Source organism: Acuticoccus sp. I52.16.1, assembly GCF_022865125.1.
Taxonomy (GTDB): domain Bacteria; phylum Pseudomonadota; class Alphaproteobacteria; order Rhizobiales; family Amorphaceae; genus Acuticoccus.
The window spans coordinates 1,652,900-1,708,127 of record NZ_CP094828.1 but is presented as its reverse complement, the minus strand read 5'-3'; the positions used below and the strand labels follow the sequence as shown (position 1 = coordinate 1,708,127).

The following is a 55,228-nucleotide window of genomic DNA, read 5'->3' as shown; positions in this document are numbered from 1 at the left end:
GGTCCATTGCGCGGACGGCACCAAGATCGGCGCCAACGGGCGAAAGGTGCGGCTGGGCGGCCTTCGCGTCGCGGCGCAAGTGTACGACCCGGCCCGCATCATCGCCGAGGTGGACGCGCCGGTTGAGCTGCACCTCGGCCGCACGCCCGACATGGAGGCCAGCTTCGACCTCGCCCACGCCAGCGCGCACATCGACCTGTCGAACGGCGCCCTTCGCGAGCTGATCGCCGAGGTGGTGGACATGACGTTCGACCTCGGTGCGGCGCAGCTCGCGGTGGCCGAGTTCGACATGAGCGTGCGTCGCAATCCCGACGAGGCCGCCGATCTCGACTTCGCCATCCGCATGACCGACGCGGTCCCGCGCGAGGGGCTGGAGCCGGCGGACATTGCGGTGCGCGGGCGGATCGGCGGCGGCGCGTCGCTGTTGCAGGGGCGGCCGGAGCTGTTGTTGCGCACGCTCGCCACCGAGGGCCTGCCGCTGGTGATCGACACGGCACTGGTCGAGTGCGGCGACATGCTGATCGACATCTCCGGCACGCTGGAGCTGCGGCCGGACGGACTGGTCGACGGCGAGCTGCTCGTCGCCGTCGCCGGCACGGACGAGGGGCTTCCCTACAAGGCGGTGATGAACCCGAAGGCCGAGCAGATGCTGTCCGGCCTGTTGAAGAATTTCTTCGCCAGCGCGCCGACCCGCAAGATCGGCGACCGCGAGGCGCATACCGTGGCGATCACGCTGGACGAGAGCCGCGTGAAGCCCGGCGGCTGGATCACGGTCGCGACGCTGCCGCCGTTGCCGCTGCGCTTCCGCTGACGCCGGGCGGGCTCAGTAGTCGGATTCGTCGGGGTCGTCGTCGTAGTGGACGTCGTCGACGTGGGGCAGGGTGTCCTGCGGCGGCTCGTGCGGGTGGGCGCCGGGCCTGTCGGCCGCGGTGCGAGGGCGGCCGAAGTCGGGCGCCGCGGTATCCTGCCCGGCCTCGACGATCGACATGCGGATGTTGCGCGTGCGCTGGAACATGTCGAAGAGCTGTTCGCCGTCGCTCCAGCGGATCGCCCGCTGCAGCATCGCGAGGTCTTCCATGAAGCGGCCCAGCGTCTCGATCACGGCGGGCTTGTTGTTGAGGAAGACGTCGCGCCACATCGTCGGATCCGAGGCGGCGAGGCGGGTGAAGTCGCGGAAGCCGCCGGCGGAGAACTTGATGACGTCCGACTCGGTCACCGCCTCCATGTCGTACGCGGTGCGCACGATGTTGTAGGCGATGAGGTGCGGCACATGCGAGGTGATGGCCAGCACCAGGTCGTGGTGCTCGGCCTCCATCAGCTCGACGTAGGCGCCCATCTTGCGCCACATCGCGGCGACGACGTCGATGGCGCCGGCGTCGGTCTCGGGGCCGGGGGTCAGGATGCTCCAGCGGTTGCGGAACAGCGTCGCCCAGCCCGCGCGGGGGCCGGACTGCTCGGACCCGGCGATCGGGTGCCCCGGCACGAAGCGCGTCTTGTTGGGGATGGCCGCGCACACGGCCCGTGCGACCGAGGCTTTGACCGAACCCGTGTCGGTGACGATGGCGTTGGCGCCGAGCGTCGGTGCGATGGCCCGCGCGGTCGCCCCCATCGCGCCGACCGGGACGCACAGGAAGACCACGTCCGCGCCCTGAACCGCCTTGGCGGCGCTGGTGTGGTAGCTGTTGCCGAGGCCCAGCTCGCCCGCCTCGCGCAGCGACTCGCCGTTGCGGTCGGCGATGGAGATCGGCCCCTCGAAGCCGTTGTCGCGCAGGGCCAGCGCGATGGACGAGCCGATCAGGCCGATGCCCAGGATGGCGACACTATTGAAGAAAAAGCCCGATTCTGCGTCGCCCTGTTCGCCGTCAGCCACCCGGCAGCCCCTTCCGGTATTCGCTCAGCGCCGCGATGACGGCCTCGTTGGCCTCCTCGTCGCCGATGGTCATGCGGAGCATCTGCGGCAGGCCGTAGCCCGCGACGCGGCGCAGCACGCAGCCGCGCGCGCCGAGGAAGTCGTCCGCGTTGCCGGCGTCCGCGCCCTCCACCGGCGAAAAGTCGATCAGGATGAAGTTGCCGACCGAATCGGGCACCGCGAACCCCAGCTCGCGGACGCGGCGGGACACCTCGGGCAGCCAGTAGGCGTTGTGGGCGACCGCCTCTTCCATGTGCGCCCGGTCGGCCAGCGCCGCGACGCCGGCCGCGATCGCCGGGGCGTTGACGTTGAAGGGCCCGCGCACCCGGTGCAGCGCGTCGATGACGGCGGCCGGCGCGTAGGCCCAGCCGAGCCGCAGCCCCGCCAGCGCGTGGATCTTGGAGAAGGTGCGCGTCATGATCGTGTCGTCGCGCGTCGCGACCAGCTCGATCCCGCTCTCGTAATCGTTCTTGCGCACGTACTCGGCGTAGGCGGCGTCGATCACCAGGAGCACGCTCGCCGGCAGCCCCTCGCGCAGCCGCTTCACCTCGGCGGCCGGAGTGTAGGACCCGGTCGGATTGTTGGGGTTGGCGAGAAAGACGATCTTCGTGCGCTCGGTGACGGCGGCGAGGATCGCGTCGACGTCGATCTGCATGTCCGGCTCGGCGACGACGACGGGGTCGGCCCCGGCCGCCAGGGTCACGATGCGGTACATCAGGAAGGCGTGCTCGGTGAAGATCGCCTCGTCACCTTCGGCGAGGAAGGCGTGCGCGATCATCGACAGGATCTCGTCCGAGCCGTTGCCGCAGATGATCCGGTCGGCCTTCAGGCCGTAGGTGTCGGCGATGGCGTCGCGCAGCAAGGTCGCGCCGCCGTCGGGGTAGCGCTCCAGCGAGGTGGCGGCGGCGATGAACGCCTCGCGCGCCGCGGGGCTGGGGCCGAGCGGGTTCTCGTTGGAGGAGAGCTTGTACTCCTTGCGCGCCGCACCCGCCGTGGAGCGGCCCGGAATGTAGGGGGCGATGCGCAGGATGGATTCGCGCGCGGCGGGACGCATCGGAAGCGGAGCACTCATTGGGCGACCGGAATGGTATAGGGTGAGGGGGCGTAGCGGCCGAGCACCTCGTCGGCGTCGGTGAGGTCGGCGACCTCGATCTCGTGCAGCATGCCGGCCCGCACGACGAGGGCCTGGGCGCCGCGGCTGGCACCGACACGGGACCCGCCGAGGATGGTGACGCGGGCACCGCTCGACAGCGGGACGCGGGCGAAGACGTGGGCGGTGAAGGGTTTCATCCACCATCGGTCGGCGTCCGGCACGACGGCGACGTCGTCCGGCCGCTCGGCCAGCGCCGCCACCGCTGCGGACGCGGTGGGCCATCGCATCATGTCGACCGGGCCGTAGAGGTAACGGGCGGCCTCGATCGAGCCGGCGGCGTGAACTTGGAACGGACGTTGCACGGCACACGAGCTGCCGATCAGCACGCGCCAGATGTGCACCAGCGTCGCAGGCGGCATGGCGCCTTCGAGCGCGACGAGGCGGTTGGCGATGACCTCGACCTCGCGATCGGGCCGGATGATCGGCTCGTTCGGCCCCTTGGTCTTGCCGATGACTTCGGCAATCGCGAACCGCTCCTGCAAGAGCTTCTGAAGCTCGGTGTCGACGACATCGAGCCGCCCGCGCAGCGCGGACAATTCGTCGGACGTGAGAGGGGGGAGCGGTGACACAGCGTGAGCTTCACAACGTTGACAGAACCGGCTGGATAGACTGACAGAGCGAGCGACGCAAAGAAAACGTTGACCATTGTAGCGCCCGCCGCCTAGCGTCGGGCACCTTACCAATGCGCCGCCTGAAGCGCAGTGAGGACCTTTAGTATGTCTTCCGATTTCGTGGCCGACGACGGCGCGCCCGCCGACGACGCCATCGATATCCGTGAGCAACGCCGTCGCGCCGAAGTCGACGAACCGTCCAGCCCCGTCGCGCGGTTCGACGAGCCGCTGCAACTGGACGCTGGCCCGGCGCTGAGCCCGTGGCAAATTGCATATCAGGTATACGGTGAGCTCAATGCTGACCGCACCAACGCCGTTCTCGTCTGCCACGCGCTGACGGGCGATCAGCATGCCGCGAACCGCCATCCCGTCACCGGCCGACCGGGCTGGTGGGACGCGATGGTCGGCCCCGGCCGGCCGGTGGACACGGACCGCTTCTTCGTCATCTGCGCCAACGTGATCGGGGGCTGTTCGGGCAGCACCGGTCCGGCGTCGATCCTGCCCGGTGCGGCGCGCCCCTACGCACTCCAGATGCCGGTGCTGACGATCCGCGACATGGTGCGCGCCCAGGCGCGTCTGGTGCAGGAGCTGGGGATCGAGACGCTGTTCGCCGTCGTCGGCGGGTCGATGGGCGGGATGCAGGTGCTGGAGTGGGGCGTGAGCTACCCGGACCGCGTCTTCGCGGCGGTGCCGATCGCCACCGGTGTGCGCCACTCGCCGCAGAATATCGGCTTCAACGAGGTGGGGCGGCAGGCGATCATGGCCGACCCCAACTGGCACGGCGGCGACTATATCCAGAACGGGGTGAAGCCCAGCAAGGGGCTCAGCGTGGCCCGCATGGCCGCCCACATCACCTATGTCTCGGAGGCGGCGCTGCACCGCAAGTTCGGCCGCCAGCTGCAGAACCGCGAGATCCTCTCCTACGGGTTCGACGCCGACTTCCAGATCGAATCCTACCTGCGCCACCAGGGCTCGACCTTCGTCGATCGGTTCGACGCCAACTCCTACCTCTATCTCACCCGCGCGATGGACTATTTCGACATCGCCGCCGACCATGACGGCCGCGTCGCCGGCGCCTTCCGCAACTCGCCGTGCCGCTGGTGCGTCGTCTCGTTCACCTCGGACTGGCTGTTCCCGACCTCGGAGAGCCGGCGGATCGTGCATGCGCTGAACGCGGCCGCGGCGCAGGTCTCGTTCGTCGAGGTCGAGACCGACCGCGGGCACGACGCGTTCCTGCTGATGGAGCCGGAGTTCCACCGCGTGGTGCGCGGCTTCCTCACGGGGGCCGCCCGCGCGCGCGGCATCGCCGTTCCGGCGCCGGCGGTCTGAGCGCGATGGTGGAGGTGATCCCGGCTGCCGAGCAGCGCGTCGATTTTCGTGTCATCCGCGAGCTGGTGGAGCCGGGCACGCGCATCCTGGACGTCGGCTGCGGCGACGGCACGCTGATGGCGCTGCTGCGCCGCTCGCACGACGTCACCGCGTCTGGCATCGAGCTGTCGCAGAAGGGGGTGAACGACGCCGTCGCCAAGGGCCTGTCCGTGATCCAGGGCGACGCCGACACCGATCTCGACGGCTACCTCGACAAGTCGTTCGACTACGTCATCCTCAGCCGGTCGCTCCAGGCGATGCGCGATCCCCGCCATGTGCTGGAGAACATGCTGCGGATCGGCGAGCGGGGCATCGTCTCGTTCCCCAACTTCGCCTACTGGAAGATGCGGGTGCAGCTCCTGTCGCAGGGCAAGATGCCCAAGACCGAGCTGCTGCCGGAGCCGTGGTGGCGCACCAACAACATCCACTTCTGCACCATCCGCGACTTCGTGCAGCTTTGCGACGAGATGGGCGTGACGGTGGAGCACTCCATCGCGCTCAACGCGTGGGGCCGGCGCATCCCGTTCAATGCGCCGTGGTGGTTCTGGAACCTCTTTGGCGAGCAGGCGGTGTTCCTGCTGCGCCGCTGAGCCGGCGTCAGTTCTGCTCGTCGGGCAGGTTGGGGAGGGGGAGGATGTCGATCCCCTCCTCGAGCAGGGCGCGCGCCTCCTCGGCGTCCGCCTGGCCGTAGATGCCGCGGGCCTCGGCTTCGCCGTAGTGGATGCGGCGCGCCTCCTCGGGGAAGCTGCGGCCGACGTCGGTTCCCACTTCCTTCACGGCGGCGTGCATCGCCTTGATCAGCGTCCGCAGCTTGTGGGCCCGCTCGTCCATCAGCGCGATGCTGGAGGGGGAGGGCGCGGCCGGCTCGGACCTGGCCGGCTGGGCCGGGGCGTTCGTCCCGCCGCCGCCAGCAACGCCAGCACCACCACCCGTCGGCGCGGACGGCGCGGCGGGGTCGGGCGCGGTCTCGGTGCTGCGGGACGGCTCGCGACCGGCGACGACGGCCGGCGCCATCAGCGCCCGCTGCACCGCGACGGAGCCGCAGTGCGGGCAGGCGAGGAGGCCGCGTTCGTGCTGTGTCTCGAAGGCGGAGGAGGACGCGAACCAGCCATCGAACCGATGGCCGTCGTCGCAGCGAAGCGAATAGTGAATCACGAGCTGCGACCTTTAAGGGGTGTGGTGGACGGCGGCATGCGGCGCGCGCCGGGTCGGCCCGGCGCGGCCGATGGGCGCCGTGGTCACTGAGCGATTTCGCCGGAGATGGCTGCGTCCAGCTTGCCGGACCGTTCCGCGGCGTAGAGGTCGTCGCAGCCGCCGATGTGGATATCGCCGACGAAGATCTGCGGGAACGTCCGCTGACCGCTGCGCTTGACCATCACCTCCCGCAGGCTGGGATCCTTGGTGGCGTTATATTCGGTAAAAGCGATGCCCTTGTCTTCAAGGAGCCGCTTCGCCCGGGTGCAGAACCCGCAGAGGTCGCGGGTGAAAACTTCAACTCTGGTCATGACTCGAACTCCCTTCGGGCTCGAACCGAAGGATATATGTACCTGCGCGGCACTCGCAACCGCATCACGCCGGCTCCCGGTTCGCGTCCGCCACCACACGCGTGAAGACGGCGACCCGCACGCCGCGCGCGCCGGCGGCCCGCAGCGTCACCGCGAGCGCGTCCGCCGTGGCACCGGAGGTGAGCACGTCGTCCACCAGGATGACCGCTCTGCCCGCGATCGCGTGCGGCTCCACCACCTTGAAGGCGCCGTGCAGGTTGTCGGCCCGCTGCTCGCGCGCCAGGCCGACCTGATGGGCGGTATGGCGCACGCGGCGCACCGCGTGCCGCACCACCGGCAGGCCCACCAGCGGTGCCAGCGCATCGGCGATCAGCACCGCCTGGTTGAAGCGGCGCTTCAGAAGGCGGCGGCGGTGCAGCGGGACGGGGAGGAGGAGGTCGGCGTCGGCGACGAGGTCGGCCATCGCCGGGGCCATCAGACGGGCCATCAGCGCCGCCACACCGGGGACGTCGTGATATTTCAGTTGGTGCACGAGGCGCTGGCTCAGCGGTCCGAAGACGGTCGCCACACGCGCCTTGTCGTACAGCGGGTGGTTCCAGCGCAGCTCCGGCGACCGGGCGCCCGGACCCGCGTCGTAGGCGAGCGGCGTCCCCATGATGTCGCAGATCGGCGGGGTGACGATCTCCAGGTCTCGCAGGCAGGAGCCGCACAGTGTGCGCGGGTCCACCAGCGGGCGGCGGCAGGCGAGGCACAACGGCGGCACCGCCAGCGCCACCCCGGCGGCCAGCGCGCCGCGCCCCAGCCGCGCCGCGCCCGCCAAAGGCACCCCGACCATCGGCGCTCCGAGCCGAACGAGCGGGCGACCGAGGCGTGCGACCCTGGCTAGCGGGCCGGAAACGGGGAGGTGAGCGAGCGTCATGGTCACAGCTTAGCCGATCGCAATCTAAAGGTGTAGATCCATTTCGCGCGGCGCGATAAATGAGCGGCATGCTGTTCGATCGCACGCGTATCCGCACCCGCTCCCGCTCCGCCGAGGCCGACGTCGTCCACGTCCGCCTCGCCGAGGAGATCGCCGACCGGGTCGCCCTGGTCAGTCGCCGCTTCGAGCGGGCGCTGATCGTCGGCCCGGCGACCCCGGCGCTGCGCGAGGTGTGGGGCCGCATCGGCGTGCCGGCGGTCCATGCCTCGCCCGCCGCGGCCGAGCGACCGGACGTGGTGGCGGACGTCTCCCAACCCTTCCTGCGGTCGTTCGACCTGGCGATCTCGATCAACGAGCTGAGCGTCGCCAACGACCCCGTCATGGCGCTGGGCGAGATGCGCGGCACGCTGCGGGCGGACGGTCTCTTCCTCGGCGCGGCCGCCTGTAGCGGGACGCTGGCCGAGCTGACCGACTCGCTGCTGCACGCGGACGCGGCGCTGTCGGGCGGAGCGGCGATGCGGGTGGCCCCGTTCGGCGACGTGCGCCAGTGGGGCGACGCCTTGGCCCGCGCCGGCTTCGCCCTCCCGGTGGTCGACGAGGTGCGCGTCGCGGTCACCTACGGGACCCTGGCGTCGCTGCTGGCGGACCTCTCGGCGGTGGGGCTGCGCGGTGTGCTGGCGAGCCGCGTTCCCGCCCCGCGCCGCCTCTTCGCGGCGGCCGAGGCGCACTACCGCGCTCACCATGGCGATGCGCGCGGGAGACTGAAGGCGACGTTCGTGTTCGCCTTCCTCTCCGGCTGGGCGCCCGACCCGGGGCAGCAGAAGCCCGCCCGCCGCGGCTCGGCGACGGTGAAGCTGGAGGATGCGCTGAAGTCGCTGTGAGCGGCGGCCGGCTCAGTCCGGCTTGGCGAGCAGCAGCACCCAGTAGGAGTGGAACTTGCCCTTCTGCGTGAGGGCGAGGCCGATGCCCATGTGGGTCATCTCGCGGTTCAAGAGGTTCTTGTTGTGGCCGGGCGAGGTCTTCCACCCGTCCACCGCCATCACCAGCGTCGGGTACCCGGCGCCGAGGTTCTCCGCCGCGCGCTCGGCCGAGTAGTCGTCCGCCAGGAGGCGCCGGGCGAGGCCGCCGGCGGTGTGCATCCGCGTCTTCAACGTGTCGCGCCGGGCGAGTTCGCGGGCAGTCTCGGCGGCGATGCGGTTGAGCGCCGGGTCCACCTGAAGCGGGCCGGCTCCCTTGGAGACCCGGTAGGCGTTGATCAGCTGGGCCGCGCGCGCCGGGTCGACCGACTGCTCGCGCGCCACGTTGGGCACGGTGAGGCCGGGCTCGTCGCCGCTGCCGAACCGGCCGCAGCCCGCGAGCGCCAGAACCACCGCCAAAGTCACCACGATGCGCATCATGGCGCGGCTCATATCGCGCTTTGCGGTTCCGTGGAACCTCTCCGCGTGGATCACAAATGCGGTCACCGGGTCGCACGACGGGAACAAATTTCTACTTATACAATTACCGGTGGTTGGAGTCGCGGGAGGGGCGAGTATGATCGACAGACGGGTGGACGTTGCCGTGATCGGCGCAGGCACCGCGGGATTGGCCGCCATTCGCGAGGCGCGCCGCGTCAGCGCCAACGTCCTGCTGATCGACAGCGGCCCTCTCGGCACGACCTGCGCGCGAGTGGGGTGCATGCCCTCCAAGCTGCTCATCGCCGCCGCCAACGCCGCCGCCGCCGTGCGCGAGGCCTACACCTTCGGTATCGAGTGCGAGGGCCTCAGCGTCGACGGGGCCGAGGTGATGCGCCGCGTGCGCCTGCTGCGCGACCGGTTCGTCGCCGCGGTCGTGCGCCATGTCGACAGTCTGCCCCCCGACATGCGCCTCACCGGCACCGCCCGTTTCCAGGACGACAGCACGCTTGCCGTCACCGGCCCGCTCGGCGATCTCACCGTGCGGGCGAACCGCGTCGTCATCGCGACCGGCTCGTCGCCCGTGGTCCCGCCGGAGTTCGCCCCCGGCCGGCCGGAGACCAACGAGGACGTCTTCGACTGGACGCGGCTTCCGGCGTCGGTGGCGGTGTTCGGCAACGGGCTGATCGGTCTGGAGCTGGGGCAGGCGCTGTCGCAGCTGGGCGTGCGGGTGCGCGTGTTCGGCAAAGACGGCCTCGTCGGCGGCCTGACGGACGAGACGGTGCGCGACGTCGCCCGAGAGCACCTCGGCTCCACCATGGACTTCGTGCCCCACCACGAGATGACCGCGATCCGCGGCGCCGCCAACGACGTGACGGTGGACTATCGCGCCGACGGCCGGCCCTTCTCGGCGACGTTCGAGCGCGTGCTGGTCGCGGTCGGGCGGCGGGCCAACGTCGGCGGGCTGGGGCTCGAGGCGACGTCGCTGACGCTCGACGAGGACGGGGTGCCGGTGTTCGACCGGGCCACGGGCCGTTGCGGCGAGAGCGACATCTACATCGCCGGGGACGTGATGGACGAGATGCCGCTGCTGCACGAGGCGGAGGCGAGCGGTGAGATCGCCGGCTCCAACGCGGTGCGAGACGAGCCCGTGGCGCAGGACCGTCCGGTGCCGCTGTCGATCGTGTTCTGCGAGCCGCAGATCGCGATGGTGGGCGAGACGCTCGGCGAGCTGACCGCCCGCGACGCGCGCTTCGTGGTCGGCACCTGCGACTGGAGCGACCAGGGGCGAGCGATGGTGATGGACGAGGCCGTCGGCCGGCTCAACGTCTACGTCGAGGAGGAGACATCGGCGGTTCTGGGGGCGGAGATGTTCGGGCCCCGCGCCGAGCACATCGCCCACACGCTGGCCTTGGCGTTGACGACCGGCATGTCGGTGCTGGAGCTGCTGCGCATGCCGGTCTATCACCCGACCTTCGAGGAGGGGCTCAAGACCGCGCTCGTCGACGCTCTGGAGAAGCTCCACCGCGACGAGGACGCCTCGCCCCGCGGCGTGGAGGCGGTGAAGTGAACCGCCCCGCCGGCCCCGCGCGCCGCGTCAGCTGATGAGGTCGTCGAAGTCGCTCTTCAGGCGGAAGTCGTTCACGTCGACCTTGGCGTCGCTGCCGTCGTCCAGCTCGTAGGTGAAGCCGAAGAGCTTCGTCGTCTCGCCCTGCGCCAGTGCCCCGTGCCCGTTGGACGTGCTCCACGGCTCCACCGCGAACCGATCGGAGAAGTAATCCGCGCCCCAGGGGGAGTCGGTGACGGTGATGTCGCCGTCGCTGAACGAGAAGACCATGTTGTCGAGGTCTTGGAGGGTGGTGTTGCCGATGTTGGTGATGAACACCTCGGCGGTGCCGCCCTCGTCGGTCCGGCCCGAGATCTCGACGGTGATCTGGAAGGCGGGCTGGTAGTAGGTGTCCTGACTGCCGGAGAATTCGGGCGAGAAGTCGTTGGCGCTCGACCCGTCGATGCTGATGGGCGTCAGCGGCGAACGGTTGGCGACGGAGAACTGCAGGACGCTCACCTCGCTCTCGCCCGGCAGCGCGCGGCGCCCTCCGGAGGCGAGGTCGAACGTGCCGCCGCTATAGCGTCCGCCGAACACGCTGCCGGCGACGATGTCGAACGTGCCGCCGGCGAGCTTGATGTCCAGCTCGGCCGTGTTGAGGATGGTGCGATCGGTGTTGTTGCGCACCGTGACCTGGTAGGTCTCGATGAAGTCGTCGCCGTCCTGGTAGCCGGCGATGCGCTGCAGGTCGAAGGCGACGATGCCCGCGCCGGTCGGCGGCGTCGGCGTGCCGCCGACGTAGATGCCCTCGCGCGGGATCGAGCGGGCTCCGTCGGGCGAGACGTCCGGCTCGACGTACTGGTTCAGGATGTCCTTGTCGCGCACGCGGGCGCCGTAGACGATAACGCGGTCGTTCGTCAGCTCGTTGACGAGGATGGTGCCGGTGCCGTTGCCGTAGGGGGAGATGTCGCCGGTCTTCTCGACCTTCAGGAGGCCGGTGGTATCGACGATCTGATCGCCCTGGCGCGGGTGGTAGTCGCGGATGATGTCGACCGAGGACGCACCGCTGAAGTCGGAATCCTGGAACATGAAGGTGTCGGCGCCTTGCGCGCCGGAGAGGGTGTCGTTCCCCGCGCCGCCCTGCAGGATGTCGTCGCCACGGCGGCCGCGCAGCAGGTCGTTGCCGGTGTCGCCGAACAGGAAGTCGTCGCCGCCGCCGCCGCCGAGCACGTCGTTGCCGTCGCCGCCGTTGATGAAGTCGGCGCCGGACTGGCCGAGGACGATGTCGTCACCACGGCCGGCGAGGATGAGGTCGTCCTTGGTGGTGCCGCGCAGTCCGCCGCCGCGATTGTCGCCGATGACCCAGACGTCACGGAAGCCGTCGTTCGACGCGATGTACTCGACGGTCGGATAGACGCCGGTCAGGTCGATATGCTTGACGCCGTCGACGACGGGGGGAACGCGCAGCTGGGCGAGGATCTGGTAGAGCTGGCCCGAGTCGACCGGCTGGGGGAGGCCGAGGTCGACGCCGCCGCGGTCCGTCTCGAGTTCGCTGAGGAAGTTGCGGAAAGCGTAGCGATTGACGGCTCCCGTCACCTCGGTGATCGAATAACCGCCGCTCTCATTGAAATACTGGGTATTAAACGAAACGGCGCGCGGCATGCTGTCTCCATGGAACCGGCGAATAGACTGCGGCCGCCTATATCATGCGGGCGTGCCGCGCCTGCGTGAACAATGCGCAACTTTAGCGAAAAAGCGACAAGAATCGAGCGCGATGGTAAACCGCGTCGGCCTGCAATTTCTGGTTCCTGTCGCATGCGTCAAACTGTAGACGCAATTGTCATCCAGCCAACCTTCGTCGCACAAACCTAAGCGTGATTCGGCGATTCGCCGTCTGGCACCCTCCGTGATGGCATGCCATATGCACGCTCACCGCATAGCTCGGTTTGCAATGTGTGTTAAAGGGTTTATAGATTTGAGATCACCGTTTCACTATATGAAACAGTAGTGCCTGGTATGCCGATATCCGGTTCCTGTCATATCGGAAACCCGCAGCTAAATCCTACGTATATGTCGCCGACCGCCCTAGCTGGGGCGTGCTAACAGGAACCGGAGTGCCTCCCCATGAGTCTGACCTCGTCCAAGATCCGCGCGCTCAATGCGGTTGTCGAGGAAGGCGGATTCACCGCGGCAGCGCGACGGCTGGGTGTCTCTCAGCCGGCCGTGACACAACATGTGCGTGAGCTGCAGACGGAATTTAAAGTTGCGCTGTTCGAGAAGCGGCGCGGGTCGATCGTCCCGACCGCGATCTGTCGCGAGCTCTACCGGATCACCTCCGACATCCGCCGCCGCGAGGACGACGCGCTGCGCCTCCTGGCCCGTCACGACGAGATGGACTTCGGCCCCTTGCGCATCGGCATCGGCAACGCGATGCCGGCGATGCGCTACATCAGCGCCTTCCGTGCCCGCCATCCCACCGTCGCGCTCAACATCGAGACCGGCCCCTGGAGCCGCCTCATGGAAGCGGTCCTGACCCAGCATATCGACGTCGCGATCATTCCCGAGGTGCCGGACGAGCCGCGCTTCACCCGCGTGATGTGCTCCAGCCAATCGGTCGTCGCGCTGGTCCACCCGGACCACGCCTTCGCCGACCGCGAGGAGATCGAGATCGCCGAGCTGGTCGAGCAGCCGCTGATCTTCCGCACCAAGCAGTCCTACGTGCAGCGCGTGGTGGACGCCGCGTTCACCGCCGCGATGCTGGAGCCGCACGCCTCCGTGGTGGTCGACACGCGCGACAGCATGCTGGAGGCGGTCGCCAACAATCTCGGCGTCGGCTTCGTGTGGAACAACGGGTCCTCGCGCACCGAGAGCATCCGCCGCGTCAAGGTGCGCGAGATGGACAAGCCGTGGGACGAGTACGCCTTCCACCTCGCCCACTCCGCGCCGACGATCGCCCACCGCTTCCTCGCCGTGGTCAACGAGACCTCGCTGCCGGGCTGAGCCACAGCCTGAACGGGCATTCCTGCAACGCGCGCTGATATTCGCGCGTCCGCCACCGGGCGCGAGCGATGCCGCCCGGCGACAGCGCCCCGGCGACACGCCATAACGACCACGTTTGCGTACCCGGAGGGCGCCATGCGTGGCCTGATCGTTCTACTTTGCGTTGCCATGCTGGCGGGCTGCTCTTCGGGGCGGAACGACCAGGCGCCGCAACTCGCCGGCCCGGCGTCCACCGCACCGCAACCGACCCTCAATGAATACGCCGTCCCGATCGTCGAGCAGCGGGCCTACGCGGCCATCGTGGTGGACGCGCGCACCGGCAAGATCCTGCACGAGGAGAACGCCACCAGCCTGCGCTACCCCGCGTCGCTGACGAAGATGATGACGCTCTACCTCGTCTTCGAGAAGATGAACGCCGGACAGTGGACCGGGACGACGGCGCTGCAGGTGAGCGCGGAGGCCGCCAGTCGGCCGCCCGCCAAGCTGGGCGTGAAGGCCGGCACCTCCATCCCGGTCGACACCGCCGTGCGGGCGCTGGCGGTGCGCTCGGCCAACGACGTGGCGGTGGTGATCGCGGAGAACATCGCCGGCTCGGAGGATGCGTTCGCGCGGCAGATGACCGCCAAGGCGCGCGCCCTCGGCATGAGCCAGACGTCGTTCGTCAACGCTTCGGGCCTTCCGGACGACCGGCAATATACCAGCGCGCGGGACATGGCGATCCTCGGCAAGGCGCTGTCGGACCGGTTCCCGAACGAGTTCCGCTACTTCACCACGCCGAAGATCTCCTACGGCGGGCGCACCTGGACCAACACCAACAAGCTGCTGGGCAAGGTGCCGGGGGTCAACGGCATCAAGACCGGCTACATCCGCGCCTCGGGCTTCAACCTGGTCTCCTCGGTGGAGCGGGGGGGCAAGCACATCATCGTGGTGGTGATCGGCGGGCGGACCGGTGCGTCGCGCGACGCGCAGGTGAAGGCGCTGATCGAGGAGTACCTCCCGCAGGCCTCCGGCGGCGGCCTCTTCGGCCTCTGAGGCGCACGACCGCTGACGCATACGGCCGCGCGATGCGGCCGGGCGCAGCGCCGCGGCGAGCCTCGGCGATCAAATCTTGAACTTGCTCAAAAATTGGGCTGTGGCGGCGGCCGTGCGACGGCGCCGCCCTCTCGCGTGTCGGTTCGATATTGGCGATAATGCCGGTTCTGCTCGCTGGAGAACCCCATGACTGCCTCGTCAACGACCGCCACGCCCACGCTGTCGAACGCCCGCGTCGCGATTCGCGAAGCCACGCTCGCGGACGAGGCCGCCGTGTTGGACCGCCTGGTCGCCGCCGCCCGGCTCGACGAGGCCACCCGCAAGCGGACCGCCGACCGTGCCGCCAGGATCGTGCGCAAGGTCCGCACCGACTCGCGACCGGGCCTGATGGAGACCTTCCTCGCCGAATACGGCCTCTCCACCGAGGAGGGCATCGCCCTCATGTGTCTCGCCGAGGCGCTGCTGCGCGTGCCGGACGCCGACACCATCGACGCCCTGATCGAGGACAAGATCGCCCCCTCCGACTGGGGCAAGCACCTCGGCCACTCGTCGTCGTCGCTGGTCAACGCCTCCACCTGGGCGCTGCTGCTCACCGGCCACGTGCTGGACGAGCGCGGCACGGGCATCACCAAGGCGCTGCGCGGGGCGCTGAAGCGGCTGGGCGAACCCGTCATCCGCCGCGCGGTGGGTGAGGCAATGCGCCGGCTGGGTCGGCAGTTCGTGCTGGGCGAGACGATCGACGGGGCCATGAAGCGCGCTGCCGGCATGGAGGCGAAGGGCTACAACTATTCGTACGACATGCTCGGCGAGGCCGCGCGCACCTACGCGGACGCCGCGCGCTACGCCAAGTCCTACGAAGATGCGATCGCCGCCATCGCCGGGCGTGCCAGGAAGGGAGTCCCGCCGGAGGAGAACCCCGGCATCTCCATCAAGCTGTCCGCCCTGCACCCGCGCTACGACACGCTTCAACGCGCGACATGCGTGCCCGCGCTGGTCGACATCGTGAAGGGGCTCGCCCGCAAGGCAGCGGCCGCCAACATGGGTTTCAACATCGACGCCGAGGAGCAGGATCGGCTCGACCTCTCGCTCGACATCATCGCCGCCGTCGCCGCCGACCCGCAGCTCGACGGCTGGGAGGGCTTCGGCGTCGTCGTGCAGGGCTACGGCCGGCGCGCGCTGCCGGTGATCCGCTGGCTCGACGCGCTGGCCCAGCACACCGGCCGGCGCATCATGGTGCGGCTCGTCAAGGGTGCGTACTGGGACACCGAGATCAAGCGCGCCCAGGTCACGGGCACGCCGACCTTCCCGGTCTTCACCCGCAAGTGCTCCAGCGACGTGTCCTACATCTCCTGCGCCCGCGCGCTGCTGGACCGGGCCGACCGGCTCTACCCGCAGTTCGCCACCCACAACGCGCACACCGTGTGCGCCGTGCTGGCGATGGCGAAGGACGAGGCATTCGAGTTCCAGCGCCTGCACGGGATGGGCGAGGCGCTCTACGAGGCCGTCCGCGCCGAGACCGCGCAGACCGGCAAGGCGGTGCCGGTGCGCATCTACGCCCCCGTCGGCGCGCACGAGGATCTTCTCGCCTACCTGGTGCGCCGGCTCTTGGAGAACGGCGCCAACTCGTCCTTCGCCAACCAGGTGGTGGACGAGCGCGTGCCGCCCGAAGAGGTGGCGAAGGACCCGTTCGCGACGCTCGCCGCCGCACCCGCTGTCAACGCGCGCCTGCGCCAGCCGCCCGCCCTTTACGGCGCCGGCCGGCAGAACTCCGCCGGCTGGGACCTCTACGACCCCGTCGTCCTGGAGGCGTTCGAGGACGCGCGGCGGCCCTTCCACGACGTGACCTGGTCGGCCGCGCCGCTGGCGGTGCCGACCGGGGTGGACGGGGCCGAGCGCGCGGTCGCCAACCCGGCGAAACCCGCCGATCAGGTCGGCTCCGTGACCGACCTCGACCCGGCCGCCGCGGCCGCCGTCGTCGCCGCGGCGCGTGCGGCGGTCGACTGGGGCGACGCCAAGGAGCGGGCCGCCGTGCTGCGCCGGGTCGCCGACCTCTACGAGGCGCATGCGGGCGAGCTCTTCGCGCTGTGTGCCCGCGAGGCCGGCAAGATCGCGCTCGACGCGGTGTCGGAGCTGCGCGAGGCGGTCGACTTCCTGCGCTACTATGCCGACGAGGCCGAGCGGCTCGCGCCGGACGGTGCCGGCGTGGTGGTGGCGATCTCGCCGTGGAATTTCCCGCTGGCGATCTTCACCGGCCAGATCGCGGCCTCGCTCGCCGCCGGCAACGCGGTGATCGCCAAGCCCGCCGAGCAGACCTCGCTGGTCGCCTGCCGCGCCGCCCACTTGATGCACGAGGCGGGCGTTCCCCACGCCGCGCTGCAGCTCACGCCCGGCGGTGGCGAGGTGGGCGCCGCGCTGGTCGCCGTTCCGGGCCTCGCCGGCGTCGCCTTCACCGGCTCCACCGCCACCGCCAAGGCGATCGACCGGCAACTCGCCAAGTCCTCGCCCGACGCCTTCCTGGTCGCCGAGACCGGGGGCCTCAACGCCATGATCGTCGACTCCACCGCGCTCCCCGAGCAGGCCGTGCGGGACATCGTGGCCTCGGCGTTCCAGAGCGCCGGCCAGCGCTGCTCGGCGCTGCGCGTCCTCTACGTGCAGGAGGACGTCGCCCCCAAGCTGATGACGATGCTGCGCGGCGCCGTCGAGGCGCTGATGATCGGCGACCCGTGGAAAGTCTCCACCGACGTCGGCCCGGTGATCGACGCCGAGGCGCGCGCGAAGATCGATGCGCACATCGAGGCGAGCGGGCAGGCGGTGACGGGGGAGGGGCTGTTCGTCCCGCCCACCATCATCGACATTCCCGGCATCGGTGTGCTGGACGAGGAGATCTTCGGGCCCGTCCTCCACGTCGCCACCTTCAAGGCGGACGAGATCGACGCGGTGATCGCCGCGATCAACGCCAAGGGTTACGGCCTGACGTTCGGCCTGCACACCCGGATCGACGACCGCGTCGAGGAGATCGTCAGCCGGATCAAGGTCGGCAACATCTATGTGAACCGCAACCAGATCGGCGCCATCGTCGGCTCGCAGCCGTTCGGCGGGGAGGGGCTTTCGGGCACCGGGCCGAAGGCGGGCGGGCCGCGCACGGTGGCCCGCGTCGCCCGCCGCGCCGCCCGGCGCCTCCCGGCCGACAGCGGCCCGCCCGCCGCCGTGGACGAGGTGCAGCGCCGCCTCTGCGCGCTAAAGCCGGCCGAAACGCCGCTCGCCGTGGACGACATGCCGGGGCCGACCGGCGAATCGAACCGCCTCTCGGTCCTTCCCCGCGGCACCGTGCTGTGCCTGGGCCCGACACTCGCCCTCGCCGAAGCGCAGGCGGCCGCCGCCAGGGCCACCGGCAACGCGGTTCTGATCGTGGCCGCCGGCGCAGGCGACGGCGTCGCCGGCGTCCTCGACCCGGCGGCCCTCGCCACCCTGGCCGGGGTCGACGCGGTGGCCTACGAGGGCGACGACCTCGGCCCGGTGCGCCGGGCGCTGGCGGAGCGGGCCGGGCCGATCGTCCCGGTCGTGTGCGCGGCGGACGAGGTGGTGATCGAGCGGCATCTGTGCATCGACACCGCCGCGGCCGGCGGCAATGCCGAGCTGATGTCCGCCACCGAGGACACCATGGCCGCCTGAGCGCCCGCGAAGCGACGAGCACCCCGCGGGGAGGGCGCTCTCGGCACGCTCGGAAAGGCGGGCGGCGCTACTGGGCGGGCGGGAAGACGCTCGTCCAGTCGTCCTTCATGGAGATGATGTGCCAGCCGCTGGCCTCGGCTTCGTCCATGGTGGCCTGCGGGAAGGTGCCGACGGAGGAGTCCGGCAAGCCGTCGGCGGGGCCGTAGGCGTATTCCCGCTCGGCATCGTCGTGCAGGACGAGCATCATCAGCCGTCTGCCCTCGCCCGCGCCGGTCCATTGCAGCATCTGCGTATCGCCCGCCGAATTGCCGAAGGCGGCAATCGGCCGGCGGCCGATGTGCGAGTTGATGCCGACGGGCTTGCCGTCCTTGTCGTCGATGAAGTCGACCTCGGCGAGGCGCATCAGCACGGGCTTGCCGTCGACCATCTCGAACCTGGTCTTGATGGAGGAGCCGACCACCTGCTCGGGCGGGATGCCGTACACCTCCTCCGTCCAGGGGCGCATGAACTCGATCCCCCCGCCGGAGACGATGAAGGTCTTGAACTCGTTCGCGCGCAGGTAGGCGAGAAGCTCCAGCATCGGCTGGTAGACGAGCGTGGTGTAGGCGCGGTCGAACTTGGGGTGCCTGGCCGTGGCGAGCCAGTCGGTCACGATCGTCTCGAAGTCGGCGGTGGACATGCCGGCATGGGTGGCGCCGATGATCGCGGCGACGCCTTCGTGGCCGGTGGCGACGACGCCCGCCACATCCCCCGCCAAGACGGACTTGAAGGGTTCGGTCGTGGCCCACTCCGGGTGGTCCGGCGCGAGGGCCTTCACGCGGTCGAACGCGAAGACGAGCTGCGTGTAGACCGGCTGCTCCACCCACAACGTGCCGTCGTTGTCGAACGTGGCGATACGCTCGGCCGCCGCCACGTAGTCCGCGCTCCCTTCGGTGGTGACGGCGTCGACGAAGTCGACGATGGCGGACTTGGTGGGGCCGTCGTTCCAGGACGGCAGCGGGTCGTCCTGTGCCAGAGCGGGGAACGCGAGCAACGTGGCGGTGAGAACCGGCAGGAGCCGGCGGGCGATGGCGTGGGGGATCATGGTCCTCTCCTGTCGGCCGTTCTCGATGCGGCCCGCCATGGTAGCATGAAGGCCCCGAGATGGGGCACGGCGGTCGACTTCCGGCTGCGACTCCGTGGCCGGTGCACGCCGATGTCGCCGGCGTCCGCCGCGAGGCGTTCGAACGGGGCGCGGCTGCGGCGCTGCGCCCCCTGTCGTTGGCGCGGCTCGCGCACCGATGTATCGGGGCGTGGCGGGCGCCGTCGGCGGACCCGCTCACCGGCAGAGGAACCGACACGCGATGAGCGACATCTCCGTCCTGGGTGCCGGGGCCTTCGGCACCGCTCTGGCGATCGCGCTGTCGCACCACGGCGCACGCGTCACCTTGTGGGCGCGCGACGCACGGGCGGTGGCCGAGATGACGGCCGGTCGCGTCAACGCGCGCCGCCTGCCCGGCGCTCCCTTCCCCGACGCCCTGAAGGTGACGGGCGACCTCGCCGCCGCGCGGACCGCGGGCACAATGCTCCTGGCGGTGCCGATGCAGTCGCTCTCGGCGTTGCTGGCCGGGGTGGATCCGGCGCCGGGCACGCGCCTCGTCGCCTGCTGCAAGGGCGTGGACCTCGCGACCGGGCTGGGGCCGACCGGGGTGATCGCCGCGGCTGCGCCGGAGGGGGTGCCGGCGGTGCTCACCGGCCCGAGCTTCGCCAAGGACATCGCCCGGATGCTCCCGACCGCGCTGACTCTCGCCTGCCGCGACGCCGAGGCCGGCGTCGCGTTGCAGCACCTGTTGGCGACCCCGGTGCTGCGCCTCTATCTGAGCCGCGACGTCACCGGGGCGGAGCTGGGCGGGGCGCTGAAGAACGTCGTCGCGCTGGCGGCCGGCATCAGCATCGGCGCCGGCTTCGGCGAGAGCGCGCGGGCGGCGATCATCACGCGCGGCTTCGCCGAGATGCAACGCTTCGCCGAAACGACGGAGGCCGATCCCGATACGTTGTGCGGCCTGTCGGGCCTCGGCGACCTGACGCTGACGGCGACTTCCGAGGCGTCACGCAACTACGCCACCGGGTTGGCCCTGGGGCGCGGCGAGGCGAGGGCCGACGGCGTGACGGTGGAGGGGATCGCCACGGCGCAGGCGGTCGAGCGGCTGGCCGCCGCGCGCGGGGTGGCCATGCCGCTGACGGCGATGGTGTCGGCGGTGACACGCGGGGAAGTGTCGGTCCGCGAGGCTGCCGCCGCCCTGCTCGCCCGCCCGCTCAAAGAAGAATAGGCCGCCCCACGCCGGCGCCCTCGGCTCCAACCCTGTCCGGCCCTCTCGGAGCGTTGCCCCACCAGCCGCCCTAGGCCGGCGCCGCTGTTCCCACTCCACCACGAAAGCGACGCGACGGACGAACCCGAGCGTGTACATGGGATGAGAGGGGGGGGGGGGAGGTGGAGCGGGCGATGGGGATCGAACCCACGACATCAAGCTTGGGAAGCTTGCGTTCTACCACTGAACTACACCCGCGTACCGGAAGAACCGTCTCCGCGCGACCAACCTGGAAGGGTCGGAGAGCGCTCGTCGACGGTCAATCGGCCGGTTCCGATTATCGCAGGTTCGCGCTGCAAAGCAAGCGGGCGGGAAGGCGTCGCAGGGGGGTCAACGGCCGAGGTGCCATCCGGAGGCTGGGTTACCAAACGAAGTCGTCGGCGGGGATGAAATCGAATGCGTTGGTCAGATATTCGATCTCGCTGCCCTTCCAGACCAGCGCGATATCGAAACGGATCGAGCATGCCGCGAAGTGCTCGTTGCGCGACAGCCACTCGTCGGCCGCGCGGGAGAGGCGGCGTTGCTTGCGTTCGTCGACGGATATCAAACCGTCCCATCCGCGGCGGCGTGCTTTGACCTCGACGAAGGCGACCTCGTCGTCCCGGCGCGCGATGATGTCCACCTCGCCGGCGCGCATGCGGACCCGGCGGCCGATGATCTCGTATCCGCCGCTGACGAGGAACATCGTCACGTTCCGCTCCGCGGCGAGGCCGAAGTCGTAGGCGGCGGTGCGGTCCCGCGCCGGGCGGGGGCGCGGCGCGGCGCGTGCCGCCGGCGGCGCCACGAAGCGGCGTGCGACGGCATGGTCCAAGGATTGCAGTGCCGCCACGGCACACCTCCATCGACAAGACACGCTATAGTTGCACATCTCCTCCCGCCCGTAAAGCACCCCGCCCTCAGGTGACGTCGGAACCGGGTTCCGCCGCGGGGTCGTCGGCCGCGGGCGCCGGGCGCGTGGGCGGCAGGGGCGGTGGGCCGCCGCCGACGATTTCTCCGGACAGCGGCCGGGGCCGCCCCTCGTCGGCACCGCCGAGCGAGATCGGCAGCGGAGTCAGGGGTGTCCGCGGCTCGAGGTAGCTGAGCGGGCGCTCGATCTCGGGTTGCGGGATGGCGCCCCGCAGTTCGGCGATCTGCAGAGGGTTGGCGAGGGGCCGGGCCGGTGCGGGAACCCAGCCTTCGGGCGCTAGGCCGGCCGTCGGAGCGGCGTTCGCCGTCGCCGGAGCGTCGGTCGCGGCGTCCCGCGTGGGGTTGGAGCGCGGGCTCCAGGTGGGCCCGCTGGGCTCCCAGCCGACCGGTACCAGCGCGTCGTCGGCCAGCTGGCGGCGAGGCGTCGGCGCCGGCGTCGCGGCGGTCGGGTCCGGGCGGGGCGCCGAGAGGACTTCGGCGCGCAGCTGCTCGCGCGCGTTGCGCTTCAGACGGTAGGCGGCGACCCTCGCGCGCTGCGCCTCGACGGCGGCGACCGTGGCCACGGTACCGTCGGAGTAGCGGGTGATCGGCCGGCTCGCGCCGCAGACCTCGTCGCGCCGGTCCACCGCCTCCATGCCGGCGGGGTTCTGCAACGTCTCGACGTTGCCGAGGTCCAGCCGTGTGCCGGAGACCGGCCGCAGGTCGAGCCGACCGTCGGGATCGTCGAAGCCGTCGAGCGCGATCGAGCCGCCGCTCTCGAGGGCGCGAAACCCCTTCTGCAGCAGCTCGGCGGTGCGCTCGTTGCGCTCCTGCGACGTGAGGCCTCCCAGCACCACCGCACCGAGGCGGCGTCCGCCTCGCGTTGCCGCCGCGGCGACGTTGAAACCGGAGGCGCAGATGAAGCCCGTCTTCATCCCGTCCGCCCCCGCGACATGGCGCAGGATCGCGTTGTGGTTGGGGATCACCCGGCTCCCGAGCTTCACCGCGTTCATCGAGAAGAAGTCCGCCCGTTCCGGGAAGTCGCGCGCCAGCGCCATCATCAGCAGCGCGATGTCGCGCGCCGTCGTCACCTGCTTGGTGTTGGGCAGGCCGTGCGGGTTGTCGTAGGCGCTCGCCGTCATGCCGATCTGCGCGGCGGCGGCGTTCATCCGGTCGACGAAGCCGCCCAGCGTCCCGCCCACCGCCTCGGCGAGGGCGAAGGCGATGTCGTTGGCCGACTTCGTCATCAGGATGCGCAGCGCCGTCTCCACCGTCAGCGTGGTGCCGACGGGAAAGCCCATCCGGCTCGGCGGCTGTTGACTGGCCTGCGGCGAGATCTTCACCGGCGAGGTCAGCTTCAGCCGCCCGTCGGCGATCGCCTGGAAGGTGACGTAGGCGGTCATCAGTTTGGTGATCGAGGCCGGATACCACAGCGCCGTCGCCTCGTAGTCGGCGAGGATCGTGCCGTCGGCCATGTCGAACAGGAGGTAGGAGCCGACTTCGGCGCGCGCCGGCACGGGGCGCACGAGATTCACCGCCGCCACCAGGGCGGGGGCCAGGACCACGACGAGGGCCAGTCGGAGCAAGGTCATCGCACTCTCCCGCGAATACTCGGGCACGGCGTGGGTCGTGACACGGCGCGCCAACGATGGCAGCCCTTGAGCTGTCGCGGCTTCGATGCATCCCTGTCAATGGGCGGTCGGCGCCGCACACGGCAACTCGAAGATGGATATAGCATGGCTCAGGTGAGAGAGCGGATGACGCGGACCCTGGCGGAAGAGTTCTCCCCGTCGCATCTGGAGGTGATCGACGAGTCGCACCTGCACGCCGGTCACGCCGGCGCGCGGCCCGAGGGCGAGACCCACTTCCGCGTGCGCATCACCGCCGAGGCCTTTCGCGGCAAGACGCGCCTGGAGCGCCACCGGATGGTGAACGCGGCGGTGGCGCGCGAGCTCGCCGGCCCCGTCCATGCGCTGGCGATCACCGCCGAAGCGCCCGCCTGACGCGGCGCTCTTCGGCGTCCGCCCGAGCCTTCCTGGAAGGTCGCGCCGGAGCCGGCCTGCCGCAGCCTCTTCCCCGCAGCGGCGGCGCCGGCAAGCGATACGGGCACGCGCCGGGCCTGTGACGAACGGTCTCGGGGCGCGGCCACACGCGGCGGCACCGCGGGTGCATGAGGGCGAGGGAGGCCGCGCGCGGGGCGGCTCTGCTTGCGGGGCCATGGCGGCGCGGTGCGCGGCGTCCTATCTCGACGGCGCTGCAACGAGAGAGACCCCATGCGCGAGCGGCTGCGAGCCATCCTCAGCACCAAGGCCTGGGAGAGCGCCATCACCGCGCTCATCATCGCCAACGCCGTCACCCTCGGGCTGGAGACCAGCGGCGCCGTCGTCGCCCGCTTCGGCCCGGCGTTGCTGGCGCTCGACTTCGCCATCCTCGCCGTCTTCACGGTCGAGATCGCGGCGCGCCTCTACGTGCACCGCTGGCGCTTCTTCGGCGACGCGTGGAACGTCTTCGACTTCGTCGTCGTCGCGGTCGCCCTGGTCCCGTCGTCGGGTCCCTTCCAGGTGCTGCGGGCGCTGCGGATCCTGCGCGTCTTGCGGCTCATCTCGGTGGTCCCCTCGCTGCGACGCGTCGTCAGCGGGCTCGTCGCCGCGCTGCCGGGCATGGGCTCCATCGTCTTTTTGCTGGGCATCGTCTTCTACGTCGGTGCGGTGATGGCGACCGAGCTCTTCGGCGAGCGCTTCCCCGAGTGGTTCGGCTCGCTCGGCCTCTCGGCCTACACCCTGTTCCAGATCATGACCCTCGAGTCCTGGTCGATGGGCATCGTCCGCCCGGTCATGGAGACGTTTCCCTACGCCTGGGTCTTCTTCGTGCCCTTCATCCTGATGACGTCGTTCGTGGTGCTCAACCTCTTCATCGGCGTCGTCGTCTCGGCGATGCAGGAGCAGGTGGAGGAGAGCGCCGCGGAGAACCGGGCCGAACTCGCCAGGGAGGGCGAATCGCTCGGCCGCGCCATCAAGGCGATGCGAAAGGACATCGCCGAGCTGCGCGCCGTGGTCGAGAAGCGCCTCTGAGCGCCGGCGGCGACCCGAGGGCCGGCCGAGCGGGACACCCGCCGCGTCCCCCGACTTAACATTTGACGAGGTGAGTACCGAAAGCCGGCGTGTACTTCTTTGATTATCTGGGGCGAGTGGCCGGGATCGCGGCGCCGCCACCTTGGTCTGAGAGGGGCAGCTATGGTTATCGAAGCGCCGCCGTTCGGCGAGCCGTTCGATACTCTCGACACCGACATTTGGTACGTCTCGAGTTATACGAACGAAGGCAGCTACATCGACACGTCCTGGTCACCGCAGAACGCGATCATCCACGACGACGGTGTCCTCGAGCTTCTGCTGGAGAAGGAACCGCGCAACGGCAAGCCGTACACCGGCGCCGAGATCCAGACATACGATTTCTACGGCTATGGCCGCTACGAGGTGACGATGCAGACCTCCGGCGAAGAGGGCGTCAACTCGTCCTTCTTCACCTATACCGGGGAGCATCTGGGCGACGACTGGAACGAGATCGACATCGAGTTCTACGGCGTCGAGCCGACCAGCATGCACGTCGCCTACCACAACGACGGCGAGACCTTCGAGGCGGACATCCCGCTCGGCTTCGACGCGTCGGCGGGCATGCACACGTATGCCTTCGAATGGCGGCCGGACAGCGTGTCCTGGTATGTCGACGGGGAGCTGGTGCTGGAGCAGGTGGCCGACATGGCCCCCGCGCCCGACGTCGAGGGCCGCATCATGGCCAGCATCTGGACCGGCTACAACAGCCGCCTCGGCGAGCCGAGCTTCGCGGACTCCACCAGCGCCTCCTACGACGAGATCACCTACACACCGTTCACCGGCATCGAGCAGCCGCCGGCGCCGCCGCTGGTCGGAGAATTCCTGGTCGAACTCGTCAACACCGACACGCAGGAGGTCGTCGCCATCCTGCAGGACGGGATGGCGGTCGACCGCGACCTCTTCGGCGACGCGGACCTGACCGTCAACGTCGTCGCCTACGACCGCGACCTGCGCACCGGAATGCGGACGCTCGAGATCGACGTCAGCGGCGCGCTGGAACGCACGCAGGTCGAGCAGTACGGCCCCTGGGCGCTGTTCGGCGATCCGGATCGCGAGACGCTCAACGGACGCCAGATGCCCGACGGCGACTATGCGATGACGCTGACGGCCTATTCCGGCTGGAACAGCGGCGGCATCGTGCTGGAGGAGCAGAGCCTCTCGTTCACGATCGAGCCGGCGGACGGCGTCGTCGACGATCCGGCCGATCCTGGCGACGATCCCGGCGTGGGCTTCACCGCGATCCTCTACGACGCGGCGTCGCGCGAGGCGAAGGCGATCCTGGAGGACGGCGCCCTGGTCGATACCGCGGAGGCCGCGGACGGGCGCTCGACGATCCTCGTCCAGTTCGACGATGCGGCGTTGGCCGCCGCGGCCGGCTCGGTCGTCATGACGCTGGACGGGCCGGTCTCGAAGACGTCCGTCCAGGGGGTGGAGCCGTTCGCCCTCTTCGGCGACGCGGGGTTCAACAAGATGACCGGCGGCGACCTGCCGGCGGGCGACTACAGCTTCACCGTCAGCGTGACGGCGGGGCGCGGCGGCGGCGGCGAGGTGCTGGCCGAGCAGACGGTCGACTTCACCGTCGGCGACGACACCGCCGACTCCGCCGGCCTCACCGTCTTCCTGGTCGACGCCGAGACCGACACCTTCCTCCAGGAACTGGCCGACGGGGACGTGATCGACCTCGAGGCCTATGCCGGCCACAGGCTCTCCGTCGCCGTGGCCGCCGACGATCCCGCGACCGAGAGCGTCACCTTCGCGCTGTCCGGCCCGGTGACGCATACCCAGGTCGAGAGCGCCGCGCCCTATGCTCTCTTCGGCGACTCCACGCCAAACTATCACGGGACCGAATTCGTCACCGGCGCGTACGACCTCGAGATCGCCGCACGCGCGCGCGACGGCGGCAACGGCGCCACCCTCGCCGCGCTCGACTGGGATCTCACGTTCGTCTGATCGAGGCCTCGCTCCCGCCTCGCCGGCGTCAGGCGTCGGCCAGTGTGCTCACGCCCGGGGTGCCGGGCGTGCCACCGGCCAGGGACAGCCGCAGCCGCTGGACCAGCGCGACGAGGGTGCGCCGCGCCGACGGCACCAGCAGCACCGCGGCGAGCGCCAGCGCATAGTTGAGGACGCCGGCGACGATCAGCGTGACGAGGTCGCTCCGCGACCCGGCGAGATCGACCAGGAAGGGGAGGGCGAGCGCGCTCGCCAGCGCGGCGGCGCCCGGCACCAGCACCATCGCGCCGAGGTCCATCCCGCGCACCGGTCCGACCCGGTCGAGCACCACCAGGAGCAGCGGCAGGCGTAGGACGTAGGCGCTGACCGCATAGGACGCGGCGACACCTTCCGCCCCCCAGGGCAGGCCGATCGCGAACGCCGCCACCGTCACCAGCGAGGTGCAGACGCCGAGCCGGAACATGACGTCCGTGCGCCCCTGGGAGATGAAGATCCAGCCGTTGTTGTTGGTCACCGGCTGCATGAAGCTCGCCACCGCGAGCCAGGCGAAGATCGGCGCCACGCCGGCCCACTCCGGCCCGAAGAGGACGCCGATGGTCTCCTCGGCGCACATCGCCAGGGTGGCGATGCCCGGCATAATCGCCAGCGCCAGCGCCCAGTTGACCTGGCAGAACACCGCCCGCAGGCGCGCCTTGTCGTCCTGGATGCGGCTCAGCAGCGGGACCATCATGCGCGTCAGCGGGTAGTTGATGTTCTGCACCGGGAAGAGCATCAGCTTGTAGGCCCGGTCGTAGAGGCCCAGCGCGGTGAGGCCGACGTAGCGGCCGATCAGCACGTTGTCCGCGTTGCGGGCGAAGAAGTTGACGAGATTGAAGCCGGTGAGGTTCGCCCCGAATTTCATCAGCGCCCCGTCAACGCGCCGCGGCGGCGCGCCCGGGCGGAAGGGCGCCATCCCCCACACCAGCGCCAGTCCCAGGCCCGCGGCGACGATGGTCGACGTGACCAGCGCGTAGGGGCCGAGGCCGGCGAGCGCGCCGGCGGCCGCCGCGACGAACGCCGTGAGCGCCACGAGGAACTCGTAGAGGGCGAGGACGGCGAACCGGAGCCGCCGCGCCAACAGGGCCATCGGCACCGTGCACAGGCTCCCCAGCAACAGCGACACGCTGACCAACCGCATCAGCCCGGCGATCCGCGCGTCGCCGTAGAAGGCGGCGGCGGTGGGGGCGAGCGCGATCACGATCGCCGTCGCCAGCAATCCCACCGCGCCGCTGACCCAGAAGGCCTGGTTGAGGAGCGCCCGGTCGATCTCCTTGCGCTGCACGATCGCCTGTTGAAGCCCGAGGTTCTGAAACAGACCCATGAAGGCGACGATCGGCGCGATGGCGGCGACGAGGCCGAAGTCCGTCGGCCCCAGCAGTCGCGCCAGGACGACGACCGACCCCATCGTCACGCCGATCTTGCCGACCTGCGCGAGCGCCGTGAACGCGCCGCCGCGAAGCGCCACCCGTGCGAGGGACCCGCTCATCGGCAGCTCGCGCGGTGGAGGGGGCCGCCGCTCATGCCGCCCGCCGCTCCGGCGCGACGGTCGCGCCCGGCCGCTCGGCGCCGGCGCCGGCGCCGGCCCCGGCGCCGAGGCCGGCGAAGTTGTCGCGCGACATCGCCCGCACGTCGGGCAGGTGCCTCTCCAGGATCGCGGCGAGCCGGTCCCGGTCGGCGAGGCGTTGCAGCACCGCCGCGGCGATCCCCTCCGGATCGGCGACCAGGGCGGCCGGCTGGTGCAGCATGCCCTCCTCGGAGAGGCCGAGGAGGTCCATCAGCCCCTCGAATTTTCCCTGGTAGCCGAACGAGAAGGCCGGCACGCCCGCCCCCATCGCCAGGATCGCGGCATGCATCCGGCTGGTGATGGCGAAGTCGCACGCGCCCAAGATCGCCTTCACCCGCTCCGGATGGTCGGGTGGAACGAGGTGGGTGTGGGCGCGCTCGCTCTCGCTCAGCCGGTCGGCGATCCGCGTCAGCAACGCGGCGTCCGAGTCCGACTTGCGCGTGTCGTGCGGGACCAGCGCCACCGAATGGCCGGCCGCGATCAGCGCTTTCACGAGCGGCACGTGGGCCGCCTCGAACCCCTCCACCCGCGCCGCGACGATGAAGTTCGCCGTCAGCGCGATCACCTTGCGGCCCGCCTCCCCCGCCCCGGCGACGAAGGCGAGGCCGTCCCGCGCGCCGGCCGTGTCGGCCGGGCAGAGGAAGGCGAGGTCGGCGACGAGATCGACCGGCCGGCCGAGGTGCGCCACCATGCGCTCGCGCGAGACCGGCTCGCGCGCCTTGACGGCGACGTTCGCCGGCAACCGCCGCAGCGCCTCGACGCACACCGGGTTCGGCGTCTCGTTGAAGCTGGAGCCGAGGATCGTCGCCTCGCACCCGCGCCGCGCCAGCGCGGAGAGGATCTTCAGGCGTCGCAGCACCGAATGCGGGTTGTAGACCCCGTCCAGGATGTCGGCGCCGATCAGCGTCACGGCGCTCACCGCGCGGGTGCGCCACATCAGCTCGACGAAGGTGCGGCGGCCGCCGTGGAACAGATACCGGTCCGCCGGCACGTAGGCGTCGAAGCCGGCGAGGGCGGGCCAGGTGTCGTCCGCCAGCAGACACACGCGCATGCCGCGGGCGCGCAGCTCGTCGCGCGCCACGATCGCCATCGCCGCGTCGCCGAGGCTGCCGTGGCTGGAGGCGGGGATGATCAACGCCCACGGCGCGCCCCTGGCCGAGGCGAGCGCACCCATCCCGCGCGAGAGAGTGGCGAGGGCCTGGTCCTGCATCATGCTGGATGTCCTGAGAGTTCGCTGGCCGGCAGCTCGAGGAGCCCGGCGATGAAGGCGCTGACGTCGCCGCCGACCCGGTCCCACCCGAAGGCCGAGAGATCCGCGGTGCCGAGGTCGCGCCCGGCGATGGCGGCGAGGAAGGTGTCGATCACTTCGGCGCGGATGGGCCCGTCGTAGAGATGCACGAAGTCCGGGCCGACCGCCTCCGCGACCTCCGGCAGGCTCCCCAGCCGCGGCGCGAGGATCGGCCGGTTGCGCGCCAGCGCGTGCAGCGCCACGCCGGAGTTGAGGATTTGCGTGTACGGCATCACCACCGCGTCGTGGGCGTCGATCAGCCGCTCCAGCTCGTCCGCCGGCATCAACGCATCGCGGATGTCGAGCGTCACGCGCGGGTCGCCCCGGGCGGCGGCGACGATCTCGTCCACTAGCCCATCCTCGAACGGGGTGCCGGCGACGGTGAGGGCGAACGGGGCGGTCCTCACCCCGTGGGCCGCTCGCACGAGGCCGGCGGCGTTCTTATAAGCGCGGATGAGGCCGAAGGTGAGGAGCCGGCCGGTGCCCGCGCGGTGCGGCGACGCGGGGACCGCGGTGTCGTCGTAGCGGCCGTGGACCGTCACCAGAGAAGGCTTGCCGGCGAGCACGGGATAGAGCCGCTCGGCCTCCCGGCGCGACTGCTGCGACAGGTAGATCACCCCGTCGAGCTGGCGCAGGAAGAGGTCGCGCGTCGTCGCCGAGGCGCGGCTGCCGCCGTCATGCGGGGCGAGGTTGTGCGCCACCCAGACGAAGCGCGTGCCGCGCAGCCGGTCGAGCGCCATCCGCGCCAGGAACGCCAGCGTCTCCTTGCGCCGCGTCGGACGGAAGAACTCGGTCGGCCAGTGGAAGACGACGGCGTCGTACGCGCGTCGGCCGAGGCCGTCCCACTCGAACGCGACGCGGTCGAACGCGGGGTCGAGGTGACCGGAGAAGGCGCCGGAAAAGGCGTTCCCGTCCGCCGACAGCGGCTTCAGCGCGAGGATGGGGCGGCGGGTGCCGCGGCGCGAGGGGGCGCGCGCCGCGGCCTCAGGCCGCCGCGAGATCGACAGTTGGCCTGCGAGCATCGTCGAGCACGCCGAGGAAGGTTGCGAACTGTTGCGCCGGGTCCATCGCCGGCCGGGCCGCATGGCGCCGCGCGGCGTCCGACAGGGCGGCGTAGGCGGCCGCGTCGTCCCACATGCGGCGCAGGGCCGCGACCCAGTCGGCCAGCGGTGCGTCGTAGTCCAAGGTCAGGCCACCGTCGCCGATCGCCTCGGGCAGGCCGCCGCGGGTGGAGCCCAGCACCGGGATGCCGCTGCAATGCGCCTCGGACGCCACGCGCCCCCAGGCCTCCTCCCACTTGGAGGGCGCCAGCAGGATCGCGGTGCGCCCGTAGACCGACGTCATGTCGTCGGTGCGGCGGCGGAAGGTGACGTTGGAGAGCGGATCGAGCACCGCCTTCACGCGGGCGAGGTGCGCATCGTCGAGCCGCCAGCTCTCGCAGAACTGGAACGGGATGTCCGGGCACGCCCGCGCGATCTCCACCGCCTTCTCGAAGCCCTTCTCGGGGTAGACGTTGACGAAGGTCACCAGCGCGCGGGTCGTCTCGGTCGTGTACTTCGCCGGGTCGATGGTCGGCGGGATCACGGTGGAGGCGATGCCGAACTCGGCCTCGTAGGCGCGGGCGGTGAACGCGGAATTGGCGATGTAGCGGGCGTTCTTCAGCGTCCGCAGGTCGCCGCCCAGCTCGTGGTACTCGACGTTTCGCAGGTAGACCACCACCGGCACGCCGAGCCGGGCGAGCGCCTCGCCCACCAGCGCCGCCTTGTGGCACTGCACCACCGCGACATCGGGCCGCGCCTGACGCACCGCCGCGCCGGCGGCGTCCTGCCAGGGGAACCAGGCGCGCATCACCGGGTAGCCCAGCGTGCGGTCGGTGACGATCGGCGAGGGCGAGAGCTTCAGCTTCAGCCGTTGTCTCAGGCCGAAGGTGGAGCTCCCGAAGAGCGCGGCGAGGACGCTCACATCGTGCCCGGCGGCGGCGCACTGGCGCACCAGGTGGTCCGTGCTGGACTGCACGCCGCCGCTCATCTCGGGCAGGTAGCCGTTACCGCCGGCGAAAAGGATGTTCATGGCGCTCCCGGACGAAACGCGGCCTCCTCGGCCGCACCGCCGAGAGGAGACGCCCACCCATGTCGCAGCGCATTATCAAATGTTGGCTCCCCGTCGCGGCGGCGGTGGCACCTTGGCCGCCGGAACCTCGACGAGGAGTATTGGCGTGCGACGTTCGACATTCGGCGCGGCCCTGACCACGATCTTCACCGCCGCGTTCTTCACCGCCGCGTTCTTCACCGCCGCGTTCTTCACCGCCCCGACCTTCTCTGCCGTGGCCGGCCCAGCCGCCGCCGACGGCTTCTTCGACGATTTCGACAGTTTGGACGGCAAGCGCTGGTTCGTGTCCGACGGGTGGACCAACGGCGCCCACCAGAACTGCATCTGGACCCGCTCCGGGCTCGACGTGGCGGACGGGCGGCTCACCCTGACGCTGAAGCGCGAGGAGACCGCCGCCGGCGACGGCAAGGCGACGCGGCCCTACCGCTGCGCCGAGATCCAGACCCGTGAAGCCTACGGCTACGGCCTCTACGAGGCGCGCATGAAGGCCGCGAAGGGGAGCGGGCTCAACTCGGCCTTCTTCACCTACACCGGCGATCCCGCGCACGACGAGATCGACGTCGAGATCCTCGGCCGCGACACGGCGCGCTTCGACGCCAACTATTATTCCGACGGCAAGGGCGAGAACCAGGAGAAGGTCGCCGTGCCGCGGCCCGCGGACGAGGCGCTGATTGACTACGCGTTCGAATGGACCGAGGGCCGGCTGCGCTGGTACGTCAACGGCGCGCTGATGCGCGAGGTCCGCCGCGCCGACGTCCCGGATGCCGAGCAGAAGGTCTATTTCAGCCTCTGGAACGGGGCGAAGGGCATGTCCGGCTGGCTGGGGCCGAAGGACGACACGATCGAGGAGCGCACCATGGTGGTCGACCGTGTCGGCTTCACGCCGGTGGGCGAGCGCTGCCTCTTCGAAGGCTCGCTGAGCTGCTCCGCCGGCTGGACCGGCTGGTAGCGGGGCGCGCCCGGCGATGCGCCACTTCCCCCGCGAACTCGTCACCCGCCCGCCCGCGAACGGACCTTATGCGGTGTTCGCGCTGACGGTGTCGTGCTTCGTGCTGGCGCATTCGGTGCAGTTCGGGAAGGTGTCGATCCTGGCGCTCTATGCGGTGTGGCTGGTGCCGGTGGTGGTGGAGCCACGCATCCTGCTGCGGCACGTGTGGCCGATGCTGGGCGTCCTGGGCTTCACCGCCTTCGCGTTCGCCTCGACGCTGTGGTCGGACGCGCCGGGGACGACCCTGCGCGCGGCGATCCAGTACGGGACGACGGTGTTCTGTGCCATCGTCGCGGCGCGCATCCTCTCCCCCTACGGCCTCGTCTACGGCATGCTGGTGGGGATCTTCCTCATCCTCCTCTACTCGCTGGGCATCGGCCGGTACGACTTCGACGTCGTCGACCGCACCTACCGCTTCGTCGGCGCGTTCGCGTCCAAGAACCAGCTCGGGTTCTTCTGCTCGCTGGGGATGCTGTTCGCGCTCGTCGGAATGATGATGAAGGGCGTCTCGGTGCTGCACAGGGGTTTCGCGCTTGTGGTGGGCATCCTCGCCGCCGGGGTCCTGGTGCGCACCCAATCGGCAACCTCGCTGGCGACCGTGGTGCCGGTGCTGGCGGGCGCGGCGGGGCTTTTCGTGGCGGGCCGCGTGGCGCCGGGGCCGCGGCTGGTGGTGGTGGGGTTCGCGGCGCTGGCGCTCACCGTGCTGCTGCTCTTCGCGCTGTTGCAGGGGGATGCGGACGAGAGCTTCCTCGCCGCCTTCGGCAAGGACACCACGCTGACGGGGCGCACGCTGTTGTGGGCGGAGGGGCTCGCGGCGGCGGCGGAGCGGCCCTGGTTCGGTAGCGGCTACAACGCCTTCTGGCGGGTCGGGCACGCACCGGCGGAATACCTGTGGGAGATGTTCTACATCACCGGCAAGTCCGGCTTCCACTTCCACAACACCTACATCCAGGCGGCGGTCGGCGTCGGCATCGTCGGGCTCGCCCTCCTGGTCGGGACGGTCCTGGCGGGGCTGGGGCTGGCGGTGCGCGCGGCGCTGCGGCCCCGCGTGACGGCGGATGCGGTGCTCGCCGTCGCGCTCGTCGTCCTCCTCCTGCTGCGCTCGTTCGTCGAGATCGACATCCTGTATCCCTATACCGTCGGCGCCTTCCTTTTCACGGTGGCGCTGCTGCGGCTCGCCTCGCCGCAGGCGTCGGTGGTGCTGGCGCCGGCGCCGCGGCCGATCCGCATCGGCTACGGCGAGCGGCGCATCGTCCTGTCGGCCCGCCGCGCGCGCGCCGCCCTATAAGCGGGGCGCGCGCCGGTCCGTTCGGGCGGCGGCGGGGCGACGCGGGCGGCCCCACGCGGCGTGCGCGGCCCGAGTACCGCGCCCCGGTGGCGCCCGTGCGCGCCCATCGACCCGCGAGAGTGAGGCGAGGCGGCGTGCCGTCGCCGCCGGCTGGGAACTCCCCTCTGTCGAACTCCGGTCGTCGACACCGCCATGCGCGAGGGCCGCCGGAGACGAGCGGTGGCGACGGGCGGTGGCGACGGTCCGGCAGCTGGTGGTTTGAACGGCAGGGAGATTGCATGCCATTGTGCCGTAGCAGACGGAGGACGGCCGGCCGATGACCACCGACGAGACCCACTGGCGTGACGCCGCGGCCCTCGGCACACGCCTGTTCGACGAACTGCGCCGGATGTCCGCCAACCCGCCCGGCGTCACCCGCCCCGCCTTCTCCGACCGCGAGGACGCCGCGCACGCCATCGCCGCCCGCGCCGCGGAGTCCATCGGCATGGAGATCAGCCACGACCGCGCCGGCAACCAGTACATGACCTGGCCCGGCCGCGACCGCGCGGCGCCGCGCGTGATGGTCGGCTCGCATATGGACAGCGTCGACCATGGCGGCAACTTCGACGGGGCGGCCGGCGTGGTGCTCGGCCTCGCGGCGGCGACGGCGCTGCACGCCAGCGGCTTCGTGCCCGCGCGCGATCTCGTCGTCATGGCGATCCGGGCCGAGGAGCTGGTCTGGTTCCCGACGCCCTATTGCGGCAGCCGCATGGCGTTCGGGGTGCTGCCGGCGGCCGAGTACGAGGCGGTGAAGCGGTCCGACACCGGCCGCTCCCTCGCCGACCACATGCGCGAGGGAGGCTGGGATCCCGACGCGCTGATCGCCGGCGCCCGCGAACTCGACCCCGCCACCCTCGCCGCCTACATCGAGCCGCATATCGAGCAGGGCCCGGTGCTCGACCTCGCCGGCGAGGCGGTCGGCGTGGTGACCGGCATCCGCGGCAACCTGCGATATCGCCACGCGTCGATCACCGGGGCGTGGGCGCATGCCGGCGGGGTGCCGCGCGAGCACCGCCACGACGCGGTGCGCGCCGGCGCCGCGCTGGTCGGCGAGTTGGAGGCGATCTGGGACCGTTACGACGCGGCCGGCGAGGATTTCGTCGCCACCTTCGGCGAGTTCTGGACCGACCCCACGATGCACGGCATGACCAAGGTGCCCGGCCTCGTGCGCTTCACGCTCGACATGCGCAGCCTCGACAACGAGCTGCTTTGGCGCACCGACGGGCTGCTGCGCGAGGCCGCCGCCTCCATCGGCCGGCGCTACGAGGTGACGATCGAGTTGGGCGAGGCGACCAACGCCAAGCCGGCGCTGATGAACCCGGAGCTGATGGACCTGCTCGACGCGGAGGCGGCCCGCGCCGGCATCGCCTACCGCCGCATGGCGTCCGGCGGGGGGCACGATTGCGCGACCTTCGCCGACCAGGGCGTGCCGAGCGCCATGCTCTTCCTGCGCAACCAGAACGGAAGCCACAATCCGGATGAGGCGATCCGCATGGAGGACTTCGCCGCCGCGGTGCCGGTACTGGCCGGGACGCTGCGCCGGCTCCTGTCTGCCTGAGATTTTGGCATGCCATTTGCTGGGCAACCACGGGTCGCGACGCGCGGCTCTGCCACCCTGCCAGGCGCCGCCGTCACGAGGCCGCACCTCCACGACAACGACGGTCCGCCGATGCCAGACGCCACGCCCCACTCCCCGGAAGAGACCGCCGACGGTGCGCCGGCCGCGCAGCGGGTGCTCGAGGCATTGCGCGGCCGGATCGTGCGCGGCGAGCTGGGGCCGGGGGCACGCATCGTCGAGCGGGCCATCTGCGCGGAGCTGGGCGTCTCGCGAACGCCGCTGCGCGAGGCGCTGAAGCTCCTCGAGATCGACGGGCTGATCGACCTCAGCCAGAACCGCGGCGGGCGCGTGCGTCCCTTCACCGAGGCCGAGGCCACGCAGCTCTTCGAGGTACTGGCCGGCCTGGAGAGCATCGCGGCGGAGCTGGCCACCGAGCGCATGACCCCCGCCGGCCTCGCGCGGCTGGAGGCGCTGCACCTGGAGATGCGCGAGCGCTTCGCCACCGAGGACCTCGACCGTTATTTCGCGCTCAACAGCCTGATCCACGAGACGATCATCGCGGCCACCGGCAACGACGTGCTGATCTCGGTCCACCGCGGGCTGATGCTGCGCGCCAAGCGCGGACGGTATATGGCCATCCTCGACCGGCACCGCTGGGAGCAGGCGATGGACGAGCACGAAGACCTCATCGACGCGGTGCGCCGCCGCAACGCCGCCGACGCCGGCCGAATCTGGCGCGCGCACCTCATCCACACCGGCCAGACCGTCGCCGCCGTGCTGCGCCGCGACGCCAGCAAGGATCCATCGTGAACGACACCGCCCTACGGATCGGGATGCTGACCCCGTCCTCCAACACCGTGCTGGAACCGCTGACGGCCGCCATGCTGGCCGGCGTCGCGGGCGTCAGTGCGCACTTCGCTCGCTTCCGGGTGCTCGAGATCGCGCTGAGCGACAGCGCCCTCGGCCAGTTCGACATGGAGCCGATGCTGGCCGCGGCGGACCTCCTGGCGGACGCGAAGGTCGACGTCATCGTCTGGAACGGGACGTCCGCCGGCTGGCTGGGGTTCGACCGGGACGCGGCGCTGTGCGAGGAGATCACCCGCCGCACCGGCATCGCCGCCTCCACCGCGGTGCTGGCGCTGAACGAGGCGCTCGGCCTCCTCGGTGCGAAGACCTTCGGCCTCGTATCGCCCTACACCGGGGACGTGCAGGACAGGATCATCGCCAATTACCGCACCGGCGGGGTCGACTGTGTCGCCGACCGCAAGCTCGACATTTCGGAGAACTACGCCTTCGCCACCGTCACGGAGGCAACGGTCGAGGCGATGTGCCGCGACGTGGCGCAGGCGCGGCCCGACGCGATCGGCGTCTACTGCACCAACATGCGCGGCGCACCGGTGGCGGCGGCGGTGGAGGCCGCCACCGGCATTCCCGTGCTCGACACCACCGCCACGGCGCTGTGGGGTGCGCTGCGCCGGGCGGGACGGGACCCGTCGGTGGTGAGCGGCTGGGGCCGCCTCTTCGGACTTTCGGCATGAGCGGGGCGACGATGGGTGAAGACCGGCGCGATCTCTTCGGATACGGCGGCAAGCCGCCGAAGGTGGGGTGGCCGGGCGGGGCCAAGGTGGCGGTCTCGTTCGTCATCAACAACGAGGAAGGCGGCGAGTATGCCGTCGGCGACGGCGATCACCGCAACGAGCTGGTGCACGAGGCGATCGACGACGTCGGCCCGTTGCCGGACCTTTGTACCGAAAGCCACTTCGCCTACGGCACGCGCGCCGCCTGGTGGCGCATCGCCGGTGTGTTCGACCGGTTCGGCGCCAAGCCCACGGTCTCCTCCTGCGGCCGCGCGGTGGAGCGTTCGCCGTGGCTGGCGCAGGACGCCGTCGCCCGCGGCTACGAGGTGAGCTGCCACGGCTGGCGCTGGGAGCGGCACGCGGGGATGGAGGAGGCGGCCGAGCGAGAGGCGATCGCCCGCACCTACGACACCATCGCCGAGGTCTGCGGCGTGCCGCCGGTGGGGTGGCACACGCGCTCGGCGTCGTCGCTCGACACCCGCCGGCTCTTGGTCGAGCACGGCGGCTTCCTCTACGATTCGGACGCCTACGACGACGACTTGCCCTACTTCAAGATGGTCGCCGGCAGGCGCCACCTGGTGCTCCCCTATGCGTTCGACACCAACGACATGCGCTTCCGCCCCGGCAGCGCCTTCGTCAGCGGCGACGACTTTTCGTCCTACGTGCTGGCCGCGTTCGACTGGCTGGCCGGCGAGGCGGACGAGGCGCCGCGGATGATGTCGGTCGGACTGCACCTGCGCACCATCGGCCGGCCGGCGCGCATCGGCGGTCTACAGGCGATCCTGCAAGGGCTCGCCGAGCGGGGCACCGGCTGGATCGCGCGGCGGGACGAGATCGCCCGCCACTGGATCGCCAACGCGCCGGGCGGGTGAGCGCGGGCGGCACTTTCGTCGCATATTGCGGCGGCCGCGGGTGGTGGCATCATGGAACCGTGCCAGGGCACGAGGGAGAGGACATGAAGCACGCGGACCGTGTGTGGGCCGCCGTGACTGCCAGTGACCACCACGCCGCCTACGCCACGTCCTGGCGCCGGTGCGTGACCCTTCACGGCCTCGACCCGGAGGTCGTGCGCCGCCCCCCGCGCCTCGAGCAGGTCGCCCTCGCCCGCGCGATCGACCGGTCCGCCGCGCTCGTGGCCGCCGCGCGCACCGAACTCGACCGCCTGTTCGACGTGTTCGGCCATTGCGGCTGCTGCGTCGTCCTGACCGACGATACCGGCCTGGCGCTGGAACGCCGCGGCCGCCCCGGCGACGACGACGACTTCGAGGCGCTGGGCCTCAGTGCCGGCGCGCTGTGGGACGAGGCGAGCGTCGGCACCAACGGGATCGGCACCGCGCTGGCCGAGACGCGCCCGGTCGGCATCTTTCGCGACCGCCACTTCCTGACCATGAACACCAGCCTCAGCTGTGCCACGGCGCCGATCGCCGACCACCGCGGCCGGATCGTCGGCGCGCTCGACATCTCCTCCGCGCGGGACGACATGTCCGCCCCCTACCTCAACGTCTACCTGAGCGCGGCGCGCGAGGCCGCGATGCAGATCGAAACCACGCTGTTCCGCACCGCCTTCTCCGGTGCCCGGATCCTGCTGGTCCCGGCGACCGGCGCACGGCACGGCCTGCTGGCGGTGGACCGGGACGACGTGGTGCTGGGCGCCAGCAGCGCCGCCCGCCGGTCGCTCGGGATCGACGACCAGTGGATCAAGAGCGGCCGCCTCGCCTCCGACCTTCTCGACGGCGACGACAGCCCGGCCGACTTCGTCGCCGCCGAGCGCCGCGCGTTGCGGGCCGCGCTGACCCGCTCGCACGGCAACGTGTCCGCCGCCGCCCGCCTCCTCGGCACCAGCCGCGCCACGTTGCACCGCAAGATGAAGCGCCTCGGCCTGTCGCGTCACGTCGCCTGAGGCACCGCGCAATCGCCGCCGGCACGACGCCCGCCCGGCGGCGAGGGAGGGGGAGGCAAACCCCCGCCGAGCTTTCCGCCGGTACGCGGCAGGCCGGGGTCCGGCGTCAGCCCGCTTTCGTCACGGCACGTCCGGCGAGCACGGGCACCAGGTGCGCGCGGTACTCGGCCGAGCCGTGCATGTCGGACAGCATCGTGTCCGGGTCGATCTTCACCGAGGTGACGGCGGCCGGCGACCAGTCGGCGGCGAGGGCCGCTTCCATTTCCGGCACGCGGAAGACGCCGTTGTTGCCGGAGCCGGTCACGGCGACGCGCGGACCATCGGCGAGCTGGGCGACGAACACCGAGCAGAGCGAATAGCGCGAGGCCTGGTTGCGGAACTTCTCGTAGGCCGCCTTGCGCGGCACCTGGTAGGAGATCTTGACGAGGATCTCGTCCTCGGCGAGCGCGGTCTCGAAGATGCCGGTGAAGAAGTCGGCCGCCGAATAGGTGCCCTTCGTGGTGGTGAAGATCGCGTCGAGGGCCATGGCCGCCGCGGGATAGTCCGCCGCCGGGTCGTTGTTGGCGAGCGAGCCGCCCATAGTGCCCATATTGCGCACCGCCGGGTCGCCGATGGTCGCGGCGAGGCCGGAGAGCGACGGGATCGCCCCTTTCACCACCGACGACATCGACACTTCGCTGTGCTTCGACGCCGCGCCGATCACCAGGCGGTCGCCCTCCACCGCGATGCCCTTCAGCTCGGGGATCTTGGTGACGTCGATCAGGATGGTGGGGGCGGCGAGCCGCTGCTTCATGGTGGCGATCAGGGTCTGACCGCCGGCGAGGAATTTGGCGTCCTCGTCGCTCTTCAGCTTGGCGACGGCATCGTCGAGGCTCGTCGCGGCATAGTAAGTCGTTGCGTACATGTCTGTCCTTGCCCCGTGGGCGACCCCGCCTGCATGGGCGGCGGTTCGTTTCCTTTAACCCTTCGGCGCGTTCGGCCGCGCCGTCTCGTGTCGCTGTCGTGCCGTCACCGGGGCGACCGCACGCAGCGCCGGCCCCCCGGTGTCGCGGGGCGGGGAGGACCCGCCCCCGGCCCGCTACTCGGCCGCCATCGGCACGCGGGTGGACTGGATCGCCCGCCACACCTTCTCGGGCGTCGCCGGCATCTGCAGGTCGTTGGTGCCGATCGCGTCGGTGATCGCATTGATCACCGCCGGCGGGGCCCCGATCGCGCCCGCTTCGCCGCAACCCTTCACGCCCAGCGGGTTGTTGGGGTTGGGGACCTCCAGATGGTCGAGGCCGAAGGAGGGCAGGTCGTCCGCCCGCGGCACGCAATAGTCCATGTAGGAGGCGGTCAGGAGCTGGCCGTCGTCGTCGTAGACGCAGCCTTCCAGGAGTGCCTGGCCGATGCCCTGGGCGAGGCCGCCGTGCACCTGGCCTTCGACCACCATCGGGTTGATGATGATGCCGAAGTCGTCCACCGCGACGAAATGGACGATGGTGGTGACGCCGGTGCCGGGGTCCACCTCGACTTCGCAGATGAAGGTGCCGGCGGGGAAGGTGAAGTTGGCCGGGTCGTAGAACGAGGTCTCCTTGAGGCCGGGCTCCATCCCCTCGGGCAGGTTGTGAGCGGTGTAGGCGGCGAGGCAGACCTCGTGCCAGGCGAGTTTCTTGTCGGTGCCGGCGACCTTCAGTTCGCCGCCGGACAGCTCGATGTCGCCGGCGTCGGCCTCCAGCAGATGGGCGGCGAGGAGCTTGGCCTTGGCCTCCACCTTGTCGAGCGCCTTGGCGATCGCGCCGCCGCCGACCGGGCCGGAGCGCGAGCCGTAGGTGCCCATCCCGAACTGCACCTTGTCGGTGTCGCCGTGGACGATGGAGACGTTGGACATCGGCACGCCGAAGCGGTGGGCGACGATCTGCGCGTAGGTCGTCTCGTGGGACTGGCCGTGGCTGTGGCAGCCGGTCAGCACCTCGATGGTGCCGACCGGATTGACGCGGATCTCCGCCGACTCCCAGAGCCCGACGCCCGCGCCCAGCGACCCGACCGCCTGGCTGGGGGCGATGCCGCACGCCTCGATGTAGGAGGAGAAGCCGATGCCGCGCATCATGCCGCGCCGCTCCGACTCGGCCTTGCGCGCCGGGTAGCCGTCATAGTCGATCGCCTTCAGCGCCTTGTCCATCAAGGCGTTGAAGTCGGACGGGTCGTAGTTCATCAGCACCGGGGTCTGGTGCGGGAACTCGGTGATGAAGTTCTTGCGCCGCAGCTCCACCGGCGACACGCCGAACTGCCGCGCCGCGGTCTCCATGATCCGCTCCACGACGAACGTCGCCTCCGGCCGGCCGGCGCCGCGGTAGGCGTCGACGGGGGTGGTGTGGGAGTACACCAGCTTCACGTTCGCGTAGATGTTCGAGATGTCGTACTGGCCCGACAGCAGCGTCGCGTAGAGATAGGTCGGCGTCGCGGACGAGAAGAGCGACATGTAGGCGCCGAGGTTGGCGATAGTGTCGACCTTGAAGCCGGTGATCTTGTGGTCGGCGTCGAAGGCCATCTTGGCCTTGGTGACATGGTCGCGGCCGTGAGCGTCGGTCATGAACGCCTCGGTGCGGTCGGCGGTCCACTTCACCGGCCGGCCGACCCGCTTGGAGGCGTAGCAGCAGGCGATCTCTTCCGGGTAGATGTAGATCTTCGAGCCGAAGCCGCCGCCGACGTCGGGCGCGATCACCCGCAGCTTGTGCTCCGGCGCCACGTTGTAGAAGGCCGACATCACGAGGCGGGCGACGTGCGGGTTCTGGCTGGTGGTCCACAGCGTGGTGTGGTCCTCGGCCCGGTTGTAGTGGGCGACGGCCGAGCGCGGCTCCATCGCCGAGGGCACAAGGCGGTTGTTGCGGATGTCGAGCTCGACCACATGGGCGGCGGCGGCGAAAGCGGCGTCGGTCGCCGCCTCGTCGCCCAGCTGCCAGTCGCAGATGAGGTTGTCGTCCGCCGTGCCGGGGTGGACCACCGGGCCGGAAGAGTAGTTGCCGAAATCCGTCAGCGCGGGCTCCTCGGCATACTCGATCTCGACCGCTTCGGCCGCGTCCACCGCCTCGGCGCGCGTATCGGCGATGACGAGGGCGACCGGCTGGCCGACATAGCGCACCACGCCGGGGTCCATCACGTTGTACGGCGCCATCTTCATCGGCGTGCCGTCCTTGGACGAGATCGCCCAGCCGCAGATGAGATTGCCGATGCCCGCGTCGATGATGTCCTGGCCGAGGATGACGTCGACGACGCCGGGCATCTCCTTGGCCGCCGCGGTGTCGACCGAGACGATCCGGGCGTGGGCGTGCGGCGAGCGCACGAACACCGCGGCCGACATCTGCCGGTCGAACACGTCGTCGGTATATTGGCCGGCGCCGGTGATGAACCGGCCGTCTTCCTTGCGCACCACGCGTGCGCCGATCCCTTCAGCTCCCATGGCTCTTCCCTCCGGTTCTTATTCTGCGGCGATGGCGGGCTTGGCGCCCTGCATGTCTTTGGCGGCGGCGTCGATCGCCTTGACGATGTTGTGGTAGCCGGTGCAACGGCAGATGTTGCCCTCCAGCTCCTTGCGGATCGTCGTCTCGTCGAGCCCCTCGGGGTGGCGGTTCACGATGTCGACGCCCATCATGATCATGCCCGGCGTGCAGAAGCCGCACTGCAGGCCGTGATGGGTGCGGAACGCCTCCTGCATCGGATGCAGGGTCGCGCCGTCGGCGAGGCCTTCGATGGTGGTCACGGTCGTGCCGTTCACCTGCGCCGCGAGCACGGTGCACGATTTCACCGCCTGCCCGTCGATATGAACGGTGCAGGCGCCGCACTGCGAGGTGTCGCAGCCCACGTGCGTGCCGGTCAGGCCAAGCTCCTCGCGCAGCAATGTCACGAGGAGGGTGCGGTCCGAGACGGTCTTGGCGATCTTCCGCCCGTTCACCGTCAGCTTAACGTCACTCATTCTTGTCTCTCCCTGTCGCGGACCTTGTCATGGCGTGCATGCGGCCTTGTCGTTGCGCCGGCTCGCGTCGGGGCGGGTCGGCCAATTCTCGTCACCCGAATGTGCGGGGCGTTCGCGCCGGCCGACAAGGCCCGCCCGCGTGCGCCGCGTTCGAATTGGAACAGTGTTGAAACAGGTTGAGCGAAAATAGAAGCCCACCTTATCGCGCAGGGCGTCGACGGTGGCGCGGGGCCGCACCTTCGCGGCCGCCGGCCGCGGCGCGGGACGGCACGGCGAGCCCGCCGTTTCCGCCGAAAACGGCGAAGGGGGAGGGGTAAGGACGCGGCCGCGGGGCTTTGCCGCGGCGGTGGCGGCGTCGGCATAAGAAAGTGTGACGATCTGCGCCGGCAAAGCGGCGCTGCCCTTGCGCGGACCGTGCGATTTTTATTCGTTGCGATGGGGTTTTCGCAACGCGGCCGGGCTAGTCTCGCCGTCATGGCCAAGACCTCGACCCCCGCGGTACCGTCCCCAACCCCCCGCACCGCACCGGCGCGCGGCGGGACGGGCGTGGCGCCGGCTGTGGCGGCGGATGCGCCGCTCGGCCTGCCGGCCGATCCGGCGCTGCTGGCGATCCGCGCCGCGTGGTTGACGGGGCTGACCGCCGAGCGCGGCCTCTCGCCCAACACCGCCAAGGCCTATGAGGCCGACACGCGCGCCTTCCTCACCTTCCTGGCCCAGCATCTCGGCGAGCCGGCGGACCTCGGCGCGCTGTCGGCGCTGAAGCCGGCGGACGTGCGGGCCTTCCTCGCCGAGCGGCGGCGCGCCGGGCTTTCGCCGCGCTCCATGGGCCGCGCCCTCGCCGCCGTGCGCACCATGATGAGCCACCTCGAGCGCCGCCACGGCGTCAACGCGGCGGCCGTGCGGGCCGTCGCCGCGCCCACCAGGCCGCGCGGGCTGCCGCGCCCGGTGCCGGTGGCCGAAGCGCTGGCGATGCTGGAGAGCGGCGAGCACTGGACGAGCGTGCGCGATGCCGCCGTGCTGGGGCTGCTCTACGGCTGCGGCCTGCGCGTCGGCGAGGCGACGGGGCTCGACGTCGCCGACGTCGCCGAGCCGCTCACGCGCCTGCGCATCCGCGGCAAGGGCGGCAAGGAGCGCGACGTGCCGGTGCTGCCGCGTGTCGCGACGCTGGTCGACGCCTACCGCCGGACCGCGCCGTTCGCGCTCTGCGACGGGCCGTTCTTCCGCGGCGAGAAGGGCGGGCGCCTCTCGCCCCGTATCGTGCAGCGCTCCGTGGAGGCATGGCGGCACGCGCTGGGGCTGCCGGACACCGCGACGCCGCACGCGCTGCGGCACGCCTTCGCCACGCACATCCTCGCCCACGGTGGCGACCTGCGGTCGATCCAGGCGCTGCTGGGCCATGCACGGCTCTCCACCACGCAGGTCTACACCGCCGTCGACGACCGCGCCCTCCTGGCCGCCTGGCGCGACGCGCATCCGCGCGCGACCGGCTGAGCGCGGCACATGAGCCTCTCGACCGCGCAAATCCCCCGCTGGGTGCGCCGTTTCCCCGGCCTGAAGACCCCGCTGCGCCGCTTCGCCAAGCGCCACGCGCCGCGCGGGCCGGTGACGCTGGAGGTCGAGGGTCTCGCCTGGCACCTCGCCCCGCGCGACAACAAGGTCGACTTCGACATCTGGTACAAGCGCCGCCTGGAGGAGGCGCAGGAGCGCGCCTTCCTGGCCGGCCACCTCGGCCCGGGCGACCTCTTCGTCGACATCGGCGCCAACATCGGCCTCTACACGGTGGCGCTGCTCCAAGCGGTGCCGGGCCTCGCGGCGGCGACGTTCGAGCCGCTCGACAAGCTGCGCGCGCGTCAGGTCGCCAACCTCGCCGCCAACGGCCTGACGGGGCGTGCCGCAGTGTCGGCCGATGCGGTCGGCCCGGCGGGCGAGATGGTGCTCTACGAGAGCGTCAACGCCGGGCGCTCGTCTCTCATCGCCTTCGACGGGGCGCGCGCGGGGCGCAATGTGCGTGTGCGCCCGCTCGCCGCATTGCTCGACCGCGCGCCGAGCGCCATCAAGATCGACGTGGAGGGCTACGAGGCGGACGCCCTGATGCCCTACTTCGACGCCACCGGGCCGGAAAGCTGGCCCCGGGCTGTCGTCATCGAGACGCTGCACCGTGCGCTCTGGCCCAGAGACTGTCTTTCAGAGTTGTTCCAGAGAGGATATGTGCTAGCTGGAGAGACGGATGAGAACGCGCTGCTCGTCCGCGCCTGATCGCTTCGGTCTCCGTCGACCGAGCGCGGCGCCCGACGAGCGACGAGCGATAAGAGTGAAGACATGGTCCAGCTGACGCTTCCGCAGAATTCCCGCATCAAGACCGGCAAGACGTGGCCCAAGCCCGACGGTGCCACGAACCTGCGCGAGTTCCGGGTCTACCGCTGGCAAGAGGAAGGGGACGAGAACCCCCGCATGGACACCTACTACGTCGACACCGACGATTGTGGGCCCATGATCCTCGATGGTCTCCTCTACATCAAGAACAAGATCGATCCGACTTTGGTCTTCCGTCGGTCCTGCCGCGAGGGCATCTGCGGGTCCTGTTCGATGAACATCAACGGCCGCAACCACCTCGCCTGCACCACCGGCATGGACGAGGACGACGGCCCGGTCACGCTCTATCCGCTGCCGCACATGCCCGTCGTGCGTGACCTCGTGCCCGACCTCACCAACTTCTACGCGCAGCTCCGTGAAATCGAGCCCTGGCTCAAGACCGACACGCCGCAGCCGCAGAAGGAGTGGCGCCAGTCGCACGACGACCGTGAGAAGCTGAACGGCCTCTACGAGTGCATCCTGTGCGCCTGCTGCACCACCTCGTGCCCGTCCTACTGGTGGAACGGCGACCGCTATCTCGGCCCCGCCGCGCTGCTCCAGGCTCACCGCTGGATCGTCGACAGCCGCGACGAGCGCACCGGCGAGCGGCTCGACAAGCTGGAGGACCCGTTCCGCCTCTACCGCTGCCACACGATCATGAACTGCGCCAACGCCTGCCCCAAGGGCCTCAACCCGGCCGAGGCGATCGCCGAGATCAAGGCGCTGATGGTGGAGCGTCGCCTCTAGGACCCTGCATGTCGAGCCGAGCCGCCTTGCCCTCGCATCGGTGCCGCCTGCCGGAAACGGCCGGCTCGGCACCGCTCTAGCCGGCGGTGGCGTTCGGTCTCCTCGCCGCGACGGTCCTCCCGGTCTTCGGGTTCATCGCGATCGGCTACCTGACGATCGTCCTGCGCGTCCTGCGCGAGGAGGTCGCCGACCATCTGTCGAACTTCGTCTTCACGCTCGGCATCCCGCTGCTCCTCATCCGCGCGATCGGTACGATGGAGCTGCCGGACATCTCGCCCTGGCCGTTCTGGGGCGTCTACTTCTCGTCCGTCCTCATCAACATCGCCATCGGCGTCGTCATCACCGAGCGCGCCTTCAAGCGGGATGCGCGCGCCGGGGTGATCGGCGGCATGTCCGCCTCGTTCTCCAACCTCGTCATGGTCGGCCTGCCGCTGATGACGCAGGCGTTCGGCGAGCAGGGCCTGGTGACGGCCTTCTTCCTGATCTCGGTGCACCTGCCGTTCATGATGACCGTCTCCGCCCTCCTCATCGAGGTGGCGGAGTACCGCGACGGGTCCGCCGCGGGCCGGCTCAACCTCTTTGCCGCAGTGGGCCGTGTCGCGCGGCAACTCATCAAGAACCCGCTCGTCATCGGCATCCTGATCGGCGTCGCGGTTCGGGTCACGGGCCTGCCGATCGTCGGCGTCCCGCGCACCTTGGTGGACGGCCTGGCCGACACGGCGATCCCGCTGGCGCTGGTGGCGCTGGGGATGGCGCTGCCCCGCTTCGGGCTTCGCGGCACGGTCGCGCCGGCGATCGTCCTCTCCGTGGTCAAGCTGATGGTGATGCCGGCGGTCGTCTACCTGCTGGCGGTGCACGTCGTGGCGTTGCCGCCGCTGCCGGCCGCGGTTCTCGTCCTGTCGGCGGCGTGCCCGACGGGCGTCAACGCCTATCTCATCGCCAACCGCTTTCAGACCGGGCTGGCGCTGTCGGCCAACACCATCACGCTGACGACCGCCGGCTCCATCGTCTCGTTCATGTTCTGGCTGGCGCTCGTCGTCGAGTAGCGCTCACGGCGATGGCGGCAGCGGCTCGGGCGGCACCGCGCGGGCGACGGCCTCGCGGCGGATCGCATCGGCGGTCCACCCGGCGGCGCGCATCGCCCCCAGGCTCAGCGCCCCGTTCGACTTGGAGAGCTTGCGTCCGTCCGCGCCCAGGATGAGGCCGTGGTGATGGTAGAGCGGTTCGGGAAGGCCGAGCAGCGCCTGCAACACGCGGTGGACGGCGGTGGCGGCGACGAGGTCGGCGCCGCGCACCACGTGGGTGATGCCGTCGTCCGCGTCGTCGACCACCACGGCGAGGTGATAGCTCGTCGGCGTTTCCTTGCGGGCGAGCACCACATCGCCCCAGGCGGCGGGGTCGAACGCGGCGGGTGTGCGTGACGCGCCGTCGGGACCGATCTCGATCCAGCCGGGGCGGCCGACCGCCTGCACCGCGCGCGCCATGTGCAGGCGCCAGGCGGAGGGTGCCCCGCTCTCGCGCCGGCGCTTGGCCTCCGCGCCGCCGATCACCGCCGCGTCGCCGGCGAAACGGGGCGCGCCGTCCGGATCGCGCGCCAGACCGACGTTGCGGGCATGGAAGGCGATCTCGCGCCGGGTGGCGAACGAGCGGTAGACGAGGCCGCGCGCGTCGAGTGCTTGCAGCGCGGCGCGATAGCGGGGAAAGCGGGTGCTCTGCCGGCGAAGCGGCGGCTGCCAATCCACACCCAGCCAGTCGATGTCGGCGAGGATCTCGTCCTCGTACTCGGGCCGGCAGCGGGTGGCGTCGATGTCTTCCATGCGCAGTTGCAGCGGTCGGTTCAGCCGCTCGGCCATGTGCGCATTGGCGAGGACGCTCAGCGCGTGGCCGAGGTGCAGCGGGCCGTTGGGCGTGGGAGCGAAGCGCAGCATCGTGTCTGTTGTGCCTGCTCGCGGCGATGACGGCCAGAGCAATGTGCGCCGGCCGCGCGTGGCGCTTGCGCGAGGCTACCGGGCCTGTAAGTTCGCGCCCATGGACCGCATCCGCACCGAGGCCGACGTCGCGGCCGCGCTCGACCGGCTCGCCGCCGCCGACCCGCGCATCGCCGCCGCGCGCGCCGCGGTCGACCATGTCCCGCTGCGCCTGCTGCCGGGCGACTTCGCGGGGATGTGCCGCATCATCGCCGGCCAGCAGCTCTCCACTCAGTCCGCCGCCGCCTGCTACGCCAAGGTCGCCGCCACGTTCGACCCGCTGACCGCCGAGGCGATCCTCGCGGTGGACGAGCCGGCGCTGCGGGCGGCCGGCCTGTCGCGCCAGAAGGCGGCGACCGTGCGCGCCCTCGCCGAAGCGGTCGACGCCGGCCTCGATCTCGACACGCTGGCCGAGCGCCCCGCCGAGGAGGCGCGCGCTGCGCTGGAGGCGATCCGTGGCATCGGCCGCTGGAGCGCGGACCTCTACCTCATGTTCTGCGCCGGTCATCCGGACATCTTCCCCGTCGGCGACCTCGCGGTGCGCCGCGCCGCGCAGCGTGTCCTGGGTCTGGCGCAGGAGCCGGCCCCGGCCGCGCTCGACACGATGGCCATGGTGTGGGCGCCGCACCGCTCCGTTGCCGCGCGGCTGATGTGGGCCTACTACCGCACCGGGCGGCCCGCGCCGCGCACCAAGACCAGCGTTCCGGAGGGCGCACCGCTTTGACGTTGTCAGGTCCCCGCAGACCGCCATTGTCCGGGAAGGCTCCGGCCGCGATCGTCATGTTCGTCCACGGCTACGGCGCCGACGGGTCGGACCTGATCGGCCTCGCCGACCAGCTCGCGCCGCTGCTGCCGGACGCACTCTTCCTGTCGCCCGACGCACCCGGCCGAATGGCGCACGGCGGCCGCGAGTGGTTCCCGCTGACGATGCGCGATCCTTCCGAGTACAAACGCGGCGTCGAGGCGGCGGCCCCCGCGCTCGACCGCTACATCGACGCCGAGCTGGCCCGCTACGGCCTCGACGACGGCCGCCTCGCGCTCGTCGGCTTCAGCCAGGGGACGATGATGTCGCTGCAAGTGGCCTATCGCCGGTCCTCGCCCATCGCGGCGGTGGTCGGCTTCTCGGGCCTGTGTGCCGGGGCGGACGGGGCGGTGAACCCGGCGCCGACGCTGCTGATCCACGGAACGCACGACGAGGTGCTTCCCGCCGGGATGACGTTGCAGGCCTCGCAGACGCTGGGTGAGGCGGGGATCCCCGTGGAGTGGCACTTCCGCCCCGGTCTCGGCCATGGGATCGACCCGGACGGCCTCGCCATGGCGGGCGACCACCTGGCGACGCACTTGTCCAAGGTGACGCAGCGGTGAGTCGCCACTTGGGTCTTCACATAGGCGTCACGTTGGAGCACGATAACGGCGCCATGAGACACCTGATTCGATCAAGACGGACCTGGTAGGATGAGCACAGCGGTTCATCCCGATGCGCACCCCACCCTGGTGCTCAACGCGGACTACCGACCGCTGAGTTATTATCCACTGTCTCTCTGGTGCTGGCAGGACGCTATCAAGGCCGTCTTCCTCGACCGGGTGAACATCGTCTCCGAATACACCCACGAGGTGCGCAGCCCCTCCTTCCGGATGCGCCTGCCGTCGGTCGTCTCGCTGAAGACCTACATCCGCCCCGCGCGGTTCCCCGCCTTCACCCGCTTCAACGTCTTCCTGCGCGACCGCTTCGAGTGCCAGTATTGCGGCACCCTCGAGGACCTCACGTTCGACCACCTGATCCCCCGCTCCAAAGGCGGGCTCACCACGTGGGACAACGTCATCACCGCGTGCTCGCCGTGCAACCTGCGCAAGGGGAACAAGAGCTGCCGTCAGGCCGAGATGTTCCCGCGGCACGACCCCTTCCGGCCCACCGTGCAGGATCTGCACAACAACGGCCGCCTCTTCCCCCCCAACTACCTCCACGAGAGCTGGCTCGACTTCCTCTATTGGGACACCGAGCTGGAACCCTGATTGGGCTCTCGCCGCCGCTGATTCTTAACTCTTGGTAGGAAGAAAAACGCGGTCTATTGCGTCGTTGCGCAATATTGTACTTGAGACGGAACTCAACCGCCTCCGACGCGGTTTGCCGTCGGTCCACAGGAGGATATCATGAGAAAAGCAGCACTCCGCGCAACGATTCTGAGCGCGACGCTGATCCCGGCCGCCGCCTTCGCCCAGACCGCCGGTTCCGTCACGACGGACCTCAACCTGCGCTCCGGCCCCGGCAGCAACTACTCCGTCATCGAAACTATTCCTGCCGGTGACGAGGTCGTGGTCGAGGGCTGCGTGACCGACACGACGTGGTGTCAGGTCGATTTCGGTGGCAAGTCCGGCTACGTCTACTCGCAGTATCTCACCATCGCGGCGCCCAGCGGCGAGACCGTGGTGGTGTCCGAGAAGCGTGGCCTGCTGCCGGAGATCGCGGCCGAGACCGTCGACGCCATCGGCAACACCGCCGGCGCCGTCACCGGCGCGCTGATCGGCGGCACCGTGGGCGTCGTCTCGGGCGGTGTCGAGGGCCTCGGCAAGGGCATGAAGGAAGGCGCCGTGCGCGGCTCTGAGACCTTCAACATCGCCCAGCCGACCGTGGTCTATGTCGAACAGCACCCGGTCGACCCGATCTACCTCGACGGCGAGGTGATCGTCGGCGTCGGCGTGCCGGACGACGTGGTGCTCTACGAGGTGCCCGAGTCGCCCTACCGCTACGTCAACATCAACGGCACGCCGGTCCTGGTGGACCCCAACTCGCGCCAGGTCGTCTACGTCTTCGGCTGAAACCCGACGCAGCTGTGACGCGATCAGCGGCCGAACCCGTGCGGGTTCGGCCGCTTTTTCATGCCGCAATCGGTTCCCGGCGGGGACGGCATGACAGCTTGTGCCGGCCGGCGCGTTGCCCCCGGCCCTTCCCGCACGATCTTCTCGCTCATCCTGCCGATGTTTCCGCGAGCGCGGGACCGGGGGAGGGCGGCGCCGGGTACACACATTCGAAAGCGCTGCCGGGCCATTCTGCCGCATCTCGCGGACGAAGGGGCCGAGGACAACGAGGGGGCACGGTGTGGGTCAGGAACGCAGTCACCATCTCGCGACGCTGCATCGCGTCGCCGCGGGGGTCCCGGCGGTGCTCACCGTCGCGGGGCTGATCGTCATCGCGGCGCTGCTGGGCGCGTTCGGCAACGGTTCGGCCAGTCTCTCGACGGCGGCGCCGGCAGCCGCGCCGGTGCAACTCGCCCAGGCGACGTTCGTGCGCCAGGACGTGATCCACCAGGACCGCATCGTCACCGCGGCTCCGCGCATCGCCGGGGAACGCTGCGGGCTCTTCTGCGGCGGCGTCTCGGGCGCGCTCGGCGTGAACCCGGCCAAGGAGCGCTATTGGTACCGTGCGCACGAGGTCGGGCCGGTGGAGGTCACCCCCAGCGTGCCCTGCAAGGAGCAGAACTGTATCATTCGCTGACTCCGAGGTATGCCGACGGCGCTCCCGGCGTTGGCTTCACGCGCGATTGAACTACGTTCAGGGGCAACTCTCGAAGGCGGAGACCCCATGCAATACCTTCACACCATGGTCCGGATCACGGACGTCGACGCGTCGCTCGACTTCTACTGCAACAAGCTCGGCCTGCGCGAAGTGCGCCGCACGGAGAGCGAGAAAGGCCGCTACACGCTGATCTTCCTCGCCGCGCCGGACGACTTCGGCCGTGCCCAGAGCGACGAGAAGGCGCCGATGCTGGAGCTGACCTACAACTGGGACCCGGAGGACTATTCCGGCGGCCGCAACTTCGGCCACCTCGCCTTCCGAGTGGACGATATCTACGCCACCTGCCAGCGCCTGCTGGACAACGGCGTCACCATCAACCGCCCGCCGCGCGACGGCCGGATGGCGTTCGTGAAATCGCCCGACGACATTTCCATCGAGCTGCTGCAGAAGGGCGACAGCCTCGCCCCGGCCGAGCCGTGGTCGTCGATGGAGAACACCGGCTCCTGGTGAGCGGCCGGACGGGGGCGACGGCCGCCCCGGTCAGAAGTCGGTGGCGATGCCTTTGACTTCCCAATCCCCGAAGCGCACGGGCTCCGGCCCGGCGCGGCCGCCCTGTTCGCGCGGGGCGGGCGGCGCTTCGTTCGCGGCCTCGCGACGCGCCTGTGCTTCGGCGAGGGCGCGCTTGGCCGCTTCGGTGAGGGGCGGGCGTTCGTCGGTCATGGGCGCAATTCTCCTGCCCCACTCCTGGCGCAACTCGGTGCCGAATTCAACGTGTCACCGCGCCTCGCCGGTGCGCCGCGCCCCGCGGCCGCCGCCGGACTGCGACCTATTGTTAATTGCTATAGCATGCAATTTTCAGTAGCGCTTTTGTTCGAGACGGCCGGTCACGGCCGCCCCATCCGAGGAGATCCAACATGACCACCATGTCGATCAACCGCCGCCACCTCCTGGCCGTCGCCGCGGCGGCCGGCGCGGCGAGCACCCTCCCGCTTCGAGCCGCGCGCGCGCAGGCGTCCGGTTCGGCCACCACCGGCCTCGCCCAGGCGCCCGCCTTCCGCCGCTTCACCGTGGGCGACTGGGTCGTCACCGCGCTCGCCGACGGCGGCATGACCTTCAATTCCGGCGTGCTGCCGGAAATGTCCGAGGCGGACTTCGCAGAAGCGATGGAGAAGGCCTTCCACCCGCCCGCCGCCTACCCGGCGACCATCAATGCCTTCCTGTTGCAGTCCGGCGATCGCACCATCCTGGTCGACACCGGCGGATCCAAGCAGATGGCGCCGACGCTGGGCAACCTGCCCGCCAATCTCGCCGCCGCCGGTGTCGCCCCCGGCGACGTCGACACCATCCTCCTCACCCACATGCACGGCGATCACATCGGCGGCCTCGCCGACGCATCCGGCGCGGCGGCCTATCCCAATGCGGAGCTCGTGATCAGGGCGCGGGAGCTGGCCTTCTGGACCGATCCGGCCGAGGCGTCGAAGATCCCCGAACGGCAGCGCGGCACGGTCGCCGCCGCGACGACCGTCGCGAACGCCTACGAGGGCCGCCTGACCCCGTTCGAGGAGGATGTCACGGTCGTCGACGGTGTCGACGCGGTGGCGCTCTACGGCCATACGCCCGGCCACACCGGCTACCGCATCGCCAGCGGCGACGACACGCTGCTGATCTGGGGCGACATCGCCCATATCGCCCCGGTGCAACTCGCCGACCCCGGCATCTATATCGGCTTCGACGTCACACCCGAGGAGGCCGTCGCCACACGCCGGCGCGTGCTCGACATGGCCGCCAGCGAGCGGATGATGGTCGCCGGGATGCACATGCCGTTCCCAGGATTCGGCCACGTCGCCCGCGATGGCGAGGGCTACGCTTTCGTACCCGCGCCCTGGCAGCACACACTCTGAGGCGACACGACTGACGCCCGGTGTGACCGGATCAGTCGGGCTTCTTGTCGCGGTCGATCTTGGTGGTGCCGCTCTCGGCGACGTCGCCGACCGCGTCACCCGCCGCCTGGGTGCCCTTGGCCACGGCGTTGCCCGTCGCGTCGAGCGCCCCGCCGACGGCCTCGCCGGTCTCCTTCAGGACACCGGCGCCATTGCCGGTTCTCTGGGGCTCGGGGCGCACGCGGTCCCCGTTGGTCTCGTCGGCCCATGCCGCCGTCGAGACCGCACCGACGAGCGCCACAACAGAAATCATCGACTTCCACATTGGGTTTCTCCGTCAGTCTTGTGGAGACCCAATCGACGATCGCGGGGTCCTGTTCCCGGCGGATGGGCGTTATTTGCGCGCGTCCGAGATCGCGGCGCGCGCCTCCTCGGGGCCGACATGGGTGCCGCACGACATGCAGAACGGGAAAAAGACCAGGCGCCGCGTGCCACACTGCGGGCACGGCTCGTAGAGCTTCAGCCCGCAATGGATGCAGAAGTTCACCGGCGCGCCGTCGGTGGTGCGCAGCGTGTTGTCGCACGACGGGCAGGTGCCTTTCTCGGCCTTCACCACCGCCTCGTCGTAGTGGATCGCCTGCCGCCGCTCGGCCTCCGAGCGCTCGACGATCTCGGCCCGTCGCTCGCGGTGGCGGCGCGCGGCCCGCACCAGCCACGCCCCCAGCACCAGTGTCATGACGACGCCGACGCCGTAGTGGATGTAGCCGCCATAACTCGGCAGGTACGGCACCAGCTCGACGAAGAAGGCGAACGCGGCGAAGAGGACGAAGCCGCGCCACAGCGGCCAGCGCGGCGAGTTGCGCCGCTTGGCGACGGCCCACAGCCCCACCACCAGGAGAGGCAGGGTCAACGCCAGCCGCAGGCCGAAGACGCGGGCCTGACGCAGGAACAGGGCGCGCTGGTAGGGCGCCTCGGCGGCCGTCAGCAGGGCGGCGCGGTCGCGCGTCACGTCGCCGGTGCGCTCCTGCGCCTCGCGCAGCGCACCGCGGGCGGCGTCGAGGTCGGCGCGGACCTGGCGCTCGGTGCGGCGCACCTCCTCCAGGCGGCGCGTGCGCACGACGACGTCTTCCTCCGGGACGCCGTCGCCGGTGGCGCGCCGGGCCTGGATCCAGGCGGCGAAAGTCTCGCGTTCGGCCGCCGAATCGGCCTCCGCGGCCTCGAGGTTGAGTTGGCCGGTCTCCGCGGCGGTCGACAGCGCCTCGATGCGCTCGCCCAGCGCGGAAAGCTCCGCGTCGAGCCGCGCGGCGGCCTCCGCGTCGACGAACTCTTCGACGCGCGGTGGGCGCTCGACCTGGGGCAGGTCGGCGATGATGAGGCTGCCGAGCGAGGTGAGGAAGAACGCGAGCGCCAGCGACACGGCCCACTTGCCGAGCGCGAACAGCGTCTCGATGCGGAAGAGACGGCGCATCAAGGGACCTCCGGCCGGCGAACCCGGCGCACTCTACATGGGGCGCCGGGCGGTCTGGCTATAGGGGTGGCGCGGCCGCAGCGCGGCGCAACTCCCCGTGAGCGGCTCAGGCGGCCGGCACCTGGATGTCGTCCTCCAGGAAGTAGCGCACGTTGTCCTCGAACGAATCGTCCGCGGTGAGGCCCAGCGCCAACGCCTTCTGCGGGTCGATGTGCGGGCGCCATCCCATGACGATGTCGAGGATGACCTGGTCCGGCTCCCACTTGATCCGGTTCACCGGCTCGTCGCCCGCCACCTTGCGCATCGCCTCGACCATCTCGCCGATGGTGCCGACGCGGCCCGGCAGCGCGAATGCGCGGTTCTCGCCGAACTTCTCGGCCGGGATCTCGGCGCACTTGATGAGGTTCTCGACCACCTTGCGCGGCGACAGGTACCACAGCGCATAGTCCGGCTGGACCGGGCACACCGCCGTCTGCCCCTGGAGCGGCTCGCGGAAGATCGACGACATGAACGACGAGGCCGCCGCGTTGGGCTTGCCGGGTCGGATGGTGATGGTCGGCAGGCGCGGGGCGCGGCCGTCGATGAAGCCCTTGCGC

The 55,228-nt window shown here is 70.5% G+C and carries 53 protein-coding genes and 1 tRNA gene (2 of these 54 cut by a window edge); 30 read left to right on the top strand and 24 right to left on the bottom strand.

What is annotated here, in order from left to right:
* Positions 1-811, top strand: the 3' portion of a protein-coding gene (locus tag MRB58_RS07725; RefSeq protein ID WP_256461709.1) for a DUF2125 domain-containing protein. Its footprint begins 203 nt before the window's first position; 811 of the gene's 1,014 nt are visible here — the last part of the coding sequence; its start codon lies off the left edge, out of view; it ends in the stop codon at positions 809-811.
* Positions 812-823: 12 nt separating this feature from the next.
* On the opposite strand, the gene MRB58_RS07720 is transcribed toward MRB58_RS07725, so the two are convergent.
* Genes MRB58_RS07720 through MRB58_RS07710 form a run of 3 tightly spaced genes read right to left on the bottom strand, consistent with a single transcriptional unit; the run spans position 824 to position 3,631 of the window.
* Positions 824-1,870: a prephenate/arogenate dehydrogenase family protein gene (locus MRB58_RS07720; RefSeq protein ID WP_244781148.1), complete on the bottom strand. Its 1,047-nt coding sequence runs from the start codon at positions 1,868-1,870 to the stop codon at positions 824-826.
* Positions 1,863-2,981 (bottom strand): histidinol-phosphate transaminase, encoded by a 1,119-nt coding sequence (gene hisC, locus MRB58_RS07715; protein WP_244781147.1) that lies wholly within the window; start codon positions 2,979-2,981, stop codon positions 1,863-1,865. Before hisC ends, MRB58_RS07720 begins: the two co-directional genes overlap by 8 nt.
* Positions 2,978-3,631 (bottom strand): chorismate mutase, encoded by a 654-nt coding sequence (locus tag MRB58_RS07710; RefSeq protein WP_244781146.1) that lies wholly within the window; start codon positions 3,629-3,631, stop codon positions 2,978-2,980. Before MRB58_RS07710 ends, hisC begins: the two co-directional genes overlap by 4 nt.
* Before the next feature lie 147 nt (positions 3,632-3,778).
* Here MRB58_RS07710 and MRB58_RS07705 point away from each other — a divergent pair, with 147 nt between their 5' ends.
* Both MRB58_RS07705 and metW read left to right on the top strand, forming a co-directional pair.
* A complete protein-coding gene (locus tag MRB58_RS07705; protein ID WP_244781145.1) occupies positions 3,779-5,002 on the top strand; it encodes a homoserine O-acetyltransferase in 1,224 nt (407 codons plus the stop codon).
* A 5-nt stretch (positions 5,003-5,007) separates the two neighbouring features.
* Positions 5,008-5,631 (top strand): methionine biosynthesis protein MetW, encoded by a 624-nt coding sequence (metW, locus tag MRB58_RS07700; RefSeq protein ID WP_244781144.1) that lies wholly within the window; start codon positions 5,008-5,010, stop codon positions 5,629-5,631.
* A gap of 7 nt (positions 5,632-5,638) precedes the next feature.
* On the opposite strand, the gene MRB58_RS07695 is transcribed toward metW, so the two are convergent.
* From MRB58_RS07695 to MRB58_RS07685, 3 genes are all read right to left on the bottom strand, one after another.
* Positions 5,639-6,196 (bottom strand): DUF1178 family protein, encoded by a 558-nt coding sequence (locus MRB58_RS07695; protein ID WP_244781143.1) that lies wholly within the window; start codon positions 6,194-6,196, stop codon positions 5,639-5,641.
* Positions 6,197-6,279: 83 nt separating this feature from the next.
* Positions 6,280-6,546: a glutaredoxin 3 gene (gene grxC / locus MRB58_RS07690; RefSeq protein WP_244781142.1), complete on the bottom strand. Its 267-nt coding sequence runs from the start codon at positions 6,544-6,546 to the stop codon at positions 6,280-6,282.
* Positions 6,547-6,610: 64 nt separating this feature from the next.
* Positions 6,611-7,381 carry a ComF family protein gene (locus tag MRB58_RS07685; protein WP_244781141.1) on the bottom strand — a complete coding sequence of 257 codons (771 nt, stop codon included), beginning with the start codon at positions 7,379-7,381 and terminating at the stop codon, positions 6,611-6,613.
* Positions 7,382-7,524: 143 nt separating this feature from the next.
* Between MRB58_RS07685 and MRB58_RS07680 the strand changes: the two genes are divergently transcribed.
* Positions 7,525-8,346 (top strand): SAM-dependent methyltransferase, encoded by an 822-nt coding sequence (locus tag MRB58_RS07680; protein ID WP_244781140.1) that lies wholly within the window; start codon positions 7,525-7,527, stop codon positions 8,344-8,346.
* 12 nt (positions 8,347-8,358) lie between these two features.
* Here the strand turns inward: MRB58_RS07680 and MRB58_RS07675 are convergent, their stop codons facing one another.
* A complete protein-coding gene (locus tag MRB58_RS07675) occupies positions 8,359-8,862 on the bottom strand; it encodes a CAP domain-containing protein (RefSeq protein ID WP_244781139.1) in 504 nt (167 codons plus the stop codon).
* 136 nt (positions 8,863-8,998) lie between these two features.
* On the opposite strand from MRB58_RS07675, the gene MRB58_RS07670 reads away from it, so the two are divergent.
* Positions 8,999-10,429, top strand: coding sequence for a dihydrolipoyl dehydrogenase (locus MRB58_RS07670; protein ID WP_244781138.1), 1,431 nt, complete (start codon positions 8,999-9,001; stop codon positions 10,427-10,429).
* A gap of 27 nt (positions 10,430-10,456) precedes the next feature.
* Here MRB58_RS07670 and MRB58_RS07665 read toward each other — a convergent pair whose 3' ends face one another.
* Positions 10,457-12,067: a calcium-binding protein gene (locus MRB58_RS07665; RefSeq protein WP_244781137.1), complete on the bottom strand. Its 1,611-nt coding sequence runs from the start codon at positions 12,065-12,067 to the stop codon at positions 10,457-10,459.
* A gap of 462 nt (positions 12,068-12,529) precedes the next feature.
* Here MRB58_RS07665 and MRB58_RS07660 point away from each other — a divergent pair, with 462 nt between their 5' ends.
* The 3 genes from MRB58_RS07660 (at position 12,530) to putA (ending at position 18,109) form a co-directional block, all read left to right on the top strand.
* Positions 12,530-13,405: a LysR family transcriptional regulator gene (locus MRB58_RS07660; protein WP_244781136.1), complete on the top strand. Its 876-nt coding sequence runs from the start codon at positions 12,530-12,532 to the stop codon at positions 13,403-13,405.
* Between the two features lie 135 nt (positions 13,406-13,540).
* The gene (locus MRB58_RS07655) at positions 13,541-14,437 is read left to right on the top strand and encodes a D-alanyl-D-alanine carboxypeptidase family protein (protein WP_244781135.1); all 897 of its coding nucleotides are present in this window, start codon (positions 13,541-13,543) and stop codon (positions 14,435-14,437) included.
* Positions 14,438-14,623: 186 nt separating this feature from the next.
* Positions 14,624-18,109 (top strand): bifunctional proline dehydrogenase/L-glutamate gamma-semialdehyde dehydrogenase PutA, encoded by a 3,486-nt coding sequence (gene putA, locus MRB58_RS07650; protein WP_244781134.1) that lies wholly within the window; start codon positions 14,624-14,626, stop codon positions 18,107-18,109.
* A 67-nt stretch (positions 18,110-18,176) separates the two neighbouring features.
* Here putA and MRB58_RS07645 read toward each other — a convergent pair whose 3' ends face one another.
* A complete protein-coding gene (locus tag MRB58_RS07645; RefSeq protein WP_244781133.1) occupies positions 18,177-19,193 on the bottom strand; it encodes an HAD family phosphatase in 1,017 nt (338 codons plus the stop codon).
* 259 nt (positions 19,194-19,452) lie between these two features.
* Here MRB58_RS07645 and MRB58_RS07640 point away from each other — a divergent pair, with 259 nt between their 5' ends.
* Entirely contained in the window at positions 19,453-20,418 is a 966-nt protein-coding gene (locus MRB58_RS07640) for an NAD(P)H-dependent glycerol-3-phosphate dehydrogenase (protein ID WP_244781132.1), read from the top strand.
* A 162-nt stretch (positions 20,419-20,580) separates the two neighbouring features.
* On the opposite strand, the gene MRB58_RS07635 is transcribed toward MRB58_RS07640, so the two are convergent.
* The 3 genes from MRB58_RS07635 to MRB58_RS07625 all read right to left on the bottom strand — a co-directional run bounded on the left by MRB58_RS07635 (position 20,581) and on the right by MRB58_RS07625 (position 22,934).
* Positions 20,581-20,655: transfer RNA gene (locus tag MRB58_RS07635), tRNA-Gly, on the bottom strand.
* A 163-nt stretch (positions 20,656-20,818) separates the two neighbouring features.
* Positions 20,819-21,286: a YraN family protein gene (locus MRB58_RS07630; RefSeq protein ID WP_244781131.1), complete on the bottom strand. Its 468-nt coding sequence runs from the start codon at positions 21,284-21,286 to the stop codon at positions 20,819-20,821.
* A gap of 67 nt (positions 21,287-21,353) precedes the next feature.
* Positions 21,354-22,934 carry a D-alanyl-D-alanine carboxypeptidase family protein gene (locus MRB58_RS07625; protein ID WP_244781130.1) on the bottom strand — a complete coding sequence of 527 codons (1,581 nt, stop codon included), beginning with the start codon at positions 22,932-22,934 and terminating at the stop codon, positions 21,354-21,356.
* 144 nt (positions 22,935-23,078) lie between these two features.
* Here MRB58_RS07625 and MRB58_RS07620 point away from each other — a divergent pair, with 144 nt between their 5' ends.
* From MRB58_RS07620 to MRB58_RS07610, 3 genes are all read left to right on the top strand, one after another.
* A complete protein-coding gene (locus MRB58_RS07620) occupies positions 23,079-23,345 on the top strand; it encodes a BolA family transcriptional regulator (protein ID WP_244781129.1) in 267 nt (88 codons plus the stop codon).
* 270 nt (positions 23,346-23,615) lie between these two features.
* Positions 23,616-24,413: an ion transporter gene (locus MRB58_RS07615; protein WP_244781128.1), complete on the top strand. Its 798-nt coding sequence runs from the start codon at positions 23,616-23,618 to the stop codon at positions 24,411-24,413.
* 162 nt (positions 24,414-24,575) lie between these two features.
* Complete coding sequence (locus MRB58_RS07610; RefSeq protein ID WP_244781127.1) at positions 24,576-26,402, top strand: family 16 glycosylhydrolase; 1,827 nt, start codon at positions 24,576-24,578, stop codon at positions 26,400-26,402.
* Positions 26,403-26,430: 28 nt separating this feature from the next.
* On the opposite strand, the gene MRB58_RS07605 is transcribed toward MRB58_RS07610, so the two are convergent.
* From MRB58_RS07605 to MRB58_RS07590, 4 genes are read right to left on the bottom strand one after another with little or no spacing between them, the layout of a single operon-like run.
* Entirely contained in the window at positions 26,431-27,927 is a 1,497-nt protein-coding gene (locus tag MRB58_RS07605) for a lipopolysaccharide biosynthesis protein (RefSeq protein WP_244781126.1), read from the bottom strand.
* Between the two features lie 31 nt (positions 27,928-27,958).
* On the bottom strand, positions 27,959-29,218 hold the full coding sequence (locus MRB58_RS07600; protein ID WP_244781125.1) for a polysaccharide pyruvyl transferase family protein: 1,260 nt from the start codon (positions 29,216-29,218) through the stop codon (positions 27,959-27,961).
* Positions 29,215-30,315: a hypothetical protein gene (locus MRB58_RS07595; RefSeq protein WP_244781124.1), complete on the bottom strand. Its 1,101-nt coding sequence runs from the start codon at positions 30,313-30,315 to the stop codon at positions 29,215-29,217. The genes MRB58_RS07600 and MRB58_RS07595 overlap by 4 nt, the downstream gene beginning before the upstream one ends.
* Positions 30,278-31,363: a glycosyltransferase gene (locus MRB58_RS07590; RefSeq protein WP_244781123.1), complete on the bottom strand. Its 1,086-nt coding sequence runs from the start codon at positions 31,361-31,363 to the stop codon at positions 30,278-30,280. Before MRB58_RS07590 ends, MRB58_RS07595 begins: the two co-directional genes overlap by 38 nt.
* A gap of 145 nt (positions 31,364-31,508) precedes the next feature.
* Here MRB58_RS07590 and MRB58_RS07585 point away from each other — a divergent pair, with 145 nt between their 5' ends.
* The 7 genes from MRB58_RS07585 (at position 31,509) to MRB58_RS07555 (ending at position 38,752) form a co-directional block, all read left to right on the top strand.
* Positions 31,509-32,351: a family 16 glycosylhydrolase gene (locus tag MRB58_RS07585; RefSeq protein WP_244781122.1), complete on the top strand. Its 843-nt coding sequence runs from the start codon at positions 31,509-31,511 to the stop codon at positions 32,349-32,351.
* Positions 32,352-32,367: 16 nt separating this feature from the next.
* A complete protein-coding gene (locus MRB58_RS07580) occupies positions 32,368-33,678 on the top strand; it encodes an O-antigen ligase (RefSeq protein ID WP_244781121.1) in 1,311 nt (436 codons plus the stop codon).
* A gap of 316 nt (positions 33,679-33,994) precedes the next feature.
* The gene (locus MRB58_RS07575) at positions 33,995-35,275 is read left to right on the top strand and encodes a hydantoinase/carbamoylase family amidase (protein WP_244781120.1); all 1,281 of its coding nucleotides are present in this window, start codon (positions 33,995-33,997) and stop codon (positions 35,273-35,275) included.
* Between the two features lie 111 nt (positions 35,276-35,386).
* Positions 35,387-36,085 carry a GntR family transcriptional regulator gene (locus MRB58_RS07570; protein ID WP_244781119.1) on the top strand — a complete coding sequence of 233 codons (699 nt, stop codon included), beginning with the start codon at positions 35,387-35,389 and terminating at the stop codon, positions 36,083-36,085.
* Between the two features lie 23 nt (positions 36,086-36,108).
* The gene (locus MRB58_RS07565; RefSeq protein ID WP_244781924.1) at positions 36,109-36,813 is read left to right on the top strand and encodes an aspartate/glutamate racemase family protein; all 705 of its coding nucleotides are present in this window, start codon (positions 36,109-36,111) and stop codon (positions 36,811-36,813) included.
* Positions 36,810-37,724, top strand: coding sequence for a polysaccharide deacetylase family protein (locus MRB58_RS07560; protein ID WP_244781118.1), 915 nt, complete (start codon positions 36,810-36,812; stop codon positions 37,722-37,724). The genes MRB58_RS07565 and MRB58_RS07560 overlap by 4 nt, the downstream gene beginning before the upstream one ends.
* Before the next feature lie 83 nt (positions 37,725-37,807).
* Positions 37,808-38,752 (top strand): GAF domain-containing protein, encoded by a 945-nt coding sequence (locus MRB58_RS07555; protein WP_244781117.1) that lies wholly within the window; start codon positions 37,808-37,810, stop codon positions 38,750-38,752.
* Between the two features lie 106 nt (positions 38,753-38,858).
* On the opposite strand, the gene MRB58_RS07550 is transcribed toward MRB58_RS07555, so the two are convergent.
* From MRB58_RS07550 to MRB58_RS07540, 3 genes are all read right to left on the bottom strand, one after another.
* On the bottom strand, positions 38,859-39,656 hold the full coding sequence (locus MRB58_RS07550; RefSeq protein ID WP_244781116.1) for a xanthine dehydrogenase family protein subunit M: 798 nt from the start codon (positions 39,654-39,656) through the stop codon (positions 38,859-38,861).
* 174 nt (positions 39,657-39,830) lie between these two features.
* Entirely contained in the window at positions 39,831-42,191 is a 2,361-nt protein-coding gene (locus MRB58_RS07545; protein WP_244781115.1) for a xanthine dehydrogenase family protein molybdopterin-binding subunit, read from the bottom strand.
* A gap of 18 nt (positions 42,192-42,209) precedes the next feature.
* Positions 42,210-42,704, bottom strand: a complete 495-nt coding sequence (locus MRB58_RS07540) for a (2Fe-2S)-binding protein (protein ID WP_244781114.1) — start codon at positions 42,702-42,704, stop codon at positions 42,210-42,212.
* Positions 42,705-43,250: 546 nt separating this feature from the next.
* Between MRB58_RS07540 and MRB58_RS07535 the strand changes: the two genes are divergently transcribed.
* The 4 genes from MRB58_RS07535 (at position 43,251) to MRB58_RS07520 (ending at position 46,849) form a co-directional block, all read left to right on the top strand.
* Entirely contained in the window at positions 43,251-44,195 is a 945-nt protein-coding gene (locus MRB58_RS07535) for a tyrosine recombinase XerC (RefSeq protein ID WP_244781113.1), read from the top strand.
* A 9-nt stretch (positions 44,196-44,204) separates the two neighbouring features.
* Complete coding sequence (locus MRB58_RS07530) at positions 44,205-44,960, top strand: FkbM family methyltransferase (RefSeq protein ID WP_244781112.1); 756 nt, start codon at positions 44,205-44,207, stop codon at positions 44,958-44,960.
* A gap of 63 nt (positions 44,961-45,023) precedes the next feature.
* The gene (locus tag MRB58_RS07525) at positions 45,024-45,803 is read left to right on the top strand and encodes a succinate dehydrogenase iron-sulfur subunit (RefSeq protein WP_244781111.1); all 780 of its coding nucleotides are present in this window, start codon (positions 45,024-45,026) and stop codon (positions 45,801-45,803) included.
* A gap of 86 nt (positions 45,804-45,889) precedes the next feature.
* A complete protein-coding gene (locus tag MRB58_RS07520) occupies positions 45,890-46,849 on the top strand; it encodes an AEC family transporter (RefSeq protein WP_244781110.1) in 960 nt (319 codons plus the stop codon).
* A gap of 3 nt (positions 46,850-46,852) precedes the next feature.
* On the opposite strand, the gene gluQRS is transcribed toward MRB58_RS07520, so the two are convergent.
* Positions 46,853-47,731 carry a tRNA glutamyl-Q(34) synthetase GluQRS gene (gluQRS, locus tag MRB58_RS07515; protein WP_244781109.1) on the bottom strand — a complete coding sequence of 293 codons (879 nt, stop codon included), beginning with the start codon at positions 47,729-47,731 and terminating at the stop codon, positions 46,853-46,855.
* 100 nt (positions 47,732-47,831) lie between these two features.
* Between gluQRS and MRB58_RS07510 the strand changes: the two genes are divergently transcribed.
* From MRB58_RS07510 to MRB58_RS07485, 6 genes are all read left to right on the top strand, one after another.
* Positions 47,832-48,494 (top strand): DNA-3-methyladenine glycosylase, encoded by a 663-nt coding sequence (locus MRB58_RS07510; RefSeq protein ID WP_244781108.1) that lies wholly within the window; start codon positions 47,832-47,834, stop codon positions 48,492-48,494.
* A 26-nt stretch (positions 48,495-48,520) separates the two neighbouring features.
* Complete coding sequence (locus MRB58_RS07505; protein ID WP_244781107.1) at positions 48,521-49,135, top strand: alpha/beta hydrolase; 615 nt, start codon at positions 48,521-48,523, stop codon at positions 49,133-49,135.
* Positions 49,136-49,225: 90 nt separating this feature from the next.
* Positions 49,226-49,783, top strand: coding sequence for an HNH endonuclease (locus MRB58_RS07500; RefSeq protein WP_244781106.1), 558 nt, complete (start codon positions 49,226-49,228; stop codon positions 49,781-49,783).
* A gap of 138 nt (positions 49,784-49,921) precedes the next feature.
* On the top strand, positions 49,922-50,587 hold the full coding sequence (locus MRB58_RS07495; protein WP_244781105.1) for a DUF1236 domain-containing protein: 666 nt from the start codon (positions 49,922-49,924) through the stop codon (positions 50,585-50,587).
* Positions 50,588-50,867: 280 nt separating this feature from the next.
* Positions 50,868-51,263, top strand: coding sequence for a hypothetical protein (locus MRB58_RS07490; RefSeq protein ID WP_244781104.1), 396 nt, complete (start codon positions 50,868-50,870; stop codon positions 51,261-51,263).
* Between the two features lie 87 nt (positions 51,264-51,350).
* Positions 51,351-51,794 carry a VOC family protein gene (locus MRB58_RS07485; RefSeq protein WP_244781103.1) on the top strand — a complete coding sequence of 148 codons (444 nt, stop codon included), beginning with the start codon at positions 51,351-51,353 and terminating at the stop codon, positions 51,792-51,794.
* Positions 51,795-51,824: 30 nt separating this feature from the next.
* Here the strand turns inward: MRB58_RS07485 and MRB58_RS07480 are convergent, their stop codons facing one another.
* Positions 51,825-52,004: a DUF1674 domain-containing protein gene (locus tag MRB58_RS07480; RefSeq protein WP_244781102.1), complete on the bottom strand. Its 180-nt coding sequence runs from the start codon at positions 52,002-52,004 to the stop codon at positions 51,825-51,827.
* 194 nt (positions 52,005-52,198) lie between these two features.
* Between MRB58_RS07480 and MRB58_RS07475 the strand changes: the two genes are divergently transcribed.
* A complete protein-coding gene (locus MRB58_RS07475) occupies positions 52,199-53,185 on the top strand; it encodes an MBL fold metallo-hydrolase (RefSeq protein WP_244781101.1) in 987 nt (328 codons plus the stop codon).
* Between the two features lie 31 nt (positions 53,186-53,216).
* On the opposite strand, the gene MRB58_RS07470 is transcribed toward MRB58_RS07475, so the two are convergent.
* From MRB58_RS07470 to denD, 3 genes are all read right to left on the bottom strand, one after another.
* On the bottom strand, positions 53,217-53,489 hold the full coding sequence (locus MRB58_RS07470; protein WP_244781100.1) for a hypothetical protein: 273 nt from the start codon (positions 53,487-53,489) through the stop codon (positions 53,217-53,219).
* 69 nt (positions 53,490-53,558) lie between these two features.
* Complete coding sequence (locus MRB58_RS07465) at positions 53,559-54,632, bottom strand: zinc ribbon domain-containing protein (RefSeq protein WP_244781099.1); 1,074 nt, start codon at positions 54,630-54,632, stop codon at positions 53,559-53,561.
* 106 nt (positions 54,633-54,738) lie between these two features.
* Positions 54,739-55,228: the 3' portion of a D-erythronate dehydrogenase gene (gene denD / locus MRB58_RS07460; RefSeq protein ID WP_244781098.1), read on the bottom strand. The gene runs 482 nt beyond the window's last position; only the last 490 of its 972 coding nucleotides appear in the window; its start codon lies beyond the right edge, outside the window — the gene reads right to left on this strand; it ends in the stop codon at positions 54,739-54,741.

Excerpts from the sequence above, each read along its gene's own strand:
- MRB58_RS07615 (WP_244781128.1), top strand. The coding sequence starts at position 23,616 with ATGCGCGAGCGGCTGCGAGCCATCCTCAGCACCAAGGCCTGGGAGAGC.
- MRB58_RS07675 (WP_244781139.1), bottom strand. The coding sequence starts at position 8,862 with ATGATGCGCATCGTGGTGACTTTGGCGGTGGTTCTGGCGCTCGCGGGC.
- MRB58_RS07625 (WP_244781130.1), bottom strand. The coding sequence starts at position 22,934 with ATGACCTTGCTCCGACTGGCCCTCGTCGTGGTCCTGGCCCCCGCCCTG.
- MRB58_RS07500 (WP_244781106.1), top strand. The coding sequence starts at position 49,226 with ATGAGCACAGCGGTTCATCCCGATGCGCACCCCACCCTGGTGCTCAAC.
- MRB58_RS07640 (WP_244781132.1), top strand. The coding sequence starts at position 19,453 with ATGAGCGACATCTCCGTCCTGGGTGCCGGGGCCTTCGGCACCGCTCTG.
- MRB58_RS07555 (WP_244781117.1), top strand. The coding sequence starts at position 37,808 with ATGAAGCACGCGGACCGTGTGTGGGCCGCCGTGACTGCCAGTGACCAC.
- MRB58_RS07485 (WP_244781103.1), top strand. The coding sequence starts at position 51,351 with ATGCAATACCTTCACACCATGGTCCGGATCACGGACGTCGACGCGTCG.
- MRB58_RS07550 (WP_244781116.1), bottom strand. The coding sequence starts at position 39,656 with ATGTACGCAACGACTTACTATGCCGCGACGAGCCTCGACGATGCCGTC.
- MRB58_RS07670 (WP_244781138.1), top strand. The coding sequence starts at position 8,999 with ATGATCGACAGACGGGTGGACGTTGCCGTGATCGGCGCAGGCACCGCG.
- metW (WP_244781144.1), top strand. The coding sequence starts at position 5,008 with ATGGTGGAGGTGATCCCGGCTGCCGAGCAGCGCGTCGATTTTCGTGTC.
- MRB58_RS07620 (WP_244781129.1), top strand. The coding sequence starts at position 23,079 with ATGGCTCAGGTGAGAGAGCGGATGACGCGGACCCTGGCGGAAGAGTTC.
- MRB58_RS07655 (WP_244781135.1), top strand. The coding sequence starts at position 13,541 with ATGCGTGGCCTGATCGTTCTACTTTGCGTTGCCATGCTGGCGGGCTGC.
- MRB58_RS07665 (WP_244781137.1), bottom strand. The coding sequence starts at position 12,067 with ATGCCGCGCGCCGTTTCGTTTAATACCCAGTATTTCAATGAGAGCGGC.
- MRB58_RS07645 (WP_244781133.1), bottom strand. The coding sequence starts at position 19,193 with ATGATCCCCCACGCCATCGCCCGCCGGCTCCTGCCGGTTCTCACCGCC.
- gluQRS (WP_244781109.1), bottom strand. The coding sequence starts at position 47,731 with ATGCTGCGCTTCGCTCCCACGCCCAACGGCCCGCTGCACCTCGGCCAC.
- MRB58_RS07595 (WP_244781124.1), bottom strand. The coding sequence starts at position 30,315 with ATGCTCGCAGGCCAACTGTCGATCTCGCGGCGGCCTGAGGCCGCGGCG.
- putA (WP_244781134.1), top strand. The coding sequence starts at position 14,624 with ATGACTGCCTCGTCAACGACCGCCACGCCCACGCTGTCGAACGCCCGC.
- MRB58_RS07575 (WP_244781120.1), top strand. The coding sequence starts at position 33,995 with ATGACCACCGACGAGACCCACTGGCGTGACGCCGCGGCCCTCGGCACA.
- MRB58_RS07565 (WP_244781924.1), top strand. The coding sequence starts at position 36,109 with ATGCTGACCCCGTCCTCCAACACCGTGCTGGAACCGCTGACGGCCGCC.
- MRB58_RS07465 (WP_244781099.1), bottom strand. The coding sequence starts at position 54,632 with ATGCGCCGTCTCTTCCGCATCGAGACGCTGTTCGCGCTCGGCAAGTGG.
- MRB58_RS07660 (WP_244781136.1), top strand. The coding sequence starts at position 12,530 with ATGAGTCTGACCTCGTCCAAGATCCGCGCGCTCAATGCGGTTGTCGAG.
- MRB58_RS07470 (WP_244781100.1), bottom strand. The coding sequence starts at position 53,489 with ATGTGGAAGTCGATGATTTCTGTTGTGGCGCTCGTCGGTGCGGTCTCG.
- grxC (WP_244781142.1), bottom strand. The coding sequence starts at position 6,546 with ATGACCAGAGTTGAAGTTTTCACCCGCGACCTCTGCGGGTTCTGCACC.
- MRB58_RS07570 (WP_244781119.1), top strand. The coding sequence starts at position 35,387 with ATGCCAGACGCCACGCCCCACTCCCCGGAAGAGACCGCCGACGGTGCG.
- MRB58_RS07530 (WP_244781112.1), top strand. The coding sequence starts at position 44,205 with ATGAGCCTCTCGACCGCGCAAATCCCCCGCTGGGTGCGCCGTTTCCCC.
- MRB58_RS07510 (WP_244781108.1), top strand. The coding sequence starts at position 47,832 with ATGGACCGCATCCGCACCGAGGCCGACGTCGCGGCCGCGCTCGACCGG.
- MRB58_RS07475 (WP_244781101.1), top strand. The coding sequence starts at position 52,199 with ATGACCACCATGTCGATCAACCGCCGCCACCTCCTGGCCGTCGCCGCG.
- MRB58_RS07580 (WP_244781121.1), top strand. The coding sequence starts at position 32,368 with ATGCGCCACTTCCCCCGCGAACTCGTCACCCGCCCGCCCGCGAACGGA.
- MRB58_RS07560 (WP_244781118.1), top strand. The coding sequence starts at position 36,810 with ATGAGCGGGGCGACGATGGGTGAAGACCGGCGCGATCTCTTCGGATAC.
- MRB58_RS07685 (WP_244781141.1), bottom strand. The coding sequence starts at position 7,381 with ATGGTCGGGGTGCCTTTGGCGGGCGCGGCGCGGCTGGGGCGCGGCGCG.
- MRB58_RS07525 (WP_244781111.1), top strand. The coding sequence starts at position 45,024 with ATGGTCCAGCTGACGCTTCCGCAGAATTCCCGCATCAAGACCGGCAAG.
- MRB58_RS07495 (WP_244781105.1), top strand. The coding sequence starts at position 49,922 with ATGAGAAAAGCAGCACTCCGCGCAACGATTCTGAGCGCGACGCTGATC.
- hisC (WP_244781147.1), bottom strand. The coding sequence starts at position 2,981 with ATGAGTGCTCCGCTTCCGATGCGTCCCGCCGCGCGCGAATCCATCCTG.
- MRB58_RS07590 (WP_244781123.1), bottom strand. The coding sequence starts at position 31,363 with ATGAACATCCTTTTCGCCGGCGGTAACGGCTACCTGCCCGAGATGAGC.
- MRB58_RS07480 (WP_244781102.1), bottom strand. The coding sequence starts at position 52,004 with ATGACCGACGAACGCCCGCCCCTCACCGAAGCGGCCAAGCGCGCCCTC.
- MRB58_RS07705 (WP_244781145.1), top strand. The coding sequence starts at position 3,779 with ATGTCTTCCGATTTCGTGGCCGACGACGGCGCGCCCGCCGACGACGCC.
- MRB58_RS07600 (WP_244781125.1), bottom strand. The coding sequence starts at position 29,218 with ATGATGCAGGACCAGGCCCTCGCCACTCTCTCGCGCGGGATGGGTGCG.
- MRB58_RS07610 (WP_244781127.1), top strand. The coding sequence starts at position 24,576 with ATGGTTATCGAAGCGCCGCCGTTCGGCGAGCCGTTCGATACTCTCGAC.
- MRB58_RS07680 (WP_244781140.1), top strand. The coding sequence starts at position 7,525 with ATGAGCGGCATGCTGTTCGATCGCACGCGTATCCGCACCCGCTCCCGC.
- MRB58_RS07540 (WP_244781114.1), bottom strand. The coding sequence starts at position 42,704 with ATGAGTGACGTTAAGCTGACGGTGAACGGGCGGAAGATCGCCAAGACC.
- MRB58_RS07545 (WP_244781115.1), bottom strand. The coding sequence starts at position 42,191 with ATGGGAGCTGAAGGGATCGGCGCACGCGTGGTGCGCAAGGAAGACGGC.
- MRB58_RS07605 (WP_244781126.1), bottom strand. The coding sequence starts at position 27,927 with ATGAGCGGGTCCCTCGCACGGGTGGCGCTTCGCGGCGGCGCGTTCACG.